The organism is Enterobacter sp. CCUG 70166, from assembly GCF_020224095.1.
Lineage (GTDB): Bacteria > Pseudomonadota > Gammaproteobacteria > Enterobacterales > Enterobacteriaceae > Enterobacter > Enterobacter intestinihominis.
Genome location: NZ_NRIQ01000037.1, coordinates 1 through 57,671 on the forward strand (window position 1 = coordinate 1; position 57,671 = coordinate 57,671).

The 57,671-nt window shown below is 55.9% G+C and carries 47 protein-coding genes (1 of these 47 running past the window's edge); 17 read left to right on the forward strand and 30 right to left on the reverse strand.

Annotated elements, in window-relative coordinates:
* Positions 1–24: 24 nt before the first annotated feature.
* The 6 genes from dmsA to lrp form a co-directional block, all read right to left on the reverse strand.
* A complete protein-coding gene (gene dmsA, locus CKK19_RS16965; RefSeq protein WP_023299718.1) occupies positions 25–2,469 on the reverse strand; it encodes a dimethylsulfoxide reductase subunit A in 2,445 nt (814 codons plus the stop codon).
* A 211-nt stretch (positions 2,470–2,680) separates the two neighbouring features.
* Complete coding sequence (serS, locus tag CKK19_RS16970) at positions 2,681–3,973, reverse strand: serine--tRNA ligase (protein ID WP_003858266.1); 1,293 nt, start codon at positions 3,971–3,973, stop codon at positions 2,681–2,683.
* Positions 3,974–4,065: 92 nt separating this feature from the next.
* The gene (gene rarA, locus CKK19_RS16975; protein WP_063853952.1) at positions 4,066–5,409 is read right to left on the reverse strand and encodes a replication-associated recombination protein RarA; all 1,344 of its coding nucleotides are present in this window, start codon (positions 5,407–5,409) and stop codon (positions 4,066–4,068) included.
* Positions 5,410–5,418: 9 nt separating this feature from the next.
* Complete coding sequence (gene lolA, locus CKK19_RS16980) at positions 5,419–6,033, reverse strand: outer membrane lipoprotein chaperone LolA (RefSeq protein WP_063853951.1); 615 nt, start codon at positions 6,031–6,033, stop codon at positions 5,419–5,421.
* Positions 6,034–6,160: 127 nt separating this feature from the next.
* Positions 6,161–9,844: a DNA translocase FtsK 4TM domain-containing protein gene (locus CKK19_RS16985; RefSeq protein ID WP_063853950.1), complete on the reverse strand. Its 3,684-nt coding sequence runs from the start codon at positions 9,842–9,844 to the stop codon at positions 6,161–6,163.
* Between the two features lie 135 nt (positions 9,845–9,979).
* Positions 9,980–10,474 (reverse strand): leucine-responsive transcriptional regulator Lrp, encoded by a 495-nt coding sequence (lrp, locus tag CKK19_RS16990; RefSeq protein ID WP_000228469.1) that lies wholly within the window; start codon positions 10,472–10,474, stop codon positions 9,980–9,982.
* Positions 10,475–11,017: 543 nt separating this feature from the next.
* Here lrp and trxB point away from each other — a divergent pair.
* The 5 genes from trxB (at position 11,018) to infA (ending at position 16,841) form a co-directional block, all read left to right on the forward strand.
* Positions 11,018–11,986 (forward strand): thioredoxin-disulfide reductase, encoded by a 969-nt coding sequence (trxB, locus tag CKK19_RS16995; RefSeq protein WP_022647616.1) that lies wholly within the window; start codon positions 11,018–11,020, stop codon positions 11,984–11,986.
* Between the two features lie 114 nt (positions 11,987–12,100).
* Positions 12,101–13,867 (forward strand): heme ABC transporter permease/ATP-binding protein CydD, encoded by a 1,767-nt coding sequence (gene cydD, locus CKK19_RS17000; protein ID WP_063841435.1) that lies wholly within the window; start codon positions 12,101–12,103, stop codon positions 13,865–13,867.
* The gene (cydC, locus tag CKK19_RS17005; protein ID WP_048966912.1) at positions 13,867–15,588 is read left to right on the forward strand and encodes a heme ABC transporter ATP-binding protein/permease CydC; all 1,722 of its coding nucleotides are present in this window, start codon (positions 13,867–13,869) and stop codon (positions 15,586–15,588) included. The genes cydD and cydC overlap by 1 nt, the downstream gene beginning before the upstream one ends.
* Positions 15,589–15,633: 45 nt before the next feature.
* Positions 15,634–16,338 carry a leucyl/phenylalanyl-tRNA--protein transferase gene (aat, locus tag CKK19_RS17010; protein ID WP_023299713.1) on the forward strand — a complete coding sequence of 235 codons (705 nt, stop codon included), beginning with the start codon at positions 15,634–15,636 and terminating at the stop codon, positions 16,336–16,338.
* 284 nt (positions 16,339–16,622) lie between these two features.
* The gene (gene infA, locus CKK19_RS17015) at positions 16,623–16,841 is read left to right on the forward strand and encodes a translation initiation factor IF-1 (RefSeq protein ID WP_002211347.1); all 219 of its coding nucleotides are present in this window, start codon (positions 16,623–16,625) and stop codon (positions 16,839–16,841) included.
* A gap of 71 nt (positions 16,842–16,912) precedes the next feature.
* Here the strand turns inward: infA and CKK19_RS17020 are convergent, their stop codons facing one another.
* The 3 genes from CKK19_RS17020 to clpS all read right to left on the reverse strand — a co-directional run bounded on the left by CKK19_RS17020 (position 16,913) and on the right by clpS (position 20,243).
* Positions 16,913–17,362: a hypothetical protein gene (locus CKK19_RS17020; protein ID WP_045309092.1), complete on the reverse strand. Its 450-nt coding sequence runs from the start codon at positions 17,360–17,362 to the stop codon at positions 16,913–16,915.
* A gap of 253 nt (positions 17,363–17,615) precedes the next feature.
* A complete protein-coding gene (clpA, locus tag CKK19_RS17025) occupies positions 17,616–19,895 on the reverse strand; it encodes an ATP-dependent Clp protease ATP-binding subunit ClpA (RefSeq protein ID WP_022647611.1) in 2,280 nt (759 codons plus the stop codon).
* Positions 19,896–19,922: 27 nt separating this feature from the next.
* Positions 19,923–20,243 carry an ATP-dependent Clp protease adapter ClpS gene (gene clpS / locus CKK19_RS17030; RefSeq protein WP_006174393.1) on the reverse strand — a complete coding sequence of 107 codons (321 nt, stop codon included), beginning with the start codon at positions 20,241–20,243 and terminating at the stop codon, positions 19,923–19,925.
* A 267-nt stretch (positions 20,244–20,510) separates the two neighbouring features.
* On the opposite strand from clpS, the gene cspD reads away from it, so the two are divergent.
* Positions 20,511–20,732, forward strand: a complete 222-nt coding sequence (gene cspD / locus CKK19_RS17035) for a cold shock-like protein CspD (protein WP_006174390.1) — start codon at positions 20,511–20,513, stop codon at positions 20,730–20,732.
* Between the two features lie 70 nt (positions 20,733–20,802).
* Here the strand turns inward: cspD and macB are convergent, their stop codons facing one another.
* Positions 20,803–22,743, reverse strand: coding sequence for a macrolide ABC transporter ATP-binding protein/permease MacB (macB, locus tag CKK19_RS17040; RefSeq protein ID WP_058676869.1), 1,941 nt, complete (start codon positions 22,741–22,743; stop codon positions 20,803–20,805).
* The gene (gene macA, locus CKK19_RS17045) at positions 22,740–23,855 is read right to left on the reverse strand and encodes a macrolide transporter subunit MacA (protein ID WP_023305794.1); all 1,116 of its coding nucleotides are present in this window, start codon (positions 23,853–23,855) and stop codon (positions 22,740–22,742) included. Before macA ends, macB begins: the two co-directional genes overlap by 4 nt.
* Positions 23,856–24,014: 159 nt before the next feature.
* Between macA and CKK19_RS17050 the strand changes: the two genes are divergently transcribed.
* Complete coding sequence (locus CKK19_RS17050; RefSeq protein WP_063853949.1) at positions 24,015–24,971, forward strand: VirK/YbjX family protein; 957 nt, start codon at positions 24,015–24,017, stop codon at positions 24,969–24,971.
* On the opposite strand, the gene CKK19_RS17055 is transcribed toward CKK19_RS17050, so the two are convergent.
* Complete coding sequence (locus tag CKK19_RS17055; RefSeq protein ID WP_023299709.1) at positions 24,968–26,626, reverse strand: ATP-dependent endonuclease; 1,659 nt, start codon at positions 26,624–26,626, stop codon at positions 24,968–24,970. The two genes, CKK19_RS17050 and CKK19_RS17055, sit on opposite strands and share 4 nt — an antisense overlap.
* A 291-nt stretch (positions 26,627–26,917) precedes the next feature.
* Here CKK19_RS17055 and aqpZ point away from each other — a divergent pair, with 291 nt between their 5' ends.
* The 8 genes from aqpZ to CKK19_RS17095 all read left to right on the forward strand — a co-directional run bounded on the left by aqpZ (position 26,918) and on the right by CKK19_RS17095 (position 37,016).
* Positions 26,918–27,613: an aquaporin Z gene (gene aqpZ, locus CKK19_RS17060; protein WP_026080729.1), complete on the forward strand. Its 696-nt coding sequence runs from the start codon at positions 26,918–26,920 to the stop codon at positions 27,611–27,613.
* A 177-nt stretch (positions 27,614–27,790) separates the two neighbouring features.
* Positions 27,791–28,690 (forward strand): lysine exporter LysO family protein, encoded by a 900-nt coding sequence (locus CKK19_RS17065; protein ID WP_022647606.1) that lies wholly within the window; start codon positions 27,791–27,793, stop codon positions 28,688–28,690.
* 144 nt (positions 28,691–28,834) lie between these two features.
* Entirely contained in the window at positions 28,835–30,487 is a 1,653-nt protein-coding gene (hcp, locus tag CKK19_RS17070) for a hydroxylamine reductase (protein WP_058676871.1), read from the forward strand.
* Positions 30,488–30,497: 10 nt separating this feature from the next.
* Positions 30,498–31,466: an NADH oxidoreductase gene (gene hcr, locus CKK19_RS17075; protein ID WP_023299707.1), complete on the forward strand. Its 969-nt coding sequence runs from the start codon at positions 30,498–30,500 to the stop codon at positions 31,464–31,466.
* Positions 31,467–31,704: 238 nt separating this feature from the next.
* A complete protein-coding gene (poxB, locus tag CKK19_RS17080; protein ID WP_022647603.1) occupies positions 31,705–33,423 on the forward strand; it encodes a ubiquinone-dependent pyruvate dehydrogenase in 1,719 nt (572 codons plus the stop codon).
* Positions 33,424–33,461: 38 nt separating this feature from the next.
* Positions 33,462–34,463, forward strand: a complete 1,002-nt coding sequence (ltaE, locus tag CKK19_RS17085; protein WP_063853947.1) for a low-specificity L-threonine aldolase — start codon at positions 33,462–33,464, stop codon at positions 34,461–34,463.
* Between the two features lie 10 nt (positions 34,464–34,473).
* A complete protein-coding gene (locus CKK19_RS17090; protein ID WP_063152057.1) occupies positions 34,474–35,910 on the forward strand; it encodes an SDR family oxidoreductase in 1,437 nt (478 codons plus the stop codon).
* A 92-nt stretch (positions 35,911–36,002) separates the two neighbouring features.
* Positions 36,003–37,016, forward strand: coding sequence for an NAD-dependent epimerase/dehydratase family protein (locus CKK19_RS17095; protein ID WP_022647600.1), 1,014 nt, complete (start codon positions 36,003–36,005; stop codon positions 37,014–37,016).
* Positions 37,017–37,160: 144 nt separating this feature from the next.
* Here CKK19_RS17095 and CKK19_RS17100 read toward each other — a convergent pair whose 3' ends face one another.
* From CKK19_RS17100 to gspC, 15 genes are all read right to left on the reverse strand, one after another.
* Positions 37,161–38,987: a chitinase gene (locus tag CKK19_RS17100; protein ID WP_063853946.1), complete on the reverse strand. Its 1,827-nt coding sequence runs from the start codon at positions 38,985–38,987 to the stop codon at positions 37,161–37,163.
* Between the two features lie 134 nt (positions 38,988–39,121).
* Positions 39,122–39,562: a type III secretion system invasion protein IagB gene (gene iagB / locus CKK19_RS17105; protein ID WP_022647598.1), complete on the reverse strand. Its 441-nt coding sequence runs from the start codon at positions 39,560–39,562 to the stop codon at positions 39,122–39,124.
* A gap of 102 nt (positions 39,563–39,664) precedes the next feature.
* Positions 39,665–42,388 (reverse strand): glycosyl hydrolase family 18 protein, encoded by a 2,724-nt coding sequence (locus tag CKK19_RS17110; protein ID WP_022647597.1) that lies wholly within the window; start codon positions 42,386–42,388, stop codon positions 39,665–39,667.
* Between the two features lie 253 nt (positions 42,389–42,641).
* Positions 42,642–43,439, reverse strand: coding sequence for a prepilin peptidase (locus CKK19_RS17115; RefSeq protein WP_063853945.1), 798 nt, complete (start codon positions 43,437–43,439; stop codon positions 42,642–42,644).
* Complete coding sequence (gene gspM / locus CKK19_RS17120; protein ID WP_022647595.1) at positions 43,436–43,921, reverse strand: type II secretion system protein GspM; 486 nt, start codon at positions 43,919–43,921, stop codon at positions 43,436–43,438. Before gspM ends, CKK19_RS17115 begins: the two co-directional genes overlap by 4 nt.
* Positions 43,918–45,051, reverse strand: coding sequence for a type II secretion system protein GspL (gspL, locus tag CKK19_RS17125; protein WP_063853944.1), 1,134 nt, complete (start codon positions 45,049–45,051; stop codon positions 43,918–43,920). Before gspL ends, gspM begins: the two co-directional genes overlap by 4 nt.
* 15 nt (positions 45,052–45,066) lie before the next feature.
* Positions 45,067–46,077, reverse strand: a complete 1,011-nt coding sequence (gene gspK / locus CKK19_RS17130) for a type II secretion system minor pseudopilin GspK (protein ID WP_063853943.1) — start codon at positions 46,075–46,077, stop codon at positions 45,067–45,069.
* A complete protein-coding gene (gene gspJ, locus CKK19_RS17135; RefSeq protein WP_058676877.1) occupies positions 46,074–46,727 on the reverse strand; it encodes a type II secretion system minor pseudopilin GspJ in 654 nt (217 codons plus the stop codon). The genes gspK and gspJ overlap by 4 nt, the downstream gene beginning before the upstream one ends.
* Entirely contained in the window at positions 46,724–47,104 is a 381-nt protein-coding gene (gspI, locus tag CKK19_RS17140; protein ID WP_045308510.1) for a type II secretion system minor pseudopilin GspI, read from the reverse strand. Before gspI ends, gspJ begins: the two co-directional genes overlap by 4 nt.
* Positions 47,097–47,582: a type II secretion system minor pseudopilin GspH gene (gene gspH, locus CKK19_RS17145; RefSeq protein WP_023299697.1), complete on the reverse strand. Its 486-nt coding sequence runs from the start codon at positions 47,580–47,582 to the stop codon at positions 47,097–47,099. The genes gspI and gspH overlap by 8 nt, the downstream gene beginning before the upstream one ends.
* On the reverse strand, positions 47,582–48,031 hold the full coding sequence (gene gspG, locus CKK19_RS17150) for a type II secretion system major pseudopilin GspG (RefSeq protein ID WP_038415752.1): 450 nt from the start codon (positions 48,029–48,031) through the stop codon (positions 47,582–47,584). Before gspG ends, gspH begins: the two co-directional genes overlap by 1 nt.
* A 3-nt stretch (positions 48,032–48,034) precedes the next feature.
* A complete protein-coding gene (gspF, locus tag CKK19_RS17155; RefSeq protein ID WP_023305783.1) occupies positions 48,035–49,243 on the reverse strand; it encodes a type II secretion system inner membrane protein GspF in 1,209 nt (402 codons plus the stop codon).
* A complete protein-coding gene (gene gspE / locus CKK19_RS17160; RefSeq protein WP_063853942.1) occupies positions 49,243–50,721 on the reverse strand; it encodes a type II secretion system ATPase GspE in 1,479 nt (492 codons plus the stop codon). Before gspE ends, gspF begins: the two co-directional genes overlap by 1 nt.
* A 14-nt stretch (positions 50,722–50,735) precedes the next feature.
* Positions 50,736–52,658 carry a type II secretion system secretin GspD gene (gspD, locus tag CKK19_RS17165; RefSeq protein WP_023299693.1) on the reverse strand — a complete coding sequence of 641 codons (1,923 nt, stop codon included), beginning with the start codon at positions 52,656–52,658 and terminating at the stop codon, positions 50,736–50,738.
* A gap of 13 nt (positions 52,659–52,671) precedes the next feature.
* Entirely contained in the window at positions 52,672–53,403 is a 732-nt protein-coding gene (gspC, locus tag CKK19_RS17170; RefSeq protein ID WP_038415748.1) for a type II secretion system protein GspC, read from the reverse strand.
* A 300-nt stretch (positions 53,404–53,703) separates the two neighbouring features.
* Here gspC and CKK19_RS17175 point away from each other — a divergent pair, with 300 nt between their 5' ends.
* Together CKK19_RS17175 and CKK19_RS17180 are read left to right on the forward strand one after the other, a co-directional pair.
* A complete protein-coding gene (locus CKK19_RS17175; RefSeq protein WP_063853941.1) occupies positions 53,704–55,266 on the forward strand; it encodes an ExeA family protein in 1,563 nt (520 codons plus the stop codon).
* Entirely contained in the window at positions 55,266–55,898 is a 633-nt protein-coding gene (locus tag CKK19_RS17180; protein ID WP_022647583.1) for a hypothetical protein, read from the forward strand. The genes CKK19_RS17175 and CKK19_RS17180 overlap by 1 nt, the downstream gene beginning before the upstream one ends.
* Positions 55,899–55,901: 3 nt before the next feature.
* Here CKK19_RS17180 and CKK19_RS17185 read toward each other — a convergent pair whose 3' ends face one another.
* The 3 genes from CKK19_RS17185 to CKK19_RS17195 all read right to left on the reverse strand — a co-directional run.
* Complete coding sequence (locus CKK19_RS17185) at positions 55,902–56,525, reverse strand: helix-turn-helix domain-containing protein (RefSeq protein WP_022647582.1); 624 nt, start codon at positions 56,523–56,525, stop codon at positions 55,902–55,904.
* A gap of 261 nt (positions 56,526–56,786) precedes the next feature.
* A complete protein-coding gene (locus CKK19_RS17190; RefSeq protein WP_063163408.1) occupies positions 56,787–57,617 on the reverse strand; it encodes an N-acetylmuramoyl-L-alanine amidase in 831 nt (276 codons plus the stop codon).
* Positions 57,614–57,671: the 3' portion of a heavy metal-binding domain-containing protein gene (locus CKK19_RS17195; RefSeq protein WP_003858361.1), read on the reverse strand. It continues 266 nt past the right edge of the window; only the last 58 of its 324 coding nucleotides appear in the window; its start codon lies beyond the right edge, outside the window — the gene reads right to left on this strand; the stop codon is at positions 57,614–57,616. The genes CKK19_RS17190 and CKK19_RS17195 overlap by 4 nt, the downstream gene beginning before the upstream one ends.

The window sequence follows — 57,671 nt, forward strand, 5'->3', positions numbered from 1 at the left end:
TACTGGGTTGTCATCGGTTACTCCTTACGCCTTTTCAACCTGAACGAGGTTTGTGTGGGATGGGTTGCCCTTCGCCAGCGGCGATGGACGCTGCGTAGTGAGAACGTTGATGCAGCCCGCCTGATCGATACGGTTCGCATCCGGGTTATACCAGGCCCCTTCCCCCAGCGCGACAACGCCAGGCATCATGCGCGGAGTCACTTTAGCTTCGATATGCACTTCGCCACGTCCGTTGAAGATACGTACGCGATCGCCATTACTGATGCCGCGCGCTTTCGCATCCATCGGGTTGATCCACATCTCCTGTCGGCAGGCCGCTTTCAGAACGTCAACGTTGCCGTAGGTGGAGTGAACACGCGCTTTGTAGTGGAAACCGGTTAACTGAAGTGGGAATTTCTCCGTCAGCGGATCGTTGTAGTTTTCGAAGCCAGGCGTATAGATCGGCAGCGGATCGATAACGTCCCCTTCCGGCAATTCCCACGTTGCGGCAATTTTTGCCAGCTCTTCGGAGTAGATCTCGATTTTGCCCGACGGCGTGGTCAGCGGATTGGCCTGCGGATCGTCGCGGAAGGCTTTATACGCCACGTGATGCCCTTCCGGATCGCGCTGCTTGTACATGCCCTGCTTGCGGAAGGTATCGAAGTCCGGCAGGTCTGGAATGGCTTTGCGTGAGAGCTCGTGCAGATGGCGCATCCACTCTTCCTGAGTACGCCCCTCTGTGAACTGCTGCTCAACGCCAAGACGTTTCGCCAGCTCGGACGTCATCTCATAGATAGTTTTGCACTCGAAGCGCGGTTTGATGGCCTGGTCTGTGAAGATCACATAGGACATGTTGCCGCAGGAGGCGTCCAGCGCGAAATCCATCTGCTCAGAGGCGGTGCAGTCTGGGAGCAGAATATCGGCATACTTCGCCGATGAGGTCATATGGCAGTCGATCACCACAATCATTTCGCACTTCTTGTCGTCCTGCAAAATTTCATGGGTGCGGTTGATTTCAGAGTGCTGGTTGATCAGGCAGTTACCGGCATAGTTCCAGATCATTTTGATCGGCACATCCAGCTTATCTTTGCCCCGAACACCGTCGCGTAGCGCGGTCATTTCCGGGCCGCGCTCGATCGCGTCCGTCCACATAAACATGGAGATGCTGGTCTGAACCGGGTTATCCAGCGTTGGCATACGTTCAAACGGTACTTCATACGAGCCTTCACGCGCCCCGCTATTACCGCCGTGAATGCCGACGTTGCCAGTCAGAATCGAGAGCATAGAAATAGCGCGGGTGGCAATTTCGCCGTTCGCGTGACGCTGCGGTCCCCAGCCCTGGCTGATATAAGCCGGTTTTGCTGAACCAATTTCACGGGCCAGCTGAACAATACGTTCGACTGGAATGCCGGTGATGGTGGATGCCCACTCAGGGGTTTTCGCTACCCCGTCGCTGCCCTGACCAAGAATATACGCTTTGTAATGCCCGTTAGCCGGTGCGCTGGCTGGCAGCGTCTTCTCGTCATAGCCGACGCAGTATTTATCAAGGAACGGCTGATCGACGAGGTTTTCAGTGATCATCACATACGCCAGCGCATTGACCAGCGCCGCATCGGTACCAGGGCGGATAGGGATCCACTCGTCTTCTCGCCCCGCGCCGGTATCGGTGTAGCGCGGATCGACGATGATCATACGTGCGTTGGATTTGGCGCGCGCCTGCTCAAGATAATAGGTTACCCCACCGCCGCTCATACGCGTTTCGCCCGGGTTGTTGCCGAACAATACCACCAGCTTGCTGTTTTCTATATCCGACGGGCTGTTACCGTCTGCCCAGCCGCCATAGGTGTAGTTCAGGCCCGCGGCAATCTGTGCGGAAGAGTAGTCGCCATAATGGTTGAGATAGCCGCCGCAGCAGTTCATCAGGCGCGCTACCAGCGTTTTACCCGGCGGCCAGGAGCGGGTCATGGTGCCGCCCAGCGTCCCGGTGCCATAGTTCAGGTAGATGGATTCGTTGCCGTATTCTTTGATCAGGCGCTGCATGTTGGTCGCGATAATATCGTAGGCTTCGTCCCAGCTAATGCGCTCGAACTTCCCTTCCCCACGCTTACCGACACGCTTCATCGGATATTTCAGACGATCCGGGTTATAAACGCGACGGCGCATTGAGCGGCCACGCAGACAGGCACGAACCTGGTGTAACCCTTCGTAGTTATCATCGCCGGTATTGTCGGTTTCAACGTATTTGATTTCACCGTCCACAACATGCATACGCAGGGGACAACGGCTACCACAGTTAACGGTACAGGCACTCCACACCACTTTTTCCGGGGCTGAAGCGGGAGACAGAGCCTCCGCCGCCGACGCCAGACGGGTAAAAGGAAGCGTAAAGGCGCTGCTGGCAACCGCCAGACCACCTATTGCCGTGGTTTTCATCAACCCACGGCGAGTGACCTCGGCAGCCATTAACGCTTCAGGCGCTTTGATTTTCATAAAGACTCACTTTGGTTGCTCACAAAGAAAAGAGAGGCGGCGCATACCGCTATGTAGTTTTATATATAACGAATTCCTTCGTTACAGGTGTTTTATGCTAACTTTCGTTCGGAGGAGTATTACTACTTTAGAGGGAGGGAATATTGCGTCGTATCAAATCAAAGATATAAAAAAAGCGCCCTGAGGCGCTTTTTTGTTTTGCAGCAAAATTTTAGCCGATGAACTGCTGGCCTTTCATGTAAGGACGCAGCACCTCAGGGATCTCAATACGACCATCTGCCTGCTGGTAGTTCTCCAGCACGGCAACCAGCGTACGGCCAACCGCCAGACCAGAACCGTTCAGGGTATGAACCAGACGGGTCTTCTTGTCGGACTTGCTGCGGCAACGCGCCTGCATACGACGCGCCTGGAAATCCCAGACGTTAGAGCAAGAGGAGATTTCACGGTAGGTGTTTTGCGCAGGCACCCAGACTTCGAGGTCGAAGGTTTTGCAGGCGCCGAAGCCCATGTCACCAGTGCACAGCGCCATACGGCGGTATGGCAGCCCCAGCAGCTCCAGCACTTTCTCTGCGTGACCTGTCATCTCTTCCAGCGCGTCCATAGACTCTTCCGGACGAACGATCTGCACCATCTCAACTTTATCGAACTGGTGCATACGGATCAGACCGCGCGTATCACGACCGTAAGAACCGGCTTCAGAACGGAAACATGGAGAGTGCGCAGTCAGTTTGATTGGCAGATCGTCTTCGTCGATGATCTCATCACGCACGAGGTTGGTCAGCGGCACTTCCGCGGTTGGGATCAGCGCGTAGTTGCTGCTGTCAGCTTCTTCGTCCAGCGGACGGGTATGGAACAGATCGCCGGCAAATTTCGGCAGCTGGCCTGTACCGTACAGCGTATCGTGGTTAACCAGATACGGAACGTAGGTTTCGCTGTAGCCATGCTGCTCGGTGTGCAGATCCAGCATAAACTGTGCCAGCGCGCGGTGCAGGTGAGCAATCTGACCTTTCATTACCACGAAACGAGAACCGGTCAGCTTAACCGCAGCCGCAAAGTCCAGGCCCGCGTGCATTTCGCCCAGCGTCACGTGATCGCGCACCTCGAAGTCAAACTCGCGAGGCGTACCCCAGCGTTTCACTTCAACGTTGTCGTTTTCGTCTTTGCCGACAGGGACGCTGTCGTCAGGAATGTTCGGGATCGCCAGAGCGATATCACGAATTTCAGCCTGAAGAACGTCCAGTTCAGCTTTCGCCTGATCCAGCTCTTCACCCAGTTTGTTCACTTCCAGGCGTAATGGCTCAATATCTTCCCCGCGCGCTTTCGCCTGGCCAATGGATTTCGATCGAGAATTACGCTCTGCCTGCAGATTTTCTGTTTGTACCTGCAAAACTTTACGACGCTCTTCAAGAGCGCGCAGCTTATCTACATCCAGCTTAAAGCCCCGGCGTGCCAGTTTTTCAGCGACTGCGTCTGGCTCATTACGCAGCAGATTGGGATCGAGCATGCTTATCCTGTGCTTATCGAATTAAAAGAGGAAAAAGTGACCACAGCCTGCAGCCACAGAGATATATTGCCAACATTACCGCAACGATTGAACTAACGGTAGCGTTTTATAGGGCTATTTTGATCCTGTCCGGCAAGCCAGGCGAGCTTTTCGCCAATCTTACCCTCAAGACCTCTGTTTGTGGGGTGATAATAGCGGGTTTGTGCCATCTCCTGCGGGAAATACTCTTCCCCGGCGGCGTAGGCGTTGGGTTCGTCATGGGCGTAGCGATACTCCTGCCCGTAACCCATCTCTTTCATCAATTTGGTAGGCGCATTGCGCAGATGAACCGGCACATCGTAGTCCGGACGTTCACGAGCATCCGACATCGCCGCTTTGAAGGCGGTATACACCGCGTTACTTTTCGGTGCGCAAGCCAGATAGACAATTGCCTGCGCAATGGCACGCTCGCCCTCCGCAGGCCCGACGCGGGTAAAGCAGTCCCAGGCGGAAATAGCGACCTGCATGGCGCGTGGATCGGCATTACCGACATCTTCTGACGCAATCGCCAGGCAGCGACGCGCGACATATAACGGATCGCCACCGGCGGTGATGATACGCGCATACCAGTAGAGCGCCGCATCCGGAGCGCTGCCGCGCACGGACTTATGTAAAGCAGAGATGAGGTCGTAAAAACGATCGCCTTTATTATCGAAGCGCGCGCTACGCTCACCGGCAATTTCGGTGAGCAGTTCAGGCTTTAATACGCGCTTGCCCGCATCGTCCACTTCGGCCATATCGACCATCATTTCGAGCGTGTTCAACGCACGACGGGCATCACCGTTAACCAGTTCGGCGATAGCAAGACGCGTCTCGTCCGGCAGAACGATATCCTGCCCGCCGTAACCACGCGCGTTGTCCTCCATCGCCTGCGTCAGAACTTTTTCGATATCTTCCGTGGTCAGCGATTTAAGCAGATACACGCGCGCCCGGGAGAGCAGCGCAGAGTTCAGTTCAAACGACGGGTTTTCCGTGGTGGCGCCGATAAAGAAAATCGTACCGTCTTCAATGTGCGGCAGAAAGGCGTCCTGCTGGCTCTTGTTGAAGCGGTGAACTTCGTCGACAAACAGAATGGTGCGACGTCCGGCATTGCGGTTTTGTCGCGCCCGCTCGATCGCCTCGCGGATCTCTTTCACCCCCGACGTGACCGCCGAGATGCGCTCAACGTCCGCGTTGGCATAGCGGGCGATCACTTCAGCGAGCGTGGTTTTTCCGGTGCCGGGTGGCCCCCAGAGGATCATGGAGTGCAGATGCCCCGCCTCAATAGCGCGCGGCAAGGGTTTCCCCGCAGCCAGCAGATGTTGCTGACCGATGTACTGCGCTAAATTTTCTGGCCGCATACGGGCGGCCAGAGGTTGAAACGCATTATCTGAAAAATCGAGCGACAGGTTGCTCACTCATGCCTCTTACTTATTGCGTTGATCGTCCACCATTACGCCCTGCGGCGGGGTAAAGGTGAATTTCGATGCATCAATGGCGCCGTTTTGCTGAGACTTCAACTGATAGCTGCTGCGCTGATCGTCCTGCTCAACCGCGCCGAACTGATTGATGGTACCGTTGCTGCTCACGTTAATGGTGAACTGCTTCAGATTACCGTTGCTGCCTTTTGGCGTAAGGACGAACTCATCACCGTTTTGTTTGATGTTGTACTGCTGCCAGTCGCTGGACTGGTTACGGGCAATGAGCATAAACGGCGTATTGCTGGTCGCGTCTTTTAGCCAGGTGGCGGTCGCCTGCTCAACAAACGGATTGTAGAACCATAGGGTTTTACCGTCAGACACCAGAACGCTTTCATCCGGCTGGGTCATGTGCCAGTTGAACAGATTTGGGCGTTTCACCCACAAATCTCCCTGGCCTTCCTGCACCGCGTTGCCGCTGCCGTCAGTCACTTTTTGCGTGAAGCTGGCGTGGAAACTGCTCACTTTATCCAGTCGGCTTTTAAGGTCGCTGGCTGCATCAGCCCAGACGCTGCTGGCAACAAAACTGGAGAGTAATGCACAGGCGATGGCGATTTTTTTCATTGTTATTCCTTAAAATACGTCTTCCCGATATGGGGGTTCCGTTTCTATTCTGTACCTGCCCGAAGGCAGGCGACAGAAGAATATGCTTAATTTTTGCTGATTTACCCTTCTTTGCAATCGCTGAAGATTACTCAAAAGGCGGTGGCGCCAGCACCTCACGGTTACCGTTGTGCCCCTGTTCGCTCACGATGCCCTGGGCTTCCATCTGCTCAATGATACGCGCCGCGCGGTTGTAACCGATACGGAACTGGCGCTGCACGCCGGAGATGGACGCTTTGCGTTTTTCGGTGACGAAATTAACCGCCTGGTCGAATAACGGATCCAGCTCTTCGCCGCCGTCAAAACCACCGCCGCCACCTTCGTTTTCGCTGTCAGAGGTGATGCCGTCAACATATTGCGGTCGCCCGCGCGCTTTCCAGTCCTGCACAACCGCGTGCACTTCCTGGTCGCGAACAAACGCACCGTGAACACGCACAGGCGAGGTGGAGTTCGGCCCGGAATAGAGCATATCACCCATCCCCAGCAGCGACTCTGCTCCGCCCTGGTCAAGGATAGTACGGGAGTCAATTTTACTCGACACGGTAAACGCGATACGGGTCGGGATGTTTGCCTTAATAAGACCGGTGATTACATCCACGGACGGACGCTGCGTTGCCAGTACCAGGTGGATGCCCGCCGCACGCGCTTTCTGTGCCAGACGCGCAATCAGCTCTTCCACTTTCTTGCCAACGGTCATCATCAGGTCGGCAAATTCATCCACCAGCACCACGATGTAAGGCAGTTTTTCCAGCACCGGATGCTGGGCATCCATGCTGTCACCCGGCTTCCAGTATGGGTCCGGAATCGGACGGCCCATACGCGCCGCCTCGGCGATTTTCTCGTTATAACCGGCCAGGTTACGCACGCCCAGCGCCGACATCAGCTTGTAGCGACGCTCCATTTCATTGACGCTCCAGCGTAATGCGTTGGCGGCGTCCTTCATGTCGGTAACCACTTCCGTTAACAGATGCGGAATGCCTTCGTAGACGGACAGTTCGAGCATTTTTGGGTCGATCATGATGAAACGCACGTCTTCAGGCTGCGCTTTGTAGAGCATACTGAGGATCATGGCGTTCACACCGACCGATTTACCCGAGCCTGTTGTACCCGCAACCAGCAGGTGCGGCATCTTCGCGAGATCGGCAACCACCGGATCGCCGGCGATATCTTTACCCAGCACCACGGTCAGCGGGGACGGGTTGTCGCGGAATTTGGTGTTATCCAGAACTTCACGCAGATAAACGGTCTGGCGTTTCTTGTTTGGCAGCTCAAGGCCAACGTAAGGCTTGCCTGGGATCACTTCCACCACACGTACCGCCACGGTGGACAGAGAACGCGCCAGGTCGCGGGAGAGGTTAGAAATACGCGCCGCTTTTACGCCCGGTGCCAGGTTCAGTTCGAAACGGGTGATCACCGGGCCCGGTGAGTAGTTCACCACGTCCGCTTTAATGCGGAAGTCAGCCAGACGCGCTTCCACCAGACGGGCCATCTGCTCAAGGGCAAAGGTATCCACCGGCTCGACTTCCGCTGGCGGTGGCGTTAACAGATCCAGCGACGGTAGCGGCGTACTTGGTCGTTGCAGCGGTCGGCTGTCTCCGTTACGCATCAGCAGCGGGTGAATCAGGCTCTCCTGCGGCTGTGGTGCTGGCTGCTGGAACTGTGGCTGAGGCGGTTGAGAAGGTATCTGCGGCTGCGCATACGCCTGCGGCGCCGGCTGTTGCGGCTGCACATAAGCCTGTGGTGCAGGCGGCTGACGCACCGGCTCCGCTTCCGGCATTACGCTCGGCGTGAACAGCGGTTCGCTTGGGCCATCATCCACCAGATCTTTCATTGGTGAGAATTCGAAATCCGACAGCGAGAACGGGTTTGCCCCCGAAGGTTGCTCACCGGAATAACGCTGCTGCTGCGTTGCTGCAAACTGGCGCGCCAGCTCCGCTTCGGCCGCATCATCGTCGTCCTGCTGTGAAGGCACGTGATGCTGTGAAGGCACGTCATGCTGATACTCTTCGCCGTAACGCTGATTCTGCTGGGCAGCAAACTGACGCGCCAGCTCATCCTGATGCAGTTCGTCGGCATCATCTTCGTAGTCGGACTCACGGGCTTTTTCTTCCGCCATACGCTGGGAAGGCAATTTAATGCCATAAGAGGCCAGCTCCCGGCGAGTCGGTACGCGCACGCGGTTAGGGCGCGGCAGCTGTGGACCAATGCCCTCTTTCACCTGAGGACGCGGGGCGCTGTCGGCTGCCGGGCTGAATAGCGGAGCGGACGCGGCAGCGGCTGCCGTTGCCTGCTTCACGGCTTCTGCACCCGACGCAACGGCTGGCGTAGGTTCTACAGGTGGAACGCTGACCGAAGGCGCTTTTGCAACAGGCTCCTGCACCGGCTCGGGCACGGGCTGATACCAGGCGGCAAGCTGCTCGCGCTCACGGGCGCGGCGCTCTTCCACTTCTTCAAAATAGTATAATGGCGGACGGGATGGCTTCGCTTCCTCCACCACTTCGGGTTCAGACACCGGTGCAACGTATGGCTGTTCAGGTACAGCGGGTTCGGGCGTATAAGCCTGATACGGTTGTTGCGGCACGCTGGCAGGCTCAGGCGGCTGATACGGTTGCTGCCACTGTTCCTGCTGCACAGGAATATAACTTTCAGGCTCAGGCGCAATGGTCGGTTCAGGCGTATGGACGCCTGGCGCAGTCTGCCAGTCTACCTGCGGTTGCTGGATCGCGGACTCCGGTGCCGGAACAGGCGAGGACGGCATCACGGCTTCAACAGGCGCAACATGGGCCTGAGCAGCCGTCGTTGCGGCAGCAGCAGCGGCTACCGGTTCAGTCACGGAGTGGCCATTCAGCAGCGGATCGTATTCGTCATACTCTCCCGGCGTCGCTCGATGGCCAGAGAACAGTACGTCATCAGGTTCGACGGCCGCACCGCGATACTCAATCTGCTCGTCTTCATCCATACGTTTGCCGGAGAACAGCGCGGCATCCGTTTTACGGCCTAACGGGTTAGCAAATTTTTCAGCGACGCGCTGGCGGCGCGCCAGAGCACCGCGCAGAATACGCGCGCGGCGAGATTCACGCCGCTGTACAGGCGCCTCGTCTTCCTCTTCGTACTCATCTTCATACTCGTCTTCATCGACCCACGTATCGTCACGACGGGTACGGTTGCTGGCGAACGTCAGCAGCGTCAGAATAAAGCTGCCGATCTTCTCAGCAATGCTCACCCAGGACCAGCCGGTAAACAGCGTCAGGCCCGCCGCCCAGATACAGAGCAGCGCCAGCGTGCCGCCGCTGCTATGAAGCATCGGTTGCAGCGCGGAGCTCAACAGGCTGCCGATCACCCCGCCGGAGGCGAAGTACCAGATATCATCAGCGTTGATCGCCGCCAGCCCACAGGAGGTGAGGATCAGCGCCAGGGCGCCAATCAGGCGCAGCGAAACGGCAAAATAATCGATGTAGTCGTCGTTCTGTCGATGACGCCAGGCAAACCAGCATCCGCCAATAATGATGACGGGAAGGGTATAAGCCATCACTCCGAAAATGAAAAAGAGCGTGTCCGCAAGCCAGGCACCGGGAACGCCACCTAAGTTATGAATAGGCTCATGCCATGCGGTTTGCGACCAGCTGGGATCTGAGGGGTTGAAACTGAGTAAGGCGGCCATCAGCCAGACGGCAAAAAGGGCAATAACAATCAGTAACGCCTCGAGGAGACGACGTCCGCTGCTTAGCTTAGATAATGTGACTTCTTTGTCTTCAGTGTATTCCTGGCTCAAGAAAGGCTCTCCAGGTATCAGGCATGTCCTGCCTGTGTGCTAAAACGGACAACAGCGCCGGGTATCCCCGGCACTGTTGCTGTATGGATTAACAGGAGTGTAATCAAACTACACTGATTTTGCACCTGTTCCGTGTTAGCGCGTCTTAATAACCAGACGATTGCTCTGTTTGACCTCTTCCATCACCACATAAGTACGGGTGTCGTTCACGCCTGGCAGACGCAGCAGGGTTTCACCCAGCAGCTTACGGTAGGCGGACATATCAGGCACACGGGTTTTTAACAGGTAGTCAAAATCACCGGAAACCAGATGACACTCTTGAATTTCTTCAAGTTTTTGTACAGCGGCGTTAAATTGCTCAAACACATCCGGCGCACCACGATTCAGAGTAATCTCAACAAATACCAGAAGTGAGGCATCCAGATAATGCGGGTTTAGCAGAGCCGTATAGCCCTGAATAAAACCCTGTCTTTCCAGTCGACGCACACGCTCAAGGCACGGCGTCGGGGAAAGTCCCACACGTTTTGAAAGCTCGACGTTGGAAATACGCCCATCCTTTTGCAATTCATTAAGAATGTTACGATCGATACGGTCGAGATCTTTGCCAGGGCGCTTCTTGCTATCTACCATTATTATTGTCTCTCTGTATTCCTTCCCTACTCCTGCCTGGACCCTGTGCACATCACTGTTCAGAGCCTGCACCCGTTATTCATCACATCGCCTGGTTATGTATTAGACGCGATGTGGATTCGGGTTCTGCGGTAAGAAGACCGTTGCCCGAAAGCAGTCACAGACATCACGTATGGCGTCTGTCCACACCATGCGTAGATTTCACTGACCCGGTAAAAATGGCATTTACGTGCATGTCTATTCGACATGCAGTTCATGCGTCTTTTTTTCTTCCTTGAATGTTTTCGCAAAAGCGCAGGGGATTGTCAAAGCAAAACATCGATTTTTAGTACAAGATGCCGGATATTCATTACGGGGGGGTATTAATCATCATTTTATTGCCTTATAAACGCGCGATTTTCAGTAGCAGACGTGATATGACCGTGTCTGATCCATAGGGCGTGACTATTGCATATATCGGAAGCAAAACTGTCGTGCTCTTTTTTTACGGCAACAAATTCCCTACAATCCAGCCCATTGCCTGCCAACAACAATGGGGATCTCATGGGCACGACCAAACACAGTAAGCTGCTAATCCTTGGTTCTGGACCTGCGGGATATACCGCAGCGGTCTATGCTGCACGCGCTAACCTGCAACCGGTACTGATTACCGGGATGGAAAAAGGCGGTCAGCTGACCACCACCACGGAAGTGGAAAACTGGCCGGGCGACCCGAACGACCTGACCGGGCCGCTGCTGATGGAGCGCATGCACGAGCATGCTGCTAAATTCGAAACCGAAATCCTGTTCGACCACATTAATAAAGTGGATTTGCAGAACCGTCCGTTCCGTCTGACCGGCGACAGCGGTGAATACACCTGCGATGCGCTGATCATCGCTACCGGTGCCTCTGCCCGTTATCTCGGTCTGCCGTCTGAAGAAGCATTCAAAGGGCGCGGCGTATCAGCCTGCGCGACCTGCGATGGTTTCTTCTATCGCAACCAGAAAGTTGCGGTGATTGGCGGCGGCAACACCGCTGTGGAAGAAGCGTTGTATCTGGCGAACATCGCCTCAGAAGTACACCTGATCCACCGTCGCGACACCTTCCGCGCCGAGAAGATCCTGATCAAACGCCTGATGGATAAAGTGGCGAGCGGCAACATTGTGCTGCATACCAACCGTACGCTGGAAGAAGTGACCGGCGATCAGATGGGTGTGGCAGGTCTGCGAATTCGTGATACGCAGAACACCGACACCGTCGAAACGCTGGAGGTGGCAGGCCTGTTTGTGGCAATCGGTCACAGCCCGAACACGGCCATTTTCGAAGGCCAACTTGAGCTGGAGAACGGCTACATCAAAGTGCAGTCTGGCATTCACGGCAATGCGACGCAGACCAGCATCCCAGGCGTCTTCGCGGCTGGCGACGTGATGGACCATATTTATCGTCAGGCGATCACCTCTGCGGGCACCGGCTGTATGGCCGCGCTGGACGCAGAACGCTATCTGGACGGACTGGCAGAACAAGGTAAATAATCTTTACAAGTCAGTAACAAACGTAAATAAAGGCGGCCACTGGTCGCCTTTATTTTTGCTCACGTGTAACATGCAGATGTCTAATTTCTTATAACGTCACCTGCAAAGTACGCAATGGAAAAAACCCGTCAACAAGAGTTAACGCGCTGGCTGAAACAGCAAAGCGTTCTGTCCCGCCGCTGGCTTATGATCTCCCGCGTTCTGGGATTTATCAGCGGTCTGTTGATTGTTGCCCAGGCATGGCTGCTGGCCCGCATTCTCAATCATATGATCATGGAGAGCATCCCGCGCGAAGCGCTGCTGCTGCCGTTTATCGTTCTGGTGCTGGTTATCGTCCTGCGTGCGTGGGTGGTCTGGCTGCGCGAGCGGGTTGGGTTCCATGCCGGCCAGCACATCCGCTATGAGATCCGCCGCAAAGTGCTCGACCGGCTTTCGGAAGCCGGGCCTGCGTGGATCCAGGGCAAACCGGCCGGTAGCTGGGCGACGCTGATCCTTGAGCAAATCGACGATATGCACGATTACTATGCGCGTTATCTTCCACAGATGGCGCTGGCAGTGTTTGTGCCTCTGATGATTGTTATCGCCATCTTCCCTGTTAACTGGGTAGCGGCTCTGATCCTGATGGGGACCGCCCCGCTCATCCCGCTGTTTATGGCGATGGTCGGCATGGGCGCGGCAGATGCCAACCGTCGCAACTTCCTTGCGCTGGGTCGGTTGAGCGGTCATTTCCTGGACCGTCTGCGCGGAATGGAAACCCTGCGGATCTTTGGTCGTGGTGAAGCGGAAACCGAAAACATTCGCCTGGCGTCGCAGGATTTTCGTCAGCGCACCATGGAAGTGTTGCGCATGGCCTTCCTTTCTTCCGGCGTGCTCGAGTTCTTTACCTCCCTGTCGATTGCGCTGGTGGCGGTTTACTTTGGCTTCTCCTACCTCGGCGCGCTGGACTTTGGCCACTACGGTACGGCGGTCACGCTTTCCGCCGGGTTCCTGGCGCTGATCCTGGCCCCGGAATTTTTCCAGCCGCTTCGCGATCTCGGCACCTTTTACCATGCCAAAGCGCAGGCGGTGGGTGCTGCCGACAGCCTGAAAACCTTTATGGAAACGCCGCTGGCACATCCGGAGCGTGGTGAGGTGACGCTGAATACGAACGATCCGGTGACCATTGAAGCACAGGATTTTTCTGTTCTGTCGCCTGAAGGCAAAGTGCTGGCCGGCCCGCTGAACTTTACCCTGCCTGCCGGGCAACGTGTGGTGCTGGTGGGTACCAGCGGCTCAGGTAAAAGCTCATTGTTGAATGCGCTGTCAGGTTTTATGGCGTACACCGGATCGCTGCGTATCAACAAAACGGAGCTGCGCGAGCTCGATCCTGATGCCTGGCGTAAACAGCTAAGCTGGGTGGGTCAAAACCCTCAGCTGCCTGCCCCGACGCTGCGCGAGAATGTGCTGCTGGCAAGGCCGGATGCGCGTGACGATGAGCTGCAATCGGTCCTCGACCGCGCCTGGGTCAGCGAGTTTTTGCCGCTGCTTGCGCAGGGTGTCGATACCCTCATTGGCGATCAGTCTGCCGGGCTGTCAGTGGGCCAGGCACAGCGCGTCGCGGTTGCCCGTGCGCTGCTGAACCCCTGTTCGTTAATGCTGCTGGACGAACCCGCCGCCAGCCTGGACGCTCACAGCGAGCAGCGCGTGATGGATGCGCTTAACGCAGCCTCACGCCAGCAAACTACCCTGATGGTGACCCACCAGCTGGAAGGTATTGCCGACTGGGATCAGATCTGGGTGATGGAAAACGGACACATTGTTGAGCAAGGCGATTACGCCGCGCTTGTTGCCGCGCAGGGGCCCTTTGCGACCCTGCTGGCGAACCGTCAGGAGGATATCTGATGCGCGCCCTGCTTCCCTATCTTGCTTTGTATAAACGCCACAAATGGATGCTGACGCTCGGGATCGTACTGGCGATTATCACTCTGCTCGCCAGCATTGGCCTGCTTACGCTTTCTGGCTGGTTCCTCTCCGCGTCTGCGGCCGCAGGCTTTGCCGGGCTATACAGCTTTAACTACATGCTGCCTGCCGCCGGGGTGCGCGGCACGGCGATTACGCGAACTGCCGGGCGCTACTTCGAACGCCTGGTCAGCCACGACGCGACCTTCCGCGTGCTGCAACACCTGCGTATTTATACGTTCAGCAAATTGCTGCCCCTCTCCCCTGCCGGGCTGGCACGTTTTCGGCAGGGCGAATTACTCAACCGCGTAGTTGCGGATGTGGATACGCTGGATCACCTCTATCTGCGCGTCATCTCGCCCATGGTGGGCGCGTTTGTGGTGATTGTCGTGGTCACGCTGGGGTTGAGTTTCCTGGATGTTCCCATCGCACTGACGCTCGGCGGCATCATGCTGATGACGCTGATCATTCTGCCGCCCCTGTTTTATCGTGCAGGTAAAACCACCGGGGAAAACCTGACGCGTCTGCGCGGGGAATACCGCCAGCAGCTCACCTCCTGGTTGCAGGGTCAGGCCGAGCTCACCATTTTTGGTGCCAGCAAGCGCTACCGCACCCGTATGGAAAATACGGAACTGAACTGGCATGAAGCCCAGCGTCGCCAGTCTGAACTGACCGCGTTTTCTCAGGCGCTGATGATGTTAATCGGTGGGTTTGCCGTTATCGCCATGCTCTGGATGGCCTCCGGTGGCGTGGGCGGTAACCCGCAGCCTGGCCCGCTGATTGCGCTGTTTGTTTTCTGTGCCCTGGCAGCCTTCGAAGCCTTAGCCCCGGTCACCGGCGCCTTTCAGCATCTCGGCCAGGTGATTGCCTCTGCGCTGCGCATTACGGATATTGCAGAGCAGGAGCCGGAAGTGAAGTTCAGCGCGGGTCAAACCGCTGTGCCGGAGCAGGTCGCGCTGACGCTCAGCAACGTCACCTTCGCCTACGACAAGCAGGCGCAAAACGCGCTGGAAGACATCAGCCTTTCTGTTGATGCCGGGCAGCGCATTGCGATCCTTGGCCGTACGGGATGTGGCAAATCGACGCTTCTGCAACTCCTCACGCGCGCCTGGGACCCGCAGCAGGGCGAGATTCGGTTTAACGACCTTCCGCTGTCTGATTATAGCGAAGCGGCCTTGCGTAAAACGGTCAGCGTCGTGCCCCAGCGTGTGCACCTGTTCAGCGCTACGCTGCGCGATAATCTTCTTCTGGCGGCACCGGACGCCTCTGACGATACGCTGCGGGCGATGCTGGAACAGGTTGGGCTGCACAAGCTGCTTGAGGACGACGGGTTGAACAGCTGGCTGGGTGAAGGGGGCCGACAGCTTTCCGGCGGCGAACTGCGTCGTCTGGCCATTGCGCGCGCCTTGCTGCACGATGCGCCGCTGATGTTGCTGGATGAACCGACAGAAGGTCTGGATGCGACAACCGAGAGTCAAATTCTTGATTTACTGACAAAGGTGATGAAAGGCAAAACCGTGCTGATGGTCACTCACCGCCTGCGTGGGCTGGTGAATTTCGATCGAATAATTGTGATGGACAACGGACACATAATTGAGCAAGGTAATCACGCAGAGCTGCTGGCAAAACAGGGTCGCTACTACCAGTTTAAACAGCGCCTGTAGACTATATTTGTAGCGTCCTCTCTCGCGTACTGGAGTTCTGTTGTCATGCGCCTGGTGCAGCTTTCTCGCCATAATATTGCGTTCCCTTCTCCGGAGGGGGCGCTGCGTGAACCTAACGGATTGCTGGCTTTGGGCGGCGATCTCAGCCCGGCGCGTCTCTTAATGGCTTACCAGCGCGGCATCTTCCCGTGGTTTTCTCCCGGCGACCCGATTTTATGGTGGTCTCCGGACCCGCGAGCCGTGCTGTGGCCCGGGCAGTTTCACCTGAGCCGCAGCATGAAACGTTTTCACGCAAATTCGCCCTATCGCGTCACGCTCAATCACGCCTTCGGGCAGGTTATCGAAGGCTGCGCTGAAGATCGTCATGAAGGCACCTGGATAACCCGCGACATCATTATCGCCTACCACCAGCTTCATGAGCTGGGCTACGCGCACTCCATCGAAGTATGGAAAGATGATGACCTCGTTGGGGGGATGTACGGGGTGGCGCAGGGCACGCTTTTCTGCGGTGAGTCGATGTTCTCCCGCGCCACGAATGCGTCTAAAACCGCGCTGCTGGTTTTTAGCCAGGAATTTGCCCAACGCGGCGGACAACTGATGGATTGTCAGGTGCTGAATGAGCACACCGCCTCGCTCGGCGCGGTTGAAATTTCCCGCCGACGCTATATCGAACACCTTGAACAGTGCCGACAGGAGACTCTTCCGCGCGATTTTTGGGTTCCCAGAATGCTCTTTATGCCCAATGCCTAAATGTTTTCCGCATATTTTTTATGAGGGTGTTATAATTACGCCGCAGAGTAGCTTCTGCCTGTTGCCCCGCCGCCGTTTGGGACCCTCGCTTCAGATAACGTCCTGACGTTTATCCTGTCGTATCCCCTTTACGAATGCGCTTTCCGTTCGGTTGTACCGTGACGCTTGGGCAATACGCTGAAATTGTTTTGCTGCGTTTTAAACGCGCAATTCTTTACTTAATTGATGAATTTCGGCATTATCTTGCCGGTTCAAAACTTGGAAGTGATACCCCAGAGGATTAGATGGCCAAAGAAGACAATATTGAAATGCAGGGTACCGTACTTGATACGTTGCCTAATACCATGTTTCGCGTAGAACTGGAAAACGGTCACGTGGTAACTGCGCACATCTCCGGTAAAATGCGCAAAAACTATATCCGCATTTTGACGGGCGACAAAGTGACTGTTGAACTGACCCCGTACGACCTGAGCAAAGGCCGCATTGTCTTCCGTAGTCGCTAATTGTTTTCGCCTGTAATGGCAGATGAATATTTAAAAGGTCGGGACAATCCCGGCCTTTTTTATTTATGGCCTTAGTGTGGCTGTGTCGGCAGATGTATTGTCATGCACGGGTTCATGGGTACGATTAAATCTTCAGCTATCGCGTGGGTAATGTCATGCAACAGTCCCGTCAGGTGCGGCAACATATCGCGGTCAAAATGCGAAACCAGCAGCACGTGGTTTAACGCCCGGCAGTAGTCACATTTCGTTTCTGTATCTTCCAGCAACCACTCTTTTTGTCGCGGCTGTTCCGCTTCGTCCTCAAATTCCACCACCTGAAAATCACGCATGGATTCTGTGAGGCCGGATTTTACCTCTTCCAGATAAGCTCCGAGACAGCGGCAAACGGGCTGCGTTTGCGGGAGAGATTTGCAGTCGAGAAGGATTTCGGTGAGCAGCTTGCAGCGCTCGGCCAGGGTTGGGAGATCGGGGTTGAGGGAGAGTTCGGTGTAGAGCTGGGCGAAGCTATTAATATTAGTCATATGTAATCCTTTATGCACGCAAGATTGTCTGTGCACACACTTTCAGGACGCCAATCCCGGCACCCGATTTTGCAGGTGCGACGCCATTTTATTACTGTAGATTTATCCAGCAACTGACTTCGAAAGAAACTGGAAAGCGCCTCGCAAAATTCCTCTGCGGCCTGATGCCCTCACCCCAGCCCTCTCCCACTGGGAGAGGGAGCAAACAAAAAAAACGGCAACCGAAGTTGCCGTTTTGCTTTTACCTTTCAACTCAGTGAGCCGCTTCCGGCTTGTGCTTCGCCGCACTCTGGAAATCGTACGTCAGCTCGTTCTTCGCCTGATCCAGCGCCACGGTCACCTGGCCGCCGTCAACCAGCGATCCAAACAGCAGTTCGTTCGCCAGCGGTTTCTTCAGGTTGTCCTGAATCACACGCGCCATCGGACGGGCACCCATCGCACGGTCGTAGCCTTTCTCGGCCAGCCAGTTGCGGGCCTCCTGGCTCACTTCCAGCGACACGCCTTTCTGATCCAACTGAACCTGCAGCTCGACGATGAACTTATCCACCACCTGATGGATCACCTCGGTAGACAGGTGATCGAACCAGATAATGTTGTCCAGACGGTTACGGAACTCCGGCGTGAAGATCTTCTTGATCTCCTCCATCGCATCGGTGCTGTTATCCTGATGGATCAGGCCGATGGATTTGCGCTCGGTTTCACGCACCCCGGCGTTGGTGGTCATCACCAGCACTACGTTGCGGAAATCGGCCTTGCGCCCGTTGTTATCGGTCAGTGTCCCGTTGTCCATCACCTGCAACAGGATGTTGAACACGTCCGGGTGCGCTTTCTCGATTTCATCGAGCAGCAGTACCGCGTGCGGATGCTTGATCACCGCGTCGGTGAGCAGGCCGCCCTGGTCAAAGCCCACGTAGCCCGGAGGCGCACCAATCAAACGGCTGACGGTGTGACGCTCCATATACTCGGACATATCAAAGCGCAACAGCTCAATGCCCAGCGCTTTGGAGAGCTGCACCGTTACCTCGGTTTTACCCACACCGGTCGGGCCGGCGAACAGGAAGGAACCGACAGGCTTGTGGTCATGCCCAAGGCCAGCACGGGCCATCTTAATCGCTTCGGTTAAGGCCTCAATGGCTTTATCCTGACCAAAGACCAGCATTTTCAGGCGATTGCCGAGGGTGCGCAGCGTATCACGGTCGCTCTGAGAGACGCTCTTCTCAGGGATACGTGCGATACGGGCCACCACGGACTCGATATCCGCTACGTTCACGGTTTTCTTACGCTTGCTCGCTGGCATCAGGCGCGCACGCGCACCCGCTTCATCAATCACGTCGATCGCTTTATCCGGCAGATGACGATCGTTAATGTATTTCACCGCCAGCTCCACCGCCGCACGCACCGCTTTCGCGGTGTAACGCACGTCGTGGTGCGCTTCGTACTTGGTTTTCAGACCGTTGATGATCTGCACCGTTTCGTCAACCGACGGCTCGGTAACGTCGATTTTCTGGAAACGACGCGCCAGCGCACGATCCTTCTCAAAGATGTTGCTGAACTCCTGGTACGTCGTAGAGCCCATCACGCGGATCTTGCCGCTGGAGAGCAGCGGTTTGATCAGGTTGGCGGCATCTACCTGACCACCGGAAGCCGCGCCTGCGCCGATGATGGTGTGGATCTCATCGATAAACAGGATGCTGTTGGTGTCCTGCTCCAGCTGTTTTAACAGCGCTTTGAAACGTTTTTCAAAATCACCGCGGTATTTGGTGCCCGCCAGCAGCGAGCCAATATCCAGCGAGTAGATGGTGCAGTCGGCAATCACTTCCGGCACGTCGCCCTGCACAATGCGCCAGGCCAGACCTTCGGCAATCGCGGTTTTACCCACGCCAGATTCCCCCACCAGCAGCGGGTTGTTCTTACGGCGACGGCACAGCACCTGGATGGCACGCTCCAGCTCTTTGTCGCGGCCAATCAGCGGGTCGATACCGCCAACGCGAGCAAGCTGGTTAAGGTTGGTGGTGAAGTTTTCCATACGATCCTCCCCGCCTGCTTGCTCTTCATTGCTGTTGATCTGTCCGCTGGGATCCGATGCCTGGTTAGGCTCGTCTTTTCGCGTTCCGTGAGAGATGAAGTTGACCACGTCGAGCCGGCTGACTTCGTGTTTACGCAGCAGGTAGGCCGCCTGGGACTCCTGCTCACTGAAGATGGCGACCAGCACATTGGCGCCCGTCACTTCGCTACGTCCGGAAGACTGGACGTGGAAAACCGCGCGCTGCAGCACGCGCTGGAAGCTGAGCGTCGGCTGTGTGTCGCGCTCTTCTTCACTGGCTGGCAGCACCGGTGTGGTTTGTTCGATGAAGGCTTCGAGTTCCTGACGTAGCGCCACCAGATCCACGGAGCAGGCTTCCAGCGCTTCGCGGGCAGATGGGTTGCTAAGCAGTGCGAGCAGCAAATGCTCGACGGTCATAAACTCATGTCGGTGCTCACGCGCTCTGGCGAAAGCCATGTTTAAACTGAGTTCCAGTTCTTGATTGAGCATAGGCACCTCCCCCAATTTTATGCCTTATCAGGCCTTTTCCAGCGTACACAGCAACGGATGCTCGTTCTCCCTTGCATAGTCGTTCACCATCGCTACTTTGGTTTCCGCTACTTCGGCAGTAAAGATGCCGCAGATCGCTTTGCCACGATAATGAACGGTAAGCATCAGTTGCGTTGCACGTTCAACATCATAAGAAAAGAACTTTTGTAGCACGTCAATAACAAATTCCATCGGCGTGTAATCATCGTTCATTAACATAACTTTATACATAGATGGCGGTTTTAGCGCGTCGCGCACTTTATCTTCCGCCAGCTGGTCAAAATCCAGCCAATCGTTGGTCTTACCCATTATGCATAACCACTTTGAATCTACCTCAGATGTTAGATAACAATCATCTATTACTGTCATCCGCGATGTCTGTCACAAACTGTTGCAATAGCGTTAACTGCCTCAAATTTTGGTTGATTATTGTCCCAACTCCAGCGCCAAACGCTTGACGGCTTCTTCCGTTTCTCTAAATTGTACAAGCGTGAGTTGGCGAGGTTTTGAACAGCCCCCACTCCACCACCGGTTCATTCCATCTTAATTTATAAGATTTACGAAGGATGTCGAAGCATGGAAATGGGTACTGTTAAGTGGTTCAACAACGCCAAGGGGTTTGGCTTCATTTGCCCCGAAGGCGGCGGCGAGGATATCTTCGCTCACTATTCCACCATTCAGATGGATGGTTACAGGACGCTCAAAGCCGGGCAGTCCGTCCGGTTCGATGTACACCAGGGGCCAAAAGGCAATCATGCCAGTCTGATCGTCCCCGTTGAAGCAGAAGCGGTTGCATAGCTCTCTGATTCATTGTGTACACCCTGCAGGCAAAATGCCAGCCCGATCGGCTGGCATTTTTATTTTCGGGTTATTCGCGCGCCAGCGCATCCACCGGATCCAGCCGCGCCGCGTTTCGCGCCGGTAGCCAGCCGAACAGAATACCGGTGAAGGTGGAACATAAAAACGCCGTCAGGATCGCCATCGGCGAGAAGCCAATCTCCCAGCCCGGTAAGAAGAGCTGGAGCGCAAAGGCGATCATCATCGAGAGCGCAATCCCCATCGCACCGCCCACCAGACACACCAGCACCGCTTCAATCAAAAATTGCTGCAGCACGTCGCTGGCTCTGGCTCCGACCGCCATGCGGATGCCGATCTCCCGCGTACGTTCGGTCACCGACACCAGCATAATGTTCATCACCCCTATCCCGCCGACGACCAGCGAAATCACCGCCACCAGCGTCAGGAACAGCTGAAGAGTACGTGTGGTCTTTTCCGCCGTTTTCAAGAGGCCATCCATATTCCAGGTGAAGAAATCCTTTTTCCCGTGGCGCAGGGTTAACAGCCGCTCCAGCTGCTGTTCCGCCAGCCCGCTGTCGTAGCCCTCCTTCACTCGAACGGTAATAGAGTTAAGCCATGACTGCCCCATGATGCGCCCGGAAATGGTGGTGTACGGCAGCCAGACGCGCAGGATTTTACTGCTGCCGAACATCGACTGCTTCTCTTCCGCCACGCCGATCACCGTCGCTGGCATGTTGCCTACGAGGATCACTTCCCCCACCACATTGGTCTTATTCGGGAACAGCTGCCTGCGGGAGTTAGCGTCTAACACCACCACCTGCGCCCTGCCCGCCAGCTGTTCAGCGTTGAAGGTCGCCCCTTCGCTGAAGGTCATGCCGTAGACGTTGAAGTAATCTCCGCTGACGCCGTTAGCGCTGGCCGCCACGTCGATGTTGCCGTAGCGCAGACGCAGGTTTTGCGAGACGGCAGGCGTGGCGGAGTTCACCCACGGCTGCTTCTGAATAGCCGCCAGATCGTCATACTTCAGCGCCTGCTGATACTGCGGCTCGTCGTCGCCAAAATCTTTGCCGGGGTAAACGTCGATGGTGTTAGTCCCGATGGCGCGAATATCTGCCAGCACCAGCTGTTTCGCCGCATCGCCCACCACCACAATCGACACCACTGAGGCAATACCAATAATGATGCCAAGCATGGTCAGCAGAGTGCGCATTTTGTTGGCCGCCATCGCCAGCCAGGCCATGGTCAGCGCCTCGCGGAAACCGCTGGAAAACTGGCCCCAGCCGGTTGCGGCCGGCAGCGGCTCTTTCGGCGCCGCCGCTCTGGACTGACGTGGCGGCGGGTTGCTGACCAGCTCGCCATCGTGGATCTCGATAATGCGTTCCGCCTGCGCTGCCACCTGCGGATCGTGGGTGACGATAATCACCGTATGCCCCTGATCGCGAAGCTGATGCAGGATCGCCATCACCTCTTCACCGGAATGGCTGTCGAGCGCACCGGTTGGCTCATCGGCGAGGATCACCTGCCCACCGTTCATCAGCGCGCGGGCAATACTCACGCGTTGCTGCTGACCGCCGGAAAGCTGCGAAGGCTGATAATCAACACGCTCCGCCAGCCCAAGACGCGTTAATAGCGCCTTCGCGCGTTCGAGGCGTTTTTTGCGCTCGACGCCCGCATACACCGCCGGCACTTCCACATTCTGCGCCGCGCTCAGGTGTGAAAGCAGATGGTAACGCTGGAAGATAAAGCCAAAATGCTCGCGACGCAGCTTCGCCAGCGCGTCGCCGTCCAGGGTGGAAACATCCGTCCCGGCCACGCGATAGGTGCCGCTGGTAGGCTTATCCAGACAGCCGAGAATGTTCATCAGCGTTGATTTACCCGAGCCCGATGCCCCGACAATCGCCACCATTTCACCGGCTTCAACGCGCAGGGAGATGCCTTTCAGCACCTCCACCGGCCCGTCGCCGGACGGATAGCTGCGACGAATGTCATTCAGCTCAAGCAGCGCCGTCATTGCGCGGCTCCAGGCAGGCTTTCGCTGGTGACCACTTCCTCACCCTCTTCCAGCCCTTTTACCACCACCACGTCGGTGTCGTTACGTGCGCCAATCACCACTTCCCGCTCGCGGGTTTCACCGTTGCGCAGCACCTTAACTTTGTAGCGATTATCCCCGGCGGATTCGCCCAGCGCGGAGAGCGGAACCGTCAGCACGTTTTTCACGCCGGTCAGCTGGATATGCACCTGAGCGGTCATGTCCAGACGCAGCACGCCCTGCGGGTTAGGCACCTCAAAACGCGCATAGTAGAAGATGGCGTCGTTGACCTTCTCCGGCGTCGGCAGGATATCTTTCAGCATCCCTTCATAGCGGGTTTGCGGATCGCCCAGCACCGTAAACCAGGCTTTCTGCCCCGGCTTAAGGTGAATGACGTCCGCTTCAGATACCTGGGCTTTCACCAGCATGGTGCTCATATCCGCCAGGGTCAGGATGTTCGGCGCCTGCTGCGCGGCGATGACCGTCTGGCCTTGCAGGGTGGTTATCTGCGTCACTTCCCCGGCCATTGGCGCAACGATTTGCGTGTAATCGAGGTTGGTTTTCGCCGTATCCAGCGAGGCCTGATTCCGCTTGATTTGCGCATCGATGGTGCCAATCTGCGCCTGCTTCACCGCCAGCTCCGTGGCGGCTGTGTCCAGATCCTGTTTCGAGATGGCCTGCGTTTTCGCCAGCGCCTGCTGGCGCGACAGGGTGACCTGAGCGAGATTACGCTCCGCCTGAGCCTGAGCGCGCTGCGCGCGCAACTCCATCAGCGTCGCTTCCACTTCGCGGATCTGGTTTTGCGCCTGCTCAGGATCGATCACGCCCAGCAACTGGCCTTTTTTAACCTTATCGCCAATCTCAACCGACAGGGTTTTAAGCTGACCGCTGACCTGCGCGCCCACGTCAACCTTACGCAGGGCATCCAGCTTCCCCGTCGCCAGCACGTTTTGTTGCAGCTCGCCCGGACGAACAATCAGCGTTTGATACTGGGGTACCGGCGCGTTCAGTACCTTCCATAACCAGAATCCGCCTGCTAACACCACTACCGCCAGCAGCAGAAACAGCTTTCTGCGTTTTCCCTTCAGGTTCATAAATATTCCAAATAATTGTTCTGGCTATCATCACCGTTGATTTTATCTAAACCACTCCTCAACGAAACCCCCGATCCCCGTTATCGTCGGGAATTGTTTACCCGATGTTGATAAAGCGCCTGCTGAAATAGCGAAATTCCACCAGAAGCAGGATCTAACATGTCTTCCATCGTCGATACACCTTATTCAACGCTGTCCCAGCCTAAATCGGGCTGGCAACTGTTTAAAAGCCTGGCATCGGGTTCCCTCACGCCGGGGCTGGCGTGGCAAAATCCGGCCTATCGACATAAGTTTATGCTGCGCTCGCTGGCAACGCCGTTCACCACTGCGCGCCTGCTCGGAAACCTTGCAAAACAGCCCCGTCTGATGCAGATCCTGCGCGTGCAGCCCGGCCTGCCGTGCCGCCTGCACCGACCGTGGCTGACCGTCAATATGGGCCGTCAGAATACGCTGGACGCATTGGACAATCACTATCAGATGATGAGCCGCCATCTTCCGGCGTCACTGCTGAACGGCTACCTTTCCAGCCAGGGCATCACGCTGGTGACGTTAACGGGCAAAGAGGAGCAGCAGTTTAGCGTTCGCCTGAGCGCGGATGCGTTTCTGGACAAAGAAGGGGAAGCGACCCTCACTTTTTGCGACCACCAGAACACGGTGCTGGCCGAGCTGACCTTTACGCTGTGCAAATACCAGGGCAAGTCAACGCTCTTCATCGGCGGAATGCAGGGGGCGAAAGCGCATGTCCCGCACGAGCACATTCAGCTGGCGACCAAAGCCTGTCACGGACTGTTCCCAAAACGTCTGCTGGTTGAAGCGGTCATGGCGCTGGCAGGCGCCTTCCCCGTCGAGCAGATCCTCGCGGTGAGTAACGCCACCCACATCTACCGCAGCTGGCGCTATCGCAAGAAAAAAGAGGGAAAATTGCTGGCTGACTATGACAGCTTCTGGCGCTCCCTTGGCGGACAGCAGCAGGAGAACGGCAACTTTGCCCTGCCTCTGACCATGCCACGCAAACCGATGGAAGAGATTGCGAGTAAAAAACGGTCCGAATACCGCCGCCGCTATGCCCTGCTTGATAGCCTGATCCAACAGGTATCGCAGGCGACTGCCCGTTAATCGGCTCTCCCGCGTGCCAGCCAGAGGACGCGGGAGAACATTTTACGCAGCAGCGTGGGCACCGACTCCACGCCCCGCCTGCCCGCTTCCGTCGCGACTTCAATGGCCAAATCCGGTTTTGACGACCGATGGATAGCTTTGGCGATCACCCGACGCATATTCATGGGCACATCCACCGGGATCATCGCCACGCGGTGAAAGACGTCGTCAAATCCCTGGCGGTACATAAAGTGCTCCATGTCCATCGCGGGCAGCGTGGTCAGATGTTCCCGCTCCTCTTCCCGATCGTTATTGAGCAGGCTGCGCACGGTCGCCGCATATTTTTTACCCGCCTCATCGCCATCCACCAGCACGTGCCACTCTATCCCCATCCGGCGCGCAAATTTGATCAGCGGCTTTAAGCCAGACTGAGCAAATTCGATCACTTTGATCCCTTCGGCATCAAAGTGGTGTCCGCACTGGCGAGCCAGCTCGTTTATCACCCAGGTTTCGGTTTCCCCTTCCACCAGCAACCAGCAGCGGGCAAACAGGGAAGAGGCACGGTTAAAACGGATATGAAACGCAATGCGTCGGCCATCTTCGGCATTTAACCCGCCGGGCCCGAGCCGGTAGGCGGTGACCCGCGAGGATTCACGCACCAGGCGGCAGACATACTCCACCGGCGTCAGGGAGAGCAGCTCGCCGGAATTCGTGGTGGTGACACGCTGCAACGGCAGCAGATTAAGAAGATGCCACGCCACGGAAAGCATAATCGGGTGCAGCCGCGTTTCCGGATCTTCTACCAGCAGCAGCGGGCGCGCGTCCCGATCCAGGCGCACCGTCCCTTTCGCCTGTAACAGCGTGGAGAATAATCCCAGCAGGATCACCCGATGCGTGCGCCCGCTGGGGCGGTCGATCATGCGGTTGATAATATCAAGATAGCGCCAGCTTCGTTGCTCGTCGTGCGAGCGGCGGCGCATCAGGCGGTGGCGCGCCTGCCCCGTTCCCTGCTCGGAGAAGTAGTGCTCCAGCAGTTGGACCATGGCAGACAGTCCCTGACGGATCTGGCCGTCGGTGAGGTTCTGCGGCCGTGAGACCAGTTCACGGGCGAGGAAATCCAGCTCGCGGGCGGTCACCTCCACCTCGGGCATATTCGGCACGGTGCCGTTACGGATCCGCCGCATAAAGCGCGCGTCTCGTAAGCGCAACACGGGGGAGAGGCGGATAAGATGGCGGGCAAGCTCGTCAATATTATCGAGCGGGATCGGATTCCCCTTCTCATCAAGAAATTCACGCAGGGTTAATACCCCGTCGTTTTGCGCCATTTCGCCCTCTAGGCGATAGAAAATACGCTGGAACCCATCTTCACAGGGCACCCAGCAGGGCGACATAGGGCGAAAACGACGCACGCGATGGCGACCGGGCTCGGATTCGCGGAAGGTCAGAATGATATGCAGGTGTTTCTCGCGCCCGTTGACATCCCCCGGCGGAAACCAGAAGTCATCATGGACGAAGTGGTACAAGTTCTCTTCGGGCGAAAGCAGCAGCGTCAGGGCATCCAGCAGGCTGGATTTACCCCAGGCGTTTTCGCCTATCAGGACGTTGTTCTGTTCCAGTTGCAGCGACAGGCGGTTAATCCCGCGAAACCCGACAATCTCCACACGTTCGAGTAGCATACATCCCCCGCATTTCGGCCACTTTTTCCTTCAAGTTATCAGCAGTATAGCGGCAGGCTGTAGGTCACGACAGCAGAATATACGCCCCCTTAATTATTGGGCTATGCTCTAATTACCTCCGTTCTGAACAAGGATTGACATCACATTGCCTTAAATCAAATTTAGTGAATTTATTTGAGTGGCGAAGGGATGTTGATGGTTTCAAAATACTGGCTCTTTGAGTCGTCATCCCTTTATGGCGATATAACCCGCGCGCAGGAATGGGCGCGGACGTTTATTATTGAGGTGGTTATGTTCAGAAAATTAGCGGCAGAATGCTTTGGTACATTCTGGCTGGTGTTTGGTGGCTGCGGTAGCGCAGTACTGGCAGCCGCATTTCCGGAATTAGGTATTGGATTTGTCGGCGTCGCGCTGGCATTCGGTTTAACCGTATTAACCATGGCATTCGCCGTGGGGCATATTTCCGGCGGTCATTTCAACCCGGCCGTCACGTTAGGTTTATGGGCGGGCGGACGTTTCCCGGCGAAAGATATTATTGGCTATATTATTGCCCAGGTTATTGGCGGTATTATTGCCGCGGCGGTGTTGTACGTCATTGCCAGCGGAAAAGCCGGGTTTGACGCCGCGGCCAGCGGATTTGCGTCAAACGGCTTCGGCGAACACTCTCCAGGCGGCTACTCAATGCTGTCTGCTATCGTGATTGAAATTGTGCTCACCGCAGGTTTCCTGTTGGTGATCCACGGCGCAACGGACAAATACGCGCCTGCGGGCTTTGCCCCCATTGCTATTGGTCTGGCGCTGACGCTTATCCACCTGATCTCCATCCCGGTGACCAATACCTCCGTTAACCCGGCACGTAGCACCGCGGTGGCTATTTTCCAGGGCGGCTGGGCGCTTGAACAGCTGTGGCTGTTCTGGGTGATGCCAATTATTGGCGGTATTCTGGGCGGCGTGCTGTATCGCACCCTGCTGGAAAAACGCGATTAATTAAGTGCGGCCTGTAATGTCGGGTGGCGCTAAAGCTTACCCGACCTACGTGAGTGTGCACTTTGTAGGCCGGGTAAGGCGCAGCCGCCACCCGGCTTTCTTTTGCCGCTTTACTGTACAGCCTTTATTGGGTAGTGTCTCTGGCGCTTAAATGATACTCAAAAGGACCGGCTGTTCATGTTCTCAGGACTCCTCATCATTCTTCTGCCCCTGATTGTGGGCTACCTTATTCCGCTGCGTCATGAATCGGCCTTAAAGCTTATTAATCGTTTTCTCAGCTGGATTGTTTACGTCATTCTGTTCTTTATGGGGATCAGCCTGGCCTTCCTGGATAATCTGGCGACGAACTTGCTTTCCATCCTGCATTATTCTGCGGTTACGGTAGTGGTTATTCTGCTGTGCAATATTGCCGCGCTGTTCTGGCTGGAACGCACTATTCCCTGGAAAAATCACCACCATCAGGAAAAGCTTCCCTCCCGAATTGCGATGGCGCTGGAATCATTAAAGCTGTGCGGCGTGGTGGTGCTCGGTTTTTTACTGGGGCTAACCGGATGGGCTTTTTTACAGCACGCTACGGAAGCCAGCGAATATACGCTGATTTTCCTGCTCTTCCTGATCGGTATTCAGTTGCGAAATAATGGCATGACGCTGAAGCAGATTGTCCTGAACCGCCGGGGCATGATGGTTGCCGTTATCGTTGTGGCCAGCTCAATGGCGGGGGGAGTGATTAACGCCTTTATTCTCGATCTGCCGCTGAAAACCAGCCTGGCGATGGCATCCGGTTTTGGCTGGTATTCGCTCTCCGGTATTCTGCTGACCGAATCGTTTGGTCCGGTGATCGGCAGCGCCGCCTTCTTTAACGATCTGGCGCGCGAGCTGATAGCCATCATGCTGATCCCCGGCCTGGTACGCCGCAGCCGCTCTACCGCGCTGGGCCTGTGCGGGGCCACCTCAATGGACTTTACCCTGCCGGTGTTACAGCGCTCGGGAGGTCTGGAGATGGTTCCTGCCGCTATTGTACACGGCTTTATTCTGAGCCTGCTGGTCCCCATTCTGATGGCGTTCTTCTCAGCCTGATACTGCTTTGGCGGTAGTGAACCTGCCGCCAAAATTGCGCTAAATCAATAACCCTCCACTTAGTATAAGAAAGCACTTTTCTCCGATGTGGCACAGGCATAACCTTAAACATGTATTTCAAATATAACTTTAACAGGTGTGATTATGTTTTGTGTGCAATGTGAACAAACCATCCGTACCCCGGCAGGCAACGGCTGCTCTTACGCGCAGGGTATGTGCGGCAAAACCGCAGAAACGTCCGATCTCCAGGACCTGCTGATTGCGGCGCTGCAAGGCTTATCCGCCTGGGCCTTCAAGGCCCGTGAATATGGCCTTGTCGATCACTATGTCGACAGCTTTGCGCCGCGCGCATTTTTCTCCACGCTGACTAACGTTAACTTCGATTCGCCACGCATTGTGGGCTATGCCCGCGAAGCGATTGCCCTGCGTGAAGCCCTGAAAGCGCAATGCCTGAATGCCGACGCCAGCGCCCGCGTGGACAACCCGATGGCGGAACTACAGCTGGTGAGCGACGACCTGGGCGAGCTACAGCGTCAGGCCGCCGAATTTACTCCTAATAAAGACAAAGCGGCGATTGGCGAGAACATCCTCGGCCTGCGCCTGCTGTGCCTGTACGGTCTGAAAGGTGCTGCGGCGTATATGGAGCACGCGCACGTACTCGGCCAGTACGACAACGACATTTATGCCCAGTACCACAAAATCATGGCATGGCTGGGCACCTGGCCTTCCGACATGAACGCCCTGCTGGAATGCTCGATGGAAATCGGCCAGATGAACTTCAAAGTGATGAGCATTCTGGATGCCGGTGAAACCAGCACCTACGGTCACCCAACGCCGACGCAGGTCAACGTCAAAGCGACCGAAGGTAAATGCATCCTGATCTCCGGCCACGACCTGAAAGATCTCTACAACCTGCTGAAGCAGACCGAAGGCACCGGCGTTAACGTCTATACCCACGGCGAAATGTTGCCCGCGCACGGCTACCCGGAACTGCGTAAATTTAAGCATCTGATCGGTAACTACGGCAGCGGCTGGCAGAACCAGCAGGTGGAGTTCGCCCGCTTCCCTGGCCCAATCGTCATGACCTCTAACTGCATCATCGACCCTACCGTGGGCGCGTATGACGACCGAATCTGGACCCGCAGCATCGTCGGCTGGCCGGGCGTGAGCCACCTTGAAGGCGATGATTTCGGTCCGGTTATCGCGCAGGCGCAGCAGATGGCAGGCTTCCCGTACAGTGAAATTCCGCACCTCATCACCGTCGGTTTTGGCCGTGAGACCCTGCTGGGTGCGGCGGATTCCCTGATTGACCTCGTCAGCCGCGAAAAACTGCGTCACATCTTCCTGATCGGCGGCTGTGACGGCGCGCGCGGGGAACGTAACTATTTCACCGATTTCGCCACCCGCGTTCCGGAAGACTGTCTGATCCTGACCCTGGCCTGCGGTAAATACCGTTTCAACAAGCTGGACTTCGGCAACATCGAAGGTCTGCCACGCCTGGTGGATGCTGGTCAGTGTAACGATGCGTATTCAGCCATCATTCTGGCGGTCACGCTGGCAGAGAAACTGGGCTGCGGCGTGAACGATCTGCCGCTGTCGCTGGTGCTCTCCTGGTTCGAGCAGAAAGCGATCGTTATTCTGTTGACCCTGCTCTCTCTCGGCGTGACCAACATCATCACCGGGCCGACCGCGCCAGGCTTCCTGACGCCGGACCTGCTGGCCATCCTGAACGAGAAATTTGGTCTGCGTTCCGTGACCAACGTTGAAGATGATATGAAGCAACTGCTGAGCGCGTAAGGAGTAACTCATGACCATGCCAACCTCACAATGTCCGTGGCGGATGCAGGTTCATCACATCCAACAGGAGACGCCGGATGTGTGGACACTGTCGCTGCTGTGCCATGACTACTACCCGTACCGCGCAGGTCAGTATGCGCTGGTGAGTGTGCGTAATTCGGCGGATACCCTGCGCGCCTACACGATCTCCTCCACGCCGGGCGTGAGCGAATACATAACGCTCACCGTCCGTCGTATTGATGACGGCGCAGGCTCCCGGTGGCTGACCCGTGACGTGAAGCGCGGGGATTACATCTGGCTGTCTGACGCGCAGGGCGAGTTCACCTGTGACGACAAGAAGGAAGACAAATTCCTGCTTCTGGCGGCAGGCTGTGGTGTAACGCCGATTATGTCGATGCGCCGCTGGCTGGCGAAATACCGTCCTCAGGCCGACGTGCAGGTGATCTTTAGCGTGCGTTCCCCGGAAGATGTGATTTTTGCCGAGGAATGGCGAAATTATCCGGTGACCCTGGTGGCTGAGCACAACGCGACGCACGGTTTTGTCGCGGGGCGTCTGAGCCGCGAAATGTTGCAAAGCGTGCCGGACATTGCGGATCGTACCGTGATGACCTGCGGCCCGGCGCCGTACATGGAGATCGTGGAGAAAGAAGTGAAAGCGCTCGGCGTGACCCGCTTCTTTAAAGAGCAGTTCTTCACGCCTGTAGCGGCAGCGGCGACCAGCGGGATGAAGTTCACGAAGCTGCAACCGGCGCAGACCTTCTTTGGTCGCGTGGGCACCACGCTGCTTGAAGCGCTCGAAAGCAATAACGTGCCGGTAGCGGCAGCCTGTCGCGCGGGTGTGTGCGGCTGCTGTAAGACGAAGGTGGTTTCCGGTGAATACACCGTCACCAGCACCATGACGCTGACCGATGCGGAAATTGCAGAGGGTTACGTGTTGGCGTGTTCATGCCATCCGCAGGGGGACCTGGTGCTGGCATAATCTGGCGCAGTGCCCCCATTTGTTGCCGGGTGGCACTGCGTTTACCCGGCCTACTTTGTACATGTTGGCTCTTCGTAGGCCCGGTAAGCGTTAGCGCCACCGGGCTTTTTGCCGGGTGACACTGCGTTTACCCGGCTTACGTTGTGCCTACTGCCTGTGCGTATGGAATACCAGGCAGCCAATACAGTGACTTTCTTCTAAGCTTGTAAGCGATATCACATAAAGGAGAAGGACCACCATGAAACAAACCGTGGCTGCATACATAGCGAAAACCCTGGAGCAGGCTGGCGTAAAGCGTATCTGGGGCGTCACCGGCGATTCGCTGAACGGACTCAGCGACAGCCTCAACAAGATGAAGACCATTGAATGGATGCCCACCCGCCATGAAGAGGTCGCCGCCTTTGCCGCGGGTGCCGAAGCGCAGCTCACGGGCGAACTCGCCGTCTGTGCAGGTTCCTGCGGACCGGGAAACCTGCACCTTATCAACGGTCTTTTCGACTGTCACCGCAACCATGTTCCGGTGCTGGCGATTGCCGCACATATTCCGTCATCCGAAATCGGCAGCGGCTATTTTCAGGAGACGCATCCTCAGGAGCTGTTCCGTGAATGCAGCCACTACTGCGAGCTGGTCTCGTCGCCGGAGCAGATCCCACAGGTGCTGGCGATAGCCATGCGTAAGGCGATCCTGAATCGCGGGGTTTCGGTGGTTGTGCTGCCGGGGGACGTGGCGCTGAAGGCCGCACCTGAAACCGCCACCACCCACTGGTACTCTGCGCCACAGCCAACCATTACCCCTGCGGATGAAGAGCTAAAAAAGCTGGCGCAACTGCTGCGATACTCCAGCAATATCGCCCTGATGTGCGGCAGCGGCTGTGCCGGCGCGCATAAAGAGCTGGTGGAATTTGCCGCTAAGCTGAAGGCGCCAGTTGTGCACGCCCTGCGCGGGAAAGAGCACGTTGAATACGATAACCCGTACGATGTGGGCATGACCGGGCTGATCGGTTTTTCCAGCGGCTTCCATACCATGATGAACGCCGATACGCTGATCCTGCTCGGCACCCAGTTCCCGTACCGCGCGTTCTACCCGACGGATGCGAAAATTATCCAGATCGACATTAATCCCGGTAGCATCGGCGCGCACAGCAAGGTGGATATGGCGCTTATCGGCGATATTAAATCCACCCTCGCCGCCCTCCTGCCGCTGCTGGAAGAAAAAACGGACCGCAAATTCCTCGATAAAGCCCTGAGCGACTATCGCGATGCGCGTAAGGGGCTGGACGATCTCGCCAAACCGAGCGAAAAAGCGATCCACCCGCAGTATCTGGCGCAGCAGATCAGCCACTTCGCCGACGACGATGCCATCTTCACCTGCGACGTGGGTACGCCCACCGTCTGGGCCGCGCGCTATCTGAAAATGAACGGCAAACGACGCCTGCTTGGCTCGTTCAACCATGGCTCAATGGCCAACGCCATGCCGCAGGCGCTGGGCGCAAAAGCGACGGCACCGGAACGGCAGGTGGTGGCGATGTGCGGCGACGGCGGGTTCAGTATGCTGATGGGGGATTTCCTGTCGGTGGCGCAGATGAAGCTTCCGCTGAAAATCGTGGTCTTTAACAACAGCGTGCTGGGCTTTGTGGCGATGGAGATGAAGGCCGGAGGCTACCTCACGGACGGCACCGAGCTGCACGACACCAACTTCGCCCGCATCGCCGAAGCCTGCGGTATCACCGGTATTCGGGTGGAGAAAGCCTCAGAGGTGGACGAAGCCCTGCAACGTGCCTTCTCCATCGACGGCCCGGTGCTGGTGGATGTGGTGGTCGCCAAAGAAGAGCTGGCAATCCCGCCTCAAATCAAGCTGGAACAGGCTAAAGGTTTTAGCCTCTACATGCTGCGCGCCATCATCAGCGGGCGCGGTGACGAAGTGATCGAACTGGCAAAAACCAACTGGCTCAGGTAAAACATTTCACAAGACCTCTTAAATGAAAGGGATGTGAAATGATTGATTTACGTAGTGATACCGTTACCCGTCCGGGCCGCGCCATGCTCGAAGAGATGATGGCCGCCCCGGTCGGGGACGACGTCTACGGCGATGACCCGACGGTCAACGAACTCCAGCGCTATGCGGCCGAGCTGAGCGGTAAAGAGGCTGCCCTGTTCCTGCCCACCGGCACGCAGGCTAACCTGGTGGCGCTGCTGAGCCACTGCGAGCGCGGCGAAGAGTATATCGTCGGCCAGGGGGCGCATAACTACCTGTACGAAGCTGGCGGCGCGGCGGTGCTTGGCAGCATTCAGCCGCAGCCGATCGATGCTGCGCCGGACGGTACGCTGCCGCTGGACAAAGTCGCGGCAAAAATCAAAGCCGACGATATTCACTTCGCCCGCACTAAACTGCTGAGCCTTGAAAACACCCATAACGGTAAAGTTCTGCCGCGCGAATACCTGAAAGCAGCATGGGATTTTACCCGCGAGCGCAAGCTCGGCCTGCACGTTGACGGCGCACGTATCTTCAACGCCGTGGTGGAGTACGGCTGCGAGCTGAAAGAGATCACCCAATATTGCGACTCGTTCACCATTTGCCTCTCAAAAGGGCTGGGCACGCCGGTAGGTTCCCTGCTGGTTGGCAATGCAGACTACATCAGACGCGCCAACCGCTGGCGCAAAATGACCGGCGGCGGGATGCGTCAGGCGGGTATTCTGGCGGCTGCCGGACTGTACGCTCTGAAAAATAACGTGTCACGCCTGAAAGACGATCACGACAATGCGGCGTGGATGGCAGCGCAGCTGCGTGAAATCGGCGCTGATGTCATGCGTCATGACACCAACATGCTGTTTGTCCGCGTCGGCAATGAGCATGCTGCCGCGCTGGGCGAATTTATGAAAGCCCGAGGCGTGCTGATCAACGCCTCCCCGATCGTGCGACTGGTGATGCATCTTGACGTTAACCGCGAGCAGTTGACCGAGGTGGTGAAACACTGGCAGGCGTTTTTACAGCGTTAAGGAGCATACCGTGCGGCAACGTATTCTGGTGCTCGGTGCCAGCGGGTATATCGGTCAGCATCTGACCACTGCGTTAAGCCAGCAGGGGCACCAGGTGCTGGCAGTGGCACGCAACACGGAACGCCTGCAAAAGCTACATTTGCCTGGCGTGACGTGTCACAACGTTGACCTTAACTGGCCGAAAGCGCTTCCTGCGCTGCTGGAAGGGGTCGATACGCTTTACTACCTTGTTCACAGCATGGGCGAAGGCGGCGATTTTATCGCCCACGAGCGTCAGGTGGCGATGAACGTACGTGATACGCTGCTGCAAACGCCGGTAAAGCAGGTGATCTTTCTAAGCTCGCTTCAGGCGCCTGAGAACGAGCAGTCAGACCATCTGCGCGCCCGGCAACTGACGGCAGAGACATTGCGAAGCGCCCGTATCCCCGTCACCGAACTGCGGGCAGGGATCATCGTTGGCGCGGGTTCCGCCGCGTTCGAAGTGATGCGCGATATGGTCTACAACCTGCCTGTGCTGACACCGCCGCGCTGGGTACGCTCGCGCACCACGCCCATTGCGCTGGAGAATTTACTCCACTATCTGGTGGCATTGCTGGATCACCCGGCGGCGGCGCATCGCGTGCTGGAGGCGGCTGGCCCGGAAGTGCTGAGCTATCAGGCGCAGTTCGAACATTTTATGCGGGTGAGTGGCCGCCGCCGCTGGCTGGTGCCCGTCCCCTTTCCGACCCGCTGGATTTCGGTGTGGTTTTTGAATGTGATCACCTCCGTGCCGCCGACGACTGCCAAAGCGCTTATACAGGGACTGAAACACGATCTGCTGGCGGACGATCGTGAACTGCGTGCCTTGATCCCTCAGGAATTGATCCCCTTCGACGATGCCGTACGCAATACGCTGAAAGAAGAAGAGAAGCTGGTGAACTCCAGTGACTGGGGCTACGACGCGCAGGCGTTTGCCCGCTGGCGGCCCGAGTACGGCTATTACCCAAAACAGGCGGGCTGTACGGTAAAAACCACTGCCAGCCTCTCAGCGCTGTGGGACGTTGTGAACCAGATCGGCGGCAAAGAGCGCTATTTCTTCGGCAATATCCTCTGGCAAACGCGCGGCGCGCTGGATCTGCTGGTGGGTCACCGGCTGGCAAAAGGCCGTCCTGCCGCCCCGTATCTGAACGTGGGCGATACGGTCGACAGCTGGAAGGTGATCATCGTTGAGCCGGAAAAACAGCTGGCGCTGCTGTTTGGCATGAAGGCACCGGGGCTGGGGCGGCTCTGCTTCACCCTTAAAGACAAAGGCGATCACCGCGAGCTGGACGTTCGGGCGTGGTGGCACCCGCACGGAATGCCCGGCCTGTTTTACTGGCTGCTGATGATCCCGGCACACCTGTTTATCTTCCGCGGAATGGCGAAACGGATTGCGCAACTGGCAGAAGAAAAGCGGGAAAGTAATTAAATAAAACCCTTTTTCTTTCACCTTTCCCATTGCAACACATCGTAATTCACGAAAGAATGCGCACGAAATTCTTTTCAACACAGTGGATTGTTATGAAGGTACTGGTTACCGGGGCGACCAGCGGCTTAGGCCGAAATGCGGTCGAATTTCTGCGCAACAAAGGCATCAGCGTGAGGGCCACCGGTCGCAACGAGGCGATGGGCAAGCTCTTGCAAAAAATGGGCGCTGAGTTTGTCCATGCCGACCTGACGGAGCTGGTCTCCTCTCAGGCCAAGGTGATGCTCGCCGGTATCGATACGCTGTGGCACTGCTCCAGTTTTACCTCCCCGTGGGGTACCCAGGAAGCCTTCGATCTCGCCAACGTGCGCGCCACGCGCCGTCTGGGCGAATGGGCCGTCGCCTGGGGCGTGCGTAACTTTATTCATATCTCTTCCCCGTCGCTCTATTTTGATTATCACCATCATCGTGATATTCAGGAAGATTTCCGCCCTGCGCGCTTTGCCTGTGAATTTGCCCGCAGTAAAGCGGCTGGCGAAGAGGTGATCGACCTGCTGGCCCAGTCAAATCCGCACACCCGCTTTACCGTGCTGCGACCACAGAGCCTGTTTGGGCCGCACGACAAAGTCTTTATCCCGCGACTGGCCCAGATGATGCACCATTACGGCAGCGTGCTGTTACCACGCGGCGGCGATGCGCTGGTAGACATGACCTATTACGAAAATGCCGTTCACGCCATGTGGCTGGCGAGCCAGCCGGAGTGCGATAAGCTGGTGTCGGGCCGCGCCTATAACATCACCAACGGCGAACCCTGTACCCTGCGCAGCATTGTGCAAAGGCTGATTGATGAGTTAAAAATCGACTGCCGGATCCGTTCTGTTCCCTACCCGATGCTGGACATGATTGCCCGCAGCATGGAGCGCTTTGGCAGTAAATCGGCAAAAGAGCCTGCGCTGACGCATTACGGTGTGTCGAAGCTCAACTTTGATTTTACGCTGGATATTTCTCGGGCGGAGAACGAGCTGGGGTATAAACCGATTATCTCGCTCGATGAAGGGATAGTGCGTACGGCGGCGTGGTTGCGGGATCACGGGAAGTTACACCGGTAAGCGTTCCAGCCTCATGTAGGCCGGGTAAGCGCAGCGCCACCCGGCAAAAAACAGAGAGTGCGGACTGATGCCCTCACCCCGGCTCTCTCCCACAGGTAGAGGGTGCAAACATTAAAACGGCAACCCGAGGGTTGCCGTTTGCTTTTACAGAGCCGTCCAGGCTTCAGCCCATGCCAGGCCTGCACCCGGCTCATAGTACGTCGGCGCACTGTTACACCAGCCGCTGTACGGGAACGGTTTGCACTGGAACAATTTACCGTGGTTATTCACGATATCACCGGCGTTGTACTTGCTGTTCGCGCTCCATGCCGGGTAAGACGTATCTTCTCCGGATGGCGTTGCCGCTTTCGCTTTCACGTTCAGCAGGTAAGACGTGGTGCTGCTCAGCTCGACATCGCTGACGGTCAGGCTCACTTCATACTGCTGCGCCGTTGCAGACTCAGGCGCCTTAAAGGTCACCACCGCTTTATCTTCGCCGGTCACGGTCTGGCCATCCTGAGAACGCCAGGTGTAGGTCAGCTTGTTGCCGTCTGCGTCGGTAGAGCCTTCCGCGCTCAGAGAAACCTGCGCGCCCGCTTCAACGGCACCGATTGGGCCCGCAATCTGCGCAACCGGCGCGTGGTTCACCGCGACAGGTTCAACCGGAGTTTCATCCGGAACTGGCGCTGGCGTTGGGGCCGGCGTAACATCTTCTGAAGGTGTTGGCGTTGGCGTGACCGGGGTTTCGTCCGGCGTCACCGAGGAACCGTCGTCATTCACGATATTCACGTTATAGAACTTCTGCACGCACTTGCTGTAGTCGCCCTCTTTGAACGCACTGAACGGTGTCTGATAACCCACCAGCTGGCAAGAGTAAGTCTTGCCGTCCGGGGTATCCGCGCTCCATCCCCAGTCCTGTTCCCAGTAAATCTTCAGGGCGCCTGCGCCACCTTCGTCAAACTGCTTCATGTTGGCGCAACCCAACACTTCGTTCGCCGGAACAGGGACTTTCAGGTAGTTCGCAAATTCTTTGTAATACTTGATACGGTTCTGAGACTGCGCAATTTCAGTCGGGCCGCCGCACTCAACGCCGCCGTTGATGATCTGGGTTGTTACACCGAAGCCCGGGACCAGGCCGTTGGCTTTATCGTGATCGTTCGGCTGCCATGTACCGTCGATCACCTGCAACATGCTTGGTTTTGGCGGCTGTGGATAGGCGAAGAAGAAGATAGCACTGGCCAGGTTCAGCCAGGTGTCCGCCACCAGCTCAGGTTTATCGAGCAGGGTACGCACGTCGCCGTACATCGCTTCAGAGAATGGACCGTAGTTGTAGTTGTAGGACAACTGTTTCGCACCGCGTCCGAAATAGCTCAGGAAATCGCCGTCTTTGTCTTTACCGCAAGGCCAGGTCTGTCCCTGCCAGACGTCCGGGTTACATTCGCCGTTATAGCCGCCCTTCTGCCCTTCGCTCCAGCCCATTTCACGCACGTGGACCAGCGCCTGACGCCATTCGGCTTCCGGACGCCAGCTTTCGTGGCCGCCGGTTTCCTGGGCAAAGTGGGCAAACATGGTCGCCAGCTCTTTGCGGCAGATAGCGTCGCTGTCACGACCGTCGTTGTAGGTCTTACACAGCGCCGGGAATTTACCCACGGCTTTCAGGAAGTTGCTGTAGGTATAAGCCTGTGCACGCAGCGGGAAGAGATATTCCCAGTCGCTGGCTTTCACAATCCCTTCAACGCGTTTGACGTTGTCCGGGTTCGCCGCGCGGCCTGGCTCAATCAGTTCGACCTGCGCGTTGTCCAGGGTCTGAATAGTCTCTTTAACGGAGGCCATCAGCGGGAAGTTAGTGAGCTCATGCTCTTTCTTCGCCAGATCGCTGGCTTTCATGGTGTACGGCTCGCCGGTGGTCGCCTGCAAAGAGGCGGCCTGCGCCATAAAAGGTGCAACGCAAGCACCAGCAACAAGTACACTCAGTAACGTCCTTTTGTTCATTTCAGTTTTCCTGTTCGTTTCAAATTAAATGTTAATATCCCGGCTTAGGTATTATTCCGTTAATACATAAACCACATTCAGCTGTTTTCACTTTTCGAAGAACACCTTCAGGAATTCTTCAAAAATAAAAAACGTTAATCACGTGCTGCTAATTTTAATTGCTGATATTTAGCCCAGACCTTATGGGCATATTTCATCCGCTGCGGATAATTCTCTTTCTTCAACCCGGCGTTATAAGCGCCTACCGCTTCCCAGTTATAGCCATATACTCTTATCATTCCGGAGAGAATGGAGGCACCCACCATGATGGAGGTACACGGCTCGGTCATTAAGCGATACTCATCGATGCCTCTGCTTTCCAGCGCGGTAAAATGCGAGCTGTTGATTTGCATCAGCCCGACATCCCGCGTGCCATCGCGGTTTTGCCCAACCGCGTACGGATTCATACCGGATTCCACATTCGCTATCGCGTACAGTAAATAAGGGTCGACATGATAATAACGCGCCGCTTTATCCCAACAGTTTGCCAGAGCGCCCTGGCTTATTATTAATAACAACAAAATGAGCTTTTTCATTTTTACCTGCTGACTTTATTGGTTATTTCTCCTTAGAAACATCCTGTAAAATGAATTTTTAATTACTCCCCCTCAGAAGGGGGGAGTAATTAATGGGTTAGATTATTTGCAATCTGTTGATGCGCCTTCTTTTACCCATACGTCGCTATTTGCTGGGTTATCACCACGGGTCCACCATTTCGCACGGTAAACGTTACCTTCATAGGTGGTGGTGTCGCCGCCGTTGTAGACCAGGTCAGAACGCCAGTTCATCTTCACGTTGCTTACCAGCTCCCACGCGTCCATACCGAAGCCAGGCTGATTGCCCTGAGTCCAGTATTTCGCTTTCCACACGAGGTGGTCGAAGCTTACGGTATCGCCGTTGTTATAGATTTTGCTCGCGTCCCACGCAGCGTATTTGCTGGCGTTGGCATCGACAGGTGCGTCGCAGCTGCCGGTGGTATCGTCAGCTGGCGGGGTTACGTCGTCAGCCGGTGGTGTGACGTCATCGGCAGGAGGGGTTACGTCGTCAGCCGGTGGTGTGACGTCATCGGCAGGAGGCGTTACCTCGTCAGCTGGCTTAGGCTCCACCGTCACCTGCACGTCAGACTGCACGCTGGTTTTACCGTCCGTCACAATAACGCTCAGGGTGTAGGAAGAAGTATTGTGCACTTCTGGCGCAGTGATGCGAACGTTGGCCGAATCAGTGCCGGTCGCGTTCATATCAGCCGGTACGCTCCAGCTGTAGGTCAGCGCGTCACCATCAGGATCGGATGCCTGTGCGTGCAGAGAAATTGCTTCACCGGACTGAACGGTAACGGCTTCCATAGCATTGATTACCGGCGCCTGGTTGGCTTTAGGCGCTTTATTCACAACCTGGACGTCAACAGCATTGCTCAGCCCTTTAGCGTCGGTTACGGTCAAACGGAAGACCAGGTTCTGGTCGCTTGTCACAGCCGGAACGCTAAAGCTGGCTTTTGCTTTGGTGCTATTGGCGATGGTCACAGAAGGGCCTGAAACCTGCGTCCATTTATAGGTCAGCGCATCGTCGTCCTGGTCGCTGGAAGCAGAGCCATCCAGGGTCACGGTTGCAGGACCGGTGACATTTTGATCGGCAGCTGAAGCCACTGGCGCATGGTTAGTCTCAACAGGCAGATCCGGGATGGAACTTCCGCCCAGCAGGCTTTCGTTCATGGCGTTCAGGATATCGCCGTTATCAGACTCGATAGACCATGCGAACAGTCCGCCCAGGTTTTTGTTCAGTACGTATTTGCCTTTCGCCATAACGGAACGGGCGTTATCGTACGTCACCAGCTCACCGGTGGACTTGTTGAACACGTACGGCGCTTCAGCCGCTTCGTCATATTTGTATTCCCAGCCCGGTTTGCCCAGCATCTGGTTGACGATTTGACGATAGTCAACGATACCGTTTTCCCATGTCCCTTTAATTGGTCCGGTTGCGGTGCCGGTAAATGGATTATCGCCGGTATAACCATGAACGCCGGTCCAGCCGCGGCCATACATACCTGCGCCTACCACGATCTTGCCTGGCTTAACGCCCTGCTCCAGCATCGCTTTCACCGCATTATCGGTGGTGTAGTTAGTGTCTGGTTTCCAGGAAGCACCGTACAGGGCGGTCTGGTGGCCCAGATCGGTATTGCTCCAGGCACCGTAGAAGTCGTAGCTCATCAGGAAGATATGGTCGAGGTACTGCTGCGTGGTGTTATAGTCCACGTCTTCGATCTTATCTTTACCGGCACCGATTGCAGTAGTCAGCTCGTAGGTACGACCGGTTTCCGCAGACAGTTCATTCAGCATCTGACGCAGGTCGTGCATCAGCGCGGTGTAGGTGGCTTTATCGGTCTGAGGATTGCCGAGTTTGGCGTTTTCACCGCCGCCGCCCGGGAATTCCCAGTCAATATCCACGCCGTCAAACACTTTCCAGGTGGTCAGGAAGTCTTTTACCGACGCCACGAAACGGTCACGCAGTACTTTGTTATCCATCTGATAGAACGGATCGGACAGGGTCCAGCCACCAATGGATGGCAGAATTTTCAGGTCAGGATGGGCTTTTTTCATCGCCATCAGCTGCCCATAGTTACCTTTGTAGGGATCGTCCCAGTTGCTTACGCCTTTCTGCGGTTTCTGCAACGCAGCCCATGGATCGTGAATGGCCACGGTGTAGTCCTGACGGCCAGCACAGGCGCGTTTCAGGGATTCCAGTGCACCTGAAGATTTGGCGCTGTCGTTAATACCGTCACCGCCGCAAATTGGAATAAAGCCGTACAGCAGGTGGTTAATGTTCGCGACCGGGATCTTATCCGCAGAGAAGTTTCGATCGTAAACGCCCCACTCAGGGAAATAGGCACCGACGACTTTATCGGTATGCTGAGCGAAAGCTTTGTTATTTTCCAGCAGCGGCGTATTCAGCGGCAGCAAATGGCTTCCGTCGGTATCCGCCACGATAATCAGTTTGCTTGCGCTTTTGGTACAGCCGCTGTCGTTACACAGTTCGACCTGTTCCTGATAGCGGCCCCCTTTTTTGACTTTGAAGGTCGCAGAACCCGCCGCGCTGCCCGCGCCGGTCCAGACGGTCTTGCCGTCCAGCAGCACTTTTGCAGACGTTGGGGCGTCACCGCTCCAGACGTTCCATTCCACTTTTACATCAACACCCTCTTTATGCACTTTGATGAGGTTGTTGTAATCCTGTGCCGCCTGATCCACTTCTACCAGCGCAAATTTATCATTGCCCGATGTAATAGAAGGCGTACCCGGCGCAGCTGCAAATGCGGAGCTGGTGGCCGCCGCAATAAAGAGCGCCAGATATTTTGGTTTCATAAATTTCATTTTTATTTCCTGATAAATTTATTTATAACGTAATAACCCATGCCTTCCGTGAGATCATGGATGCGTTTCGCGTAATGCGTATTTAACCAACGTGAGTGCCGTGAACAAAAAATTGTTGCTGCGCTGTATTCCTCCATAAAAAGATACAAGCCAAATCCCGTGTAGCTTATATCTCCTACGATACACCGAGCGTAAAGAGTCGTCCTTCTCTCCCAGCATCAAAAAGATTTATAAAAAACCTTGACCAGTATATTTAAAATGTGAAAGCAAACTGCTGACTAATAAACACCACGATTCCAGAAAAGGCGAGGTAAGGACCAAAAGAAATAGTGAGGTTATTTTTATTTAAATTATTGACGGCGAAATAACCGACAATACCGCTTAACGCTGCTGCCAGTTCAATGGAGGGTAATGCCTGCCAGCCGCACCAGGCGCCCAGCGCCGCCAGTAGCTTAAAATCCCCGTAACCCAGCCCTTCTCGTCCGGCGATCAGACGAAAAGCCCAGTAGAGCAGCCAGAGCGACAGATAGCCCGCCACCGCGCCAAACAGCGCATCGCGTAGCGGCAATGTGTGGTCAATAGCATGGAGCACTAACCCCGCCCACAGCAGCGGCTGGGTCAGGCAGTCCGGCAACAACTGATGCTGCCAGTCGATCATGGCCAGCGGCAGCAAAAAAGCCGCCAGTAACCACAAAGAGAACAGCGCCTGAACGTCCGGCATGCACCAGGCCGTGATGCCAAAAAACAGCGCGGACAACAGTTCCACCATAAAGAGTCGCAGCGGGATCGCGCTGCCGCACTGGTGGCAGCGCCCCCGTAATAACAGCCAACTGAGCAGCGGGATATTTTCCCATGCAGCAAGCGTGTGCTGACACACCGGGCAGTGCGAGGCAGGAAAGAGCAGATTGCCGCTCCCCTCCTCATCCATCACCATTCCCGGTACGCGCTCGGCAACAACGCCGAGAAAACTGCCCATAATCCCGCCCAGGATAGCACTCATCATCGGGAAACCGAGCGGACAGGCCTCCCGCATCAGCGTGAAGGTATTCATGCGCTTTTTGACCAGGTAAGCTGCACCTGTGCTTTCACATCGCTGAGGTGGTCAACCGGCGTGAGGTTTATTTTTTGCAATGTCACGCCGGAGGTCTGATTAATTTCACGCAGCCAGCTTTTTAATTCATATACATTTACCCGATTCACCACGAACGATAAAGTTTGCCCCTCCTGGCGCACATCCGTCAGTGAAAGATTAATTTCATGAGCGCTGTTCTCGACCACCGTACGCGGATTATTCGTTTTAACTAACTGGACCTGAAGATGATTTTTATCAATTTCACTGCGCATCCAGTTAAGCGTCTCTTTTTGTCTTTTAAGCGTCGATTTACTATTTTGAATCATATTATCCAGGGGAATTACTCCTGTGTAATACACCGCAGCCCCCACAATGGCAACGGCACATATTTTTAAAATGATTTTTTCCCGAGCGCTGTAATTCTGATAGCGTGATTTCAGCTGCGCGATTCGCTCTTTCATTTATGTTTCCCTGCGATCATGGCGGTATACGGTTCGGTTGTTGAAACAGGTTGTAAGGTAAAATCAAAATTCTCACTGGTCTGGTTCACAAACGCCTGCAACGCGGGCTGGCTTTGCGCGCTAACGCTCAGCGTCAGGGTGTTTTGCTGCGCATCGTATTCCAGCAGATCGATTTCCATCGCAGGGACTGACTGCCGGGCTTTCTCCAGCTCCTCAAGCTGAAGAAAGAACCCCTTGCTCTGTTTTTTCAGGCTTTGGCCAAAGTGATATTTGATATTGGTCTGCTGGCGCATGCTGGGGAAATGGTGCTGATAAACCTGAACGATCTCCTGCTGAACCCGATTTTCCTGCTGCACCAGCATCCAGGCCATCGCAATGCGCGGCCCCAGCAGCAGACCAACGGACAGCAGGCCCGCCGCTATCATCGCTGCTTTCATGCTTTTCGCGGCCTGGACATGACCGGCCTTAAGGCTGAATTCACCGTGAAGCAGATTCACACGACAGGTTTTCCACTGCGGCTGGATCAGCACCAGCGGGTGCTGCCAGGCATGCTGTACGTCAACGTGAACGTCCGCAGGCGCGTCGCCGTAGCAACACACTTCCCCGTCTCCGGCTTTCTGCATCAACAGCGGCAGCAGGGTTCCCTCCATTTCACCCGCCACGTGGGGAGATAAACGCAGCCAGTAGCCTTTATCCTGTGCGACCAGCGTGCTGCCCCCTGCCGCCACGGGCAGCAGCCAGGCATCAGGCAGGGCCTGAATCACGTTTAATCCGGCCTCGTGACAGCGGGTCAATGCCGCACGCAGGCGGTCGGCGTCAATGGCAACGGCGTCGACGTCAGCGCCTTTTTTGTAGAGCACTGTCCAGTGGAGGTTGTCCACGTCGCCAATCAGCGTCTCTTCCGCCATCCACGAGAAGGCCATCGCCTGAGAAGCCACCTTTTTCGGCAGCGTGAAATGGCGGAAAATCATGTCGCTGGCGGGCAGCAGGAGACAAACGCGTGTAGCCAGCGGGTGTTCGGCCAGCATCTCCAGGCTGTCGAGCACCTCGACGCGCTCGCTGCCGGACTCACAGCACATTATTTTCCCGCCCTCGCGGCTGTCGGGGCGAACAAAAAGTACCTGTTTCATAACGTTCTACTTTTCTTATTCAATCATTCGGTAACGACGCTGCCACGTCACGATCTCACCGGCTTCGTTATTCATCTGAAGCTGGCTGACCACGCGAAGCGTTAATTCATCGGTATTGCCGCTGTAATTCACGCGGAAGTACCGGCTGTTTATAGAAAATTGATCTGCCACCTGCGGGAGATCGTCTTTTAACTGCGGGAAGGTCTGCTCCAGCGCTTTGCTGAACGCGTCCATATTTTCCCAGCCCGATTCCGGACGTGTATCCAGCAGACGAACCGCGTCATCCTGCGTGAATTTTCCCGGAAACATGGCCGCCAGCACCACGGCCTGTTCCGGTTGCAGGGTGTTAACGTCCACCTTGCTGGCGGCGTCCGGCAGCGCGCATAACAGCTTGCTCACCTTCGGATATGCCGTAACCGGGAACGCTGGCAGCAGTTTGATCTCCGCGATGCTGCGCATCATCTGGTTTGCCGGTTGCCGGGCGGGCACGATGCCAGCCCACGCATCGCTTTCGGTACCCTCTTTCGCCGTGGTGCTGTCACCATCGAGATAATCCACCAGCTGGAAATAGACCGCCTCCGCCGTGCCCGGACTGAGCCCGTTTTCCGTCAGGAGTTGTTCAACAATCCGCTCTTTACGCGGTTTTTCCGCCACCGCGGGAGCGCTTTGCCCCTGGGGCGCGACGTCGGCGGTCAACAGGTTATTGACGTTAAAGCAGTCCTGAGCGTCTTCCACCTGGCTCACGACCGTGTAGTCTTCTCCCTGCGTCTCCAGCGGCTGATGCCAGTCGCCGTCCAGCGCCAGCGGCTTGCTCTCGCCGCTGGCATCGGTCTGTAACCTGTCCTTCACCACTTTTTCCTGGGCCTGCATCGCCCAGCGCAGCTGCTGCTGGCTTATCTGATAATGCGTTTTCTGCAAATTACGGCAGAACTGCTGGCTGATTTTGGCGGCCAGCGCCGACATCATCACCAGCAAAATCAGCACCACCAGCAGGGCGACGCCCTTTTGTTGACGGATTCGGTTCATGGTCTGGTCTCCGGCGAAGGCGCAGGGGTTGCGTCCGGAGTCGTCGCAGGCGCGTCGGCGGCTTTCTCTGGGGCAGCGGCAGCGGCCACCTCCGGCATATCCCCCGGCGTGGTGAACACCCAGCGCCAGGTATCCCCGTTTTCCATCGTCAACGTAACCTCCACGCCGTCCGGCAGATGGGCGGCGTCGTGCCAGGCTGTCTGCCAGCCCTGACGATAAAACCGCCACTGCAATGCTTTTACGCCGCTGACAATCGGCACTTCGTCAGGCTTAACGTCCACCGGGCCGTCAATGACCGGCCAGACGTCGCGGTACAAACGCCCCTCTTCCAGCCGCCAGCGTACGCGCTCCAGCTGGACCGTTCCGCTCACGCCATTCAGGGTGGTCAGTTCAAGGGCATCGCCCTCCTGACGGAACAGATCTGGCTCATTACGCGGCGCTCGCGCCTGTAGCTGGAAAAAATCGCGCTCCATCAGACTCCAGCCGCGCTGAAGCTGGTTGAGCTTAGCGGCGCTGGCATCGGTGGCCGAGCTGGTACGCATCGCGCCGTCCAGAATTTGCCAGGCCAGGGTGCTGATTACCGCGAAAATAGTCAGCGCAATCATGATCTCCAGCAGGGTAAATCCGCGCTGGCGTCGCGTTTTCTTCACTTGCTCTCTCCCGGCGGAATGATGTGCAGGGAAACAACCGGCTGGCTCTCATCGCCTTCCGCATAGACGCGAATGGAGTTCGCCCAGCCGTTGTCGGCGGTTTTCACCCGCTGCTTACGCCAGTTCCAGCTGCGCCCGCCCATGATTTCCGTCCCCTGCTGCTCAGCATCCGGGAAGTCGGTTTTGGTGAGTTGCGCTTCCGCCAGCTGATTTTCCGCCACCCAACTGGCCTGCAAGGTATCGGCCAAGCCATGGGTAAAACGCACGTTCAGGGAGACCGAGTTCATTAGCGCCAGCGCGGCGGTGGAGAAAATCACCAGCGCGACCATCACCTCCAGCAGCGTCATCCCCTTTTGCTTTGTGTTGTCGTTAGCCATCGTTTTCTACCGATACCGGCGCCGCACCCTGCGACACCACGCGGAAATGGTGCTGTTTGTCGTAACTTTGCAGCGTCAGCGTAAAGCGGCTGATTTCACCGTCCGGTAAAAAGATCACCTGTGGCTCGGACGCCACCGTCGCGGCCAGGCGCTGCGGCGAGAGCGACACGTGCATCTCTTCCGGAAAATCACCTTTGGTGGTAATACGTCCGGCAGATAATGGCACCCAGTGACGCTCGCCATTTTTATCCGCGATCGTCACCAGCTGATATTTATCAGTGGCGATCACCAGCCCGACAATATTTCCGTCCATCACCGCACGGTCTGAACCATAATCAACGAGCGCTTTTAATTGCTGGCCAAATATATCCGCGCCGCTGCGCGAAGGAATGGTGGACACCACCATCATGGCGCAGCTGGCAAATATCACCAGCGCCAGAATAATTTCCAGCAACGTAAAGCCGCGTTGATTTTTCATTACTTCTCGTTCTTATCCAGAGACCAGTTGGTAATGTCATCGGCAGTATTCGCTTCGCCGTCCGGACCCGCAGAGAAAATGTCCACCGCACCGTGTTCACCTGGGCTGACCAGAATATAATCGCTGCCCCATGGATCCTGCGGCAGGCGGCGAATATAGCCATCCGTGCGATAGCCGTTCGGGATTGGTGCGATTTCCGGCTTCGTCACCAGCGCCTGCAAACCCTGCTCTGTGGTCGGGTAGCGGTGGTTGTCCAGCTTATACATATCCAGCGAGCCTTCGAGCGCGACAATATCGCTGGTCGCCTTTTGCGTATCCGCTTTTTCTTTATTACCCATTAAGTTTGGCACTACCATACTCGCCAGAACGCCGAGAATAACAATCACCACCATTAATTCGAGCAATGTGAAGCCCGCCTGGCGAGCCAGGTTTTTACGTTTTAGAGCCATGATTTAACCTACCATATTATTAAGTTGCAGAAGCGGTTGTAATATTGAAAGAACGATGAATAAAACAATCGTCGCCATGGATACCACCAGCGCCGGTTCAAATACCGACAGCGTTAATGTAATTCGATGCTGTAATGCCGATTCCTGATTTTCCGCCGCGCGATCCATTAAATTACCTAATTCCCCGCTCTCTTCACCGGAGGCAATCATATACAGCATGGTTGGCGGGAATAATTTCGCCTGTTCCAGCGCCGCATACAGCGACGCCCCCTGACGTACGGTATCGGCGGCCTGCTCAAGCACCTGACGGGCATAGAGATTTTCAATACCGTCCATCGCGATATACATCCCCTCCAGCAGCGGCACGCTGCTGGCCTGCAAAATGCTCAGGGTACGGATATAGCGGGCGCTGTTGATGGCGCACACCAGCTTTTTAATCGGCGAGCCATTCACCAGCCAGCTGTGCCAGCGAAAACGGTTTTTCACGTTTCGCACCCAGGTTTTGAAGCCGACGAACGCCCCCGCCAGGCTGCCGACAATATAGATACCCCAGGCTTGCAGGAAATCACTTACCGCAATCAGCGTCCGGGTGGTGATCGGCAGTTGCTGTTTCATGTGGGTAAACTGCTCAATCACCTGCGGCACCACCGCCACCAGCAGAATGCCGATCACCGCGATAGCGACCACGGTGAGGGTAATCGGGTAGACCATCGCCTGCGTCAGCTTGCTTTTCATCTTCTGGCGCTGTTCGTTGTACTCCGCCAGCTTCTCCAGCACGTCGCCCAGATGGCCGGTCTTCTCACCGGCCATCACCAGCGTGCAGTAGAGTTTGTCGAAGGTGCGTGGAAACTGGCTAAAGGCGTCGAACAGCGTATGCCCCTCGACCACCTTCTCGCGGATCTCCACCACCATCGCCGCCAGCTTTTTATCTTCCGTCTGCTTAGAGATCGCCTTCAGCGCACTTTCCAGCGGCAGCGCGGCGTTCACCAGCGTCGAAAGCTGACGGGTAAACATCGACAGCACCGGGGTAGAGAGCTTCGCCCCGGTTTTCGCTTTCCCGCCTGTCGCCGTTTCGCGGGTTTCGGTGATGCTCACGGGCATCAGCTTTTGCTCGCGAAGCCACTGGCGAACCTGCTTTTGCCCCTCGGCCTGTAACGTCCCGCGCTGGGTTTTTCCCGCGGCACTCGTCGCCGTCCAGGCGTAGAAAGCCATTACGCATCCCCCCCACGCTCGGCGGTGACGCGCATGACATCTTCCAGAGACGTCACGCCGCCGATCACCTTCAGCAGCCCGTTTTCACGCAGGCTGTAGGCCTGCTTAAAGAGCTGCGTTTCTATGGACATTTCGTCCTTATCTTCATGGATGGCGCGGCGCATGGTACTGTCCACCACCAGAAACTCATGAATACCGGCGCGGCCCTGATAGCCGCTCTGACGGCAGTGTTCACACCCCACCGCGCGATAAATCGCTTTTGGCGGCGCGTCCATAAAGCTGAACAACGCTTTTTCATTGGCATCCAGCGGACTGGTGGTCCGGCAGTGCGTACACAGCCGACGCACCAGACGCTGGGCAATGACACCGAGCAGCGATGAACCGATTAAAAACGACTCCAGCCCCATATCCCGCAGACGGGTTATCGCCCCTGCGGCACTGTTGGTATGCAGCGTCGACATCACCAGGTGACCGGTCAGCGACGCCTGCACCGCGATCTGGGCGGTCTCACCGTCGCGAATTTCCCCGATCATCACCACGTCCGGGTCCTGACGCAGAATCGCGCGCAGCCCGCGGGCAAAGGTCATGTCCACGCGCGGGTTAACCTGCGTCTGCCCCACGCCTTCCAGCTCGTATTCGATCGGGTCTTCCACGGTCAGAATGTTGCGCTCGTGACCGTTCAGCGCCGAAAGAATGGCGTACAGCGTGGTACTTTTACCGGAACCCGTCGGGCCGGTAACGAGGATGATCCCGTGCGGGCGGTCAATCAGCCCTTTCAGCTTCTCCAGCTCTTCATCAATCAGCCCAAGCTTGTTGATGTCGGGCTTGAGATTGCTTTTATCGAGCAGGCGCATGACCACGCGCTCGCCGTACTGGGACGGAATGGTCGACACACGCACGTCGATGGCCTTACGGCCAATGCGCAGGGAGATACGTCCATCCTGGGGGAGACGTTTCTCGGCGATGTCGAGTTTCGACATCACCTTAATACGCGACACCAGCAGCGGCGCGAGCTTACGCGCCGGTTGCAACACCGGGCGCAGCACGCCGTCAACGCGGAAGCGGATGCTCAGCGTGCGCTCGAAGGTTTCGATATGAATATCCGACGCGCCGTCCTTCACCGCCTCGCCGAGAATGGCGTTGATCAGGCGGATCACCGGTGAGTTTTCGTCGTTATCGAGCAGATCTTCGTTATCCGGGATCTCCTCGGTTAAGGCCATCAGATCGATATCCGCGTCCATGTCGTCCACCAGTTGCTGCGACACGCCGCTGCTCTGCTGCCAGATTTTGGCCAGCATCTCGTCAAACGCTTCCGGCGTCACAGTGACGGGGATGAAAGCACGGCCCAGCACCCGGCGCACCTCCAGCAGAGCATGCGCAGGAGTGTCGTCCCGGATATAGACATCATTGTTGTAAAACAGAACGCCGTTATCTTTTGCGTAGTTGCTGCTACACAGTGTTTTACTCAGTTCGTCCACGTTACCCCTCCGCGCTATTCTTTAAACGGATTACGCGTGGCGCTGGTTTTCACCGGTGCGGCGCCAGTGCTTGCAGAGGGAAACGCGGGCAGGACGGCGTTGTCAGTCGGCTCAACAATACCGAGCTTTTTCTCCTCCACTCGCTGCATCTGGCGCACCCGGATCTGGTCATATTTCTCTTTCGAGGCCGCGCTGTAGTTGTCGTCGTCACGCAGGACGGTGGTATGAATAAACACCATCAGGTTGCGTTTGGAAGTATCTTGCGAGGTGTAGCGGAACAGCTGACCGACCAGCGGGATATCGCCGAGCAGGGGCACTTTGGACACGGACTGTTTGGTCACATTTTCCATCAGACCGCCGAGCACCACCGTCTGACCACTGTGGACCATCACTTCGTTATTAATCGTGCGCGTGTTGAAGGTTGGGCCGAGGCTGGAGTCTTCCGTCGCGCTGTTGTCGACACTCGACACTTCCTGCTCAATCTTCAGATGGATCATGTCGCCATCGTTAATCTGCGGCACAATCTTCAGCTTGGTCCCTACGGTTTTACGCTCAACCGAGTTAAAGACGTTGTCGCCGCTGGTGGTTTGCGAACCGGAAAGCACCGGCACATCCTGACCGACGTTGAACGACGCTTCTTTGTTATCCAGCGTGACCACGCTTGGCGTGGAGAGGATGTCATTTTTGCCGTCAGTGGAAAGCGCGGTCACCAGCGCACCGAAGTCACCGTTAAAGAAGCCGGTCGCAAGGCCAGTGAAACTTGCCCCTTTCATGGTGCCATTTTTAATCTGGCTGATTGGCAGGCCGGTGGAGCCAAACTGCACCCCGCCGTGCTTGCTGGTCCACTGCACGCCAAGATCCAGGCCGTTACCGTCCTGCACTTCGGCAATGATCGCTTCCACCAGCACCTGCGGACGGCGAATATCCAGCTTGTCGATCACTTTCTCGAGGGAGTTCATCACGTTAGGCTGTGCGGTGATCACCAGGGAGTTGGTTGACTCGTCGGCGGTAATATTCAGATCGGTTGAGGCGCTCGCGGATTTCGCTTTGGCCGCACCCGGCTTGTCTTTCAGCTGCTCACCAATCCCGGTGAGAACCGGCACCACTTTGGTGGCGCTGGCATACTTGAGGTAGAAGACGCGGGTATTGCCCTCGTTATTCTGCTCACGATCCAGCTGATGAATAAGGGAACGGGTGCGCGCCCGCGCATCTTCCGCGCCGCTGATCACCAGGCTGTTGGTTTCGTCATCCGCGACGACTTTAGTCGCCAGCTGCGGCGCGTTCTGCCCTTTCTGTTCTTCATTGTTGAGGTTATTCAACATCTCCGAGAGTTCTTTGGCGGACGCAAAGCGCAGCGGGATGATTTCGCGACGCTGGATGCCGTCTTTATCGACGCGCTGCACCAGATCCACCAGCCGGTTCACCACCGAGGCTTTACCGGTTAACAGCAGGACGTTGGACGGCTCAAAGTGGACCACATTCCCGATACCGGTGGCATCGTTGAGCTGACGCAGCAGCGGGGCCAGCTCACGAACAGGCACGTTTTCCATGCGCACCACGCGGGTGATGATCTCGTCACCTTTGCCCGGATTTTTGCTGTCTGCCAGCGGCGCACCGGCGGTACGCGCTACGCTTGAGCGCACCACTTTGACCATGCCGTTGTCCATCGGGATCACCGACAGGCCGTAGAGATCCAGCACGCTCAGAAAGAATTGATAGTACTCATCTTCCGTCAGCACGTTGTAGGTTCGGACCGAGACGGTTCCCTGGACGGACGGATCGACCAGAATGGTTTTATTGAGATTGCGGCCTACCGTATCGATAAACTCGCGAATATCAGTATTTTTAAAACTCGCGCTAAAGTTAGCTGCAAGCAGCGAACTGGAATATAACGACAATGCGGTCAGCGCCACGCACGCCCAGGGAATTTTTTTCATGTCTGCACACTTTTTAATTGTTTAGAACATTAATCCGAATATTTTCAAGGTGAGCGTGACGTCGTACGATGACCTCCGCTTCTTTCATTTTTGACCAGTTGGCAATAATGCTTTTCGCTTTTGCTTCATCGGTCATATCGACAGAGTTAACCTGAACCGCCACATCGCCTTTTACCAGACCTGACTGGCTGTAAAAGGCGGAGGCATTCCTTGGGTTTATCCTGTAGCCTTCCAGTCGGCCCTTTTCAATTATGGGTTTTAACACCAGATAATCATCAAGATGCACACTCTCTGCGCCAACATCTTTTGTCGATTTCGTTACCGGGCCGCTATCCACGCCACCCTTAAAATAGTCCGGTTTATTTAATGCCAGAACCTGCGTAGTACCTTCATAATTAACCACCACATTATCTTTGTTTATTTCCTGAATAAATGCGTCGTTAAATCCAGAGAGAGGTTCACCCTCACGGTAGCTTCTCTGACCGCCTGGCGTTTTGATGACAGCAAAGGAGAGCCAGGCGTCATCGCTGTTCACAATACCTTCGATTTCAGCTGCCAGCGGGGCTTTCACCGCACCCGGTAAGATTTCTTGACGCACGGCTGCCGTAAAAAGCGTAAAGGATTTCTCTTCGCGCGTTTTTTTTAGCGGCTGTTGATCGGCATTAGCCAACTTATTCATAACTTTTTTATAATCTTTAAAGGTGAGATACCCTTGCTGGCCGCAAAAGATCAGCAGCACAAACATAATACAAGGCGTTATCCACCGTGAAAGAAATGAGAACCTCATTTTTTATCCGGCCTATAGCAAAGCAAAAATAAGCAGCGTCATACTGCGCCAATATGGATGAAAATAGTAATAAGCTGGTGCAAATGCGACCACTGACTTCGCCGCTAACTTTCATAAAGAAAAATATTGACCGTATAAAATCCAAATGTTAGACGCTGCCAGCCGGATATTTTTACCCTGTTTGCAAATTGACCGTTCAGGGGCGTTACCTTACTTTCTGATGCTGTTGCTATTCCTAATCAGAGACGGTAAGTCGTTATGTATCAGAGCCACTTTAATTTTAAAAATCCGCCATTCAGATCGATCGCCCGTTTATCCGGGGATTTTCTGGTGCCTTATCATCAGGATGTGTTCAACCTGTTGAAAGAGAAAACCCAGCAGGCGGGAATTATCGGGCTCTTTTGCGACGACGCCCCGCTTCTGGGTCACTTCAGCGATACGCTAAAAACCCGCCACAGTAACGTCCTTGTTATCAATGCGTTTCCCAAACTGAGTGCCAGTAGCCTGCTGTACAAGCTCAATCCGGTAACGAAAGAGAGCAAGAATCGCCTGCAGGCGGTGGATGCCATCCTGCGCCAGTGGCACGAGGGAAAAGCGGAAACCAGAGTGCTGGTGATTTCACACGCCGAAGCCATGAAAGAGAGCTGCCGTGAAGTCCTGGGTACGCTGCTCACGCGAGCCCAGGAGCTGAACTTCCGGCTCTCCGTGGTGCTGACGGGCACTGCGGATCAGGAAATCCTGCTTAAGCAACCTGAACTGCGCGAATATACACACACTCGTCATGTCCTGCGCCCCCTGACCTGCCGCGAATTCCTGGGCTATGTGCAGGCGCAATGCGAAGAACACGGCTGTGAAAATTCGCCGTTAACGCCGGCCCGCGTGCGCAAAATGCACACGTTGACCAAAGGCAACATCAGCAAACTTAACGAACTGGCGCACCTGTCAATGCTCGCTGCCTGGACGGAACGCGCGTCGCAGGTCAGCCCGCGTCATTTACGCCTGGCGGCGGGAGAGATCCTGCCCGCGAAAAAACACGGTAAGCGTCTGGCAACCGTGGGGCTGTTCGCATCGGTGCTGTTTGCCGCCTGCGGCTGGTATTTAACCTCATCCATCAGCGGGCATCTTCCCATCCAGCTGCCGGTCCCCGTCAGCTGGAAACAGCCGACGCGAAAAACGGAGGCGCCCGTGGTGCCGGTTATCGACAATGAAATGGTTAATCAGCCGGATGCGATGCACCAGCTCTATCTGATGTGGGGATATGACGCCTCGGCCGAAGATGCGCTGTGCCAGAACGCCGCTAAAGTGAACCTGATGTGTAAACAGGGGAACGCGTCGCCGGAGACGCTGGCGCAGGAAGGGTATCCGTGGGTCAGTGAACTGAAAACCAGCGGTCACCTTAACTATGCGGTGGTCGCCAGGGTCGGAGATACATCAATTGACCTGTTAATGAATAACCGGACCTGGCAGGTGAGCCGCAGCTGGTTTAACCGGCATGCGACCGGCAACTTCACCCAGTTGCACCGCCTGACACCGGAAGGAAAAGACGCGATCGGCGCGGCCAGCGACAGCAAAGACATGGCCTGGCTCGATCAGCAGTTAAGCCTGGCGCTGAACCAGCCCGAAACGCATGCCCGGATCTGGACCGCTGAGATGATGAAACGCACCCGTGAGTTTCAGCAAAAAATGCATCTGCACGTGGATGGCATCCCCGGCGAAGAAACGCTGATGCAGCTGATGCGCGTAACCAACAGCACGCCGAGCGTACTGATTCAGGCCACCCGCACTACCCCGGACGCAAAAATGCAGGAGAAGAAAGCCTAATGTCGACCATCTGCCTTGCGGCCCAGCGCAGCTATACAACCGGGGAAGCGGTCTGGTTTTCGTACCGCCTCCCCAGCCTGAAAAACGTATTCGGCAAAACAGCATTATGGATGGTCGGCCTTTGCGCCATGCTGGTTGTCGGCCTGTATATGCATGTCTACTGGAACATGCGCCACCCGGCGCCTGAACCGGTCAACGCCAGCGTTGCCAAACCGGAAACCCAGCTTTCGGAGATGCACTACGTGTACGTGAGTAAACCGTTCCCGCATCCGCAGCCTAAAGCTGCGCCAGTGCCTGTTGATGTTCCACCGATGCAGGATCTGCCGATCATCAGTGATGATGCCGACTGGCAGCAGGCGCCCGACGGCGCGGTGCCGCAAGCCCCCTCGCGGGATACCCTACCCGGAACTGAGGCGCATGAGCACGATACCGCCCCCGCCAGCACGAGCAGTGAAGAGTCATCATTAACGGAATTATTTAAACAGGCATTAAAAGAGCAGGAGCAGGATTATTCTCAAGGAAAAATTCCCGCACCGCCGGTTGACGAAACGCAGGATAATTCACAAGCAAGTGTTAAAAACAGTGAAAACAGCCGTTCCCCTTTCAGTGATAAAGGAGACCGGCGGGAGTAGGCATTAATATTTTTCAGGCAGTGCGGTGAGGTTAAGCAGTCGACCTTTTTCCACCACAATATATTGACCTTTTTTCAGATCGGAGAGGATTTTAATAATGGTGCTACGTGCCAGGTTAGTGTATTCCTGAATGTAATCATAAACGTTAATATCACGCTGATGCTGTACAATCAGGTCGTTGATCTCATATAAAAATTCGCGAACAACAGAATATGCGCTGCGAGCGACCAGAATATCATCGCGCTTGCTCATCAGGCATATGTACCAGGAAAGCACTTTTGTCAGTTCAGGCCACAGGTTTTTCTCGGTCATCAGCTGGGCGAAGACCTCTTTCTTGATCGAGCGAACAACCGTATTCGACCGAACAAGGCCGTACATATGGGTGGCGTTGTAATACATCGACGACAGGCCGAAAATGCATTGCCCGGTAACGGTGAACAAGCACAGTTCGTCAGAGTCACGTCGAAATTCGACTTCGCCGCTGACAATAATATGAATTAAACCGGAATCAGCAGTGGAAATCTTCTGCCATTTTTTTAACGTTCTTTCTTCAACGCATGAGGTTGCAGAAATAATCTTTTCCATTTCATGTTGCGGACGTAATTTTTTTCCATAGATGCTTAACATTGTTATACCCGTTTTAAGATGTGATTTTAAAAAAACATGGCAACGGCATTCATACCGAACCATAAATATTTTCCTGATGAAAAACTCAAGAATAAAAAAAAGAGTAAAGTTTTTTATTCGCTAAATTGCTTAGCGTGCTATGTGTCCATCTTAAATCCGAATAATTTTAAGTCAATTAACTAAAAATGAAATGAGATTGTACTTAGGATTAATCTAATAGAAACTTACGGAAATATACTCATTTGGGGGTAAGCCAAAGGTTTACCCCTGCCCGTATTTCTCTAAAAGTGCTTCGGCAATCGCCATGGTTTCAACATCCGCTACGCCATTCCATAACTGCGGACGGAAATGCATCTGGAACACCATGATGATGCGTTTTTGCTGTGCAGGCGTGCTGTTTTCTGGCACCTCGTAACCGTAGCGCGCCAGCACATCGAGCAATGCTGCGGTATCAACCTGCTGATAATGCGGTCGCCCGTTGATATAAAAATTCACCCGCGCCGGTTCGGGCCAGGCTCCGATGCCCTGCTGCGCCAGTTCGCGCCACGGAAACAGCGGGCCAGGGTCGTCTTTACGCTGCGGGGCGATATCCGAATGGGCCACAACGTTCTGCGGTTTAATGTCGTAGCGGGCGATGATGTCTCTGGCAAGCGGGATCAGCGCCGCAATTTGCCCCGGTTCGAAGGGGGTAAAGGTTTTCACGCCATCGGTTTTCCGCCAGCCGCGGTTTTCCAGCTCAATGCCGACGGAGGTATCATTTATGCGGTTGGTCCCACGCCAAAAGCTAATACCTGCATGCCAGGCCAGCTCGCTCTCCGGCACCAGCTGCCAGATACGCGGTTTGCCCTGCGGAGCTGGGGGCTTTGCGGGGATGAGATAGTGAGAGCTGACGTTTTTATCGGTCAAGGTCGCAAGCGAGGTGTCGAAATCATCGGCGGTGTAATGGATCACCAGCACCTTTATGCGCGGGTAGGCCGCCTGCGCCTGATGGCGCGTATCAAGTTCGTACGCGCCTTTATCAACAATGCCCTCTTCCGAGGCGCATCCTGCCAGCAACAATGCCAGCAGGAGGGTTGAGAGCGAACGCTTCATCGACGGGTTTTCACCGCCGTGCCGCTTACGCTCACCATCAGCATGCTGGCATCT

Coding starts and splice junctions, on each gene's coding strand:
- dmsA (WP_023299718.1), bottom strand. CDS start 2,469: ATGAAAATCAAAGCGCCTGAAGCGTTAATGGCTGCCGAGGTCACTCGC.
- serS (WP_003858266.1), bottom strand. CDS start 3,973: ATGCTCGATCCCAATCTGCTGCGTAATGAGCCAGACGCAGTCGCTGAA.
- lolA (WP_063853951.1), bottom strand. CDS start 6,033: ATGAAAAAAATCGCCATCGCCTGTGCATTACTCTCCAGTTTTGTTGCC.
- lrp (WP_000228469.1), bottom strand. CDS start 10,474: ATGGTAGATAGCAAGAAGCGCCCTGGCAAAGATCTCGACCGTATCGAT.
- trxB (WP_022647616.1), top strand. CDS start 11,018: ATGGGCACGACCAAACACAGTAAGCTGCTAATCCTTGGTTCTGGACCT.
- cydD (WP_063841435.1), top strand. CDS start 12,101: ATGGAAAAAACCCGTCAACAAGAGTTAACGCGCTGGCTGAAACAGCAA.
- cydC (WP_048966912.1), top strand. CDS start 13,867: ATGCGCGCCCTGCTTCCCTATCTTGCTTTGTATAAACGCCACAAATGG.
- aat (WP_023299713.1), top strand. CDS start 15,634: ATGCGCCTGGTGCAGCTTTCTCGCCATAATATTGCGTTCCCTTCTCCG.
- infA (WP_002211347.1), top strand. CDS start 16,623: ATGGCCAAAGAAGACAATATTGAAATGCAGGGTACCGTACTTGATACG.
- CKK19_RS17020 (WP_045309092.1), bottom strand. CDS start 17,362: ATGACTAATATTAATAGCTTCGCCCAGCTCTACACCGAACTCTCCCTC.
- clpA (WP_022647611.1), bottom strand. CDS start 19,895: ATGCTCAATCAAGAACTGGAACTCAGTTTAAACATGGCTTTCGCCAGA.
- clpS (WP_006174393.1), bottom strand. CDS start 20,243: ATGGGTAAGACCAACGATTGGCTGGATTTTGACCAGCTGGCGGAAGAT.
- cspD (WP_006174390.1), top strand. CDS start 20,511: ATGGAAATGGGTACTGTTAAGTGGTTCAACAACGCCAAGGGGTTTGGC.
- macB (WP_058676869.1), bottom strand. CDS start 22,743: ATGACGGCGCTGCTTGAGCTGAATGACATTCGTCGCAGCTATCCGTCC.
- macA (WP_023305794.1), bottom strand. CDS start 23,855: ATGAACCTGAAGGGAAAACGCAGAAAGCTGTTTCTGCTGCTGGCGGTA.
- CKK19_RS17050 (WP_063853949.1), top strand. CDS start 24,015: ATGTCTTCCATCGTCGATACACCTTATTCAACGCTGTCCCAGCCTAAA.
- CKK19_RS17055 (WP_023299709.1), bottom strand. CDS start 26,626: ATGCTACTCGAACGTGTGGAGATTGTCGGGTTTCGCGGGATTAACCGC.
- aqpZ (WP_026080729.1), top strand. CDS start 26,918: ATGTTCAGAAAATTAGCGGCAGAATGCTTTGGTACATTCTGGCTGGTG.
- CKK19_RS17065 (WP_022647606.1), top strand. CDS start 27,791: ATGTTCTCAGGACTCCTCATCATTCTTCTGCCCCTGATTGTGGGCTAC.
- hcp (WP_058676871.1), top strand. CDS start 28,835: ATGTTTTGTGTGCAATGTGAACAAACCATCCGTACCCCGGCAGGCAAC.
- hcr (WP_023299707.1), top strand. CDS start 30,498: ATGACCATGCCAACCTCACAATGTCCGTGGCGGATGCAGGTTCATCAC.
- poxB (WP_022647603.1), top strand. CDS start 31,705: ATGAAACAAACCGTGGCTGCATACATAGCGAAAACCCTGGAGCAGGCT.
- ltaE (WP_063853947.1), top strand. CDS start 33,462: ATGATTGATTTACGTAGTGATACCGTTACCCGTCCGGGCCGCGCCATG.
- CKK19_RS17095 (WP_022647600.1), top strand. CDS start 36,003: ATGAAGGTACTGGTTACCGGGGCGACCAGCGGCTTAGGCCGAAATGCG.
- CKK19_RS17100 (WP_063853946.1), bottom strand. CDS start 38,987: ATGAACAAAAGGACGTTACTGAGTGTACTTGTTGCTGGTGCTTGCGTT.
- iagB (WP_022647598.1), bottom strand. CDS start 39,562: ATGAAAAAGCTCATTTTGTTGTTATTAATAATAAGCCAGGGCGCTCTG.
- CKK19_RS17110 (WP_022647597.1), bottom strand. CDS start 42,388: ATGAAATTTATGAAACCAAAATATCTGGCGCTCTTTATTGCGGCGGCC.
- CKK19_RS17115 (WP_063853945.1), bottom strand. CDS start 43,439: ATGAATACCTTCACGCTGATGCGGGAGGCCTGTCCGCTCGGTTTCCCG.
- gspM (WP_022647595.1), bottom strand. CDS start 43,921: ATGAAAGAGCGAATCGCGCAGCTGAAATCACGCTATCAGAATTACAGC.
- gspL (WP_063853944.1), bottom strand. CDS start 45,051: ATGAAACAGGTACTTTTTGTTCGCCCCGACAGCCGCGAGGGCGGGAAA.
- gspK (WP_063853943.1), bottom strand. CDS start 46,077: ATGAACCGAATCCGTCAACAAAAGGGCGTCGCCCTGCTGGTGGTGCTG.
- gspI (WP_045308510.1), bottom strand. CDS start 47,104: ATGGCTAACGACAACACAAAGCAAAAGGGGATGACGCTGCTGGAGGTG.
- gspH (WP_023299697.1), bottom strand. CDS start 47,582: ATGAAAAATCAACGCGGCTTTACGTTGCTGGAAATTATTCTGGCGCTG.
- gspG (WP_038415752.1), bottom strand. CDS start 48,031: ATGGCTCTAAAACGTAAAAACCTGGCTCGCCAGGCGGGCTTCACATTG.
- gspF (WP_023305783.1), bottom strand. CDS start 49,243: ATGGCTTTCTACGCCTGGACGGCGACGAGTGCCGCGGGAAAAACCCAG.
- gspD (WP_023299693.1), bottom strand. CDS start 52,658: ATGAAAAAAATTCCCTGGGCGTGCGTGGCGCTGACCGCATTGTCGTTA.
- gspC (WP_038415748.1), bottom strand. CDS start 53,403: ATGTTTGTGCTGCTGATCTTTTGCGGCCAGCAAGGGTATCTCACCTTT.
- CKK19_RS17175 (WP_063853941.1), top strand. CDS start 53,704: ATGTATCAGAGCCACTTTAATTTTAAAAATCCGCCATTCAGATCGATC.
- CKK19_RS17180 (WP_022647583.1), top strand. CDS start 55,266: ATGTCGACCATCTGCCTTGCGGCCCAGCGCAGCTATACAACCGGGGAA.
- CKK19_RS17185 (WP_022647582.1), bottom strand. CDS start 56,525: ATGTTAAGCATCTATGGAAAAAAATTACGTCCGCAACATGAAATGGAA.
- CKK19_RS17190 (WP_063163408.1), bottom strand. CDS start 57,617: ATGAAGCGTTCGCTCTCAACCCTCCTGCTGGCATTGTTGCTGGCAGGA.